The organism is Burkholderia pseudomultivorans (assembly GCF_001718415.1).
Classification (GTDB): Bacteria; Pseudomonadota; Gammaproteobacteria; order Burkholderiales; family Burkholderiaceae; genus Burkholderia; species Burkholderia pseudomultivorans_A.
The window spans coordinates 1,602,155-1,659,166 of sequence record NZ_CP013377.1 but is presented as its reverse complement, the minus strand read 5'-3'; the positions used below and the strand labels follow the sequence as shown (position 1 = coordinate 1,659,166).

Below are 57,012 nucleotides of genomic sequence, written 5' to 3'. Positions count from 1 at the left end.
CTGGATGTCGTTCTGCACGGTCGACTGGCTCTGCACCGCGTAGTTGGTCTGCGGCCGGTCGGCCGAGATCTTGAAGCGCTGGCCGCTCGCGTTGAGCCCGACGGCCGGGTATTGCGCGGACGCGACCGACGCGAGCGTCGCCTTCGCCTGGTCGTAGCGCGCCGCGACGACCTTCAGGCTCTGGTTGTTGCGCAGCGCGTCGGCCTCCAGCGCGTCGAGCTGCGGATCGCCGAACGCGGTCCACCACGCCGGATCGAGCGGCGCGCGGGCCGGCGCGGCCGGGTGCCAGTACGCGTCGGCCGGATCGAGCCGCCACGCGGCCGGCGTGTCGACCTCGGGACGCCGGTAGTCGGGGCCGACCGTGCAGCCGGCGAGGGCGGCCGCGGCCGTCACGAGCGCGGCGAGCGCGGCGGGGCGCAGGCGCGCGTGCATCGCGATCACGACTTCGCTCCCGCGGCGGCGGACGCCGGTTTCGCGGCCGGCGTCGACACGACGACCTGGTCGCCGTTCGCGAGCGAGTCGCTCGGATTCGACACGAGGCGGTCGTTCCGCGTGAGCGGGCCGTCGACTTCGAGCGTCTGCCCGATCGTGCGCACGACCGTCACCGATTTCAGGCGAATCCGGCCGTTCGCGTCGACGCTTGCGACCGTCGGGCCTTCCGCGCGGAACAGCAGCGTGCTGGCCGGGATCTGCAGGCGGCCGACCGGCGTCATCGGCAGCGTCGCCTGCACGTACGCACCGGGCAGCAGCCGGCCGTCGGGGTTCGGCAGCGTGATCTCGATCTGCAGCGAGCGCGTCGCGACGTCGATCGCCTCGGCCGTGCGCGTGATCGTCCCGTCGAAGGTCTGGCCCGGCAGCTCGGCCTGTGCGACGCTCACGTGCTGGCCGACCTTCACCTGCTGCGCATAGGCCTGCGGCACCTGCACGTAAAGGCGCAGCCGGTCCGCCTGCACGACCGTAAACAGCGCGCGGCCCGCGTTGCCCGAATTGACGAGATCGCCGACGTCAACGTTGCGCTGCGTGACGATCCCGTCGATCGGCGCGACGATGCGCTGGAAGCCCTTCAGTTCGGTGAGCCGGCGCATGTTCGCGTCGGCCGCGGCGAGATTCGCGGTGCCCTGGTTGAACGCGCCTTGGCGGTCGTCGAGTTCCTGCTGCGACACGGCATCGCGCTGGCGCAGCTGCTGCGCGCGGTCGAACGACGTCTTCGCGAGCGCGAGCGCCGCCTGCGCCTGCTGGCGCTGCGCGGTCGCCTGCGCGAGCTCCTGGTTCAGCTCCGGCGTGTCGAGTTCGGCGAGCAGCTGCCCCTGCTTCACGTGCGCGCCGATATCGGCCTGCCAGCGCAGCACGTAGCCGCTCGCGCGCGCGTAGATCGGCGCCTCCACGTAGCCGCGCAGCGTGCCGGGCAGCGTCAGGTGGCCGCCGGTGGCCGCGTCGACCGGATGCACGACGCTCACGTACTGCCGCGCATTCTGCTCGGCGATCGCGTCGAGCCGGCCGCGGTTCAGCACGTTGACGACGATCGTGCGCGCGGCGCCGGCGGCCAGCAGCACGCCGACCACGATCAGCACGATGCGTCCGCGCCGCGACACGGCCGCGCGCGGCGGCAGGTGCATGCCGTGTTCGTCTACGTGGATGCCGACGGCGCTGTGATGTTTCTCTTCCATGAATTCAACCGGTCAGGAGGCTTGGCAAGGGTCAGTGTCCGGCGGCGCGGCGCTCGCGCCGGCGGGCCAGCCGCGAATGCACGCCGCCGAATACGAGCGGCACGAACAGCAGCGTCGAGACGGTCGCGAACAGCAGCCCGCCGATCACCGCGCGGCCGAGCGGCGCGTTCTGCTCGGCGCCTTCGCCGAGGCCGAGCGCCATCGGCACCATGCCGATGATCATCGCGAGCGCCGTCATCAGCACCGGCCGGATCCGCGTCGCGCCGGCCTCGAGCGCGGCGGTGAGCGGCGGCGCGCCGGCCGCGAGACGCTGCCGTGCGAACGACACGACGAGGATGCTGTTGGCGGTCGCGACGCCGACCGTCATGATCGCGCCCGTCAGCGCCGGCACGCTCAGGTGCGTGCCGGTGATGAACAGCATCCACGCGATGCCGGCGAGCGCGGCCGGCATCGCACTGATGATGATCAGCGGGTCGAGCCACGACTGGAAATTGACGACGATCAGCAGGTAGACCAGCACGATCGCCATCGCCACGCCCGCGCCGAGGCCGACGTACGACGTGCGCATCGTCTCGACCTGGCCGCGCATCGTCAGGTCGGTGCCGCGCGGCAGCGTCGCGCGCGCGTCGGACACGATGCGGTCGATCTCGCCGGCAACCGATCCGAGGTCGCGGCCCTCGACGCTCACGTACAGGTCGATCGCCGGGCGGATGTTGTAGTGCGTGACGATCGCCGGATTCTCGGTGCTGCGCACCTGCACGAGGTTGCCGAGCAGCTGGAGCGGCGTGCCCGCCGCGCCGCTCGCCGACACGGGCGTGCCGAGCAGGTCGTCGACCGACGCGATGTCGTATTGCGGGGTCTGGATCTGCAGCGGGTACTGGACGCCCGTCTTCGGGTTGATCCAGAACGACGGCGTGGTCTGCGCACTGCCGGACAGCGAGATCAGCATGTTCTGCGCGACGTTCTGTGCGGACAGGTTGAGCTGCTGCATGCGCGTACGATCCATGTCGGCCAGCAGGGTCGGCTCGTCGTTGCGCTGCAGGACGTGCGCGTCGACGGCGCCGGGGATTTGCCTGATCTTTTTCATCAGGCTGCTCGCGATTGCCATGTTACTCGCGAGATCGTTGCCGAGCACCTGCACGTCGATCGCGGCCGGCTGGCCGAAGTTGAGGATCTGCGTGATGATGTCCGACGGCTGGAAGAAGAACTCGATGCCGGGGAAGCGCTCGGGCAGCTGCGCGCGCAGCGCCTGCACGTAGTGCTGCGTGTCGCGGTGGCCGGGCTTCAGCGCGATCAGGATCTCGCCGTCGAGCGTGCCGACCGTGCCCGCGTTGCTGTACGACAGGTTGATGCCGCTCACCGGCAGGCCGAGGTTGTCGACGATCGTGCCGAGTTCGTCGGGCGGCACGATTTCGCGCACCACGCGCTCGACCTGGTCGGCGAGGCGCGCGGTCTCCTCGATCCGGTAGCCGGTTGGCGCACGCATGTGCAGCCGGATGTTGCCGGAGTCCGCATTCGGGAAGAAGTCGCGGCCGAGCACGAACACGAGGCCCGTCGACAGCACGCAGAAGGCGAGGAAGCACGTCGCGTAGAAGCGGCGGCGCACCAGCAGGATGCTGAGCAGCACGATGTACCACGCGCGCAGCCGTTCGAACGCGTTGTTGAACGCGTGATGCGCACGTGCGAAGCGTCCCGTCGCATGGTCGGGCCCGGTGTGGGCCTGCTGCGGGCGGAACAGCAGCATCGCGAGCGTCGGCACGAGCGTGCGCGACAGCACGTAGGACGCGAGCATCGCGAACACGACCGCTTCGGCGAGCGGCACGAACAGGTAGCGCGCGACGCCCGTCAGGAAGAACATCGGCACGAACACGATGCAGATGCACAGCGTCGACACGAACGCAGGCACCGCGATCTCGCCCGCGCCTTCGAGGATCGCGTCGTGCAGGTTGGTGCCGAGGTGCAGGTGGCGCTCGATGTTCTCGATCGTCACGGTCGCATCGTCGACGAGAATCCCGACCGCCAGCGCGAGCCCGCCGAGCGTCATGATGTTGATGGTTTCGCCGAGCGCCGAGAGCACGATCAGCGACGTGAAGATCGACAGCGGAATCGAGATCGCGATGATCAGCGTGCTGCGCCAGTTGCCGAGAAACAGCAGGATCATCATCGCGGTCAGCACGGCCGCGATCAGCGCTTCGTGGATCACGCCCTGCACGGCGGCGTCGACGAATACCGACTGGTCGAACAGCGGCGTGATCGTGAGCCCTTCGGGCAGCGTCGGGATCACCTTCGGCAGCAGCGCCTTCAGGTCCGACACGACGCGCAGCGTCGAGGCGTCGCCGCTCTTCAGGATCGACACCAGCACGCCGCGCTGGCCGTTCTGGCGCACCACGTTGGTCTGCGGCGAGAAGCCGTCGCGCACCGACGCGACTTCGCCGAGATAGGTCGTCGCGCCGTTGACGGTGCGGATCGGCAGGTGCGTGATGTCGGCGATCGTGTCGGCCGACGCGTTGGTGTCGATCCGGTATTCGGTCTGCCCCATCTTCGCGGTGCCGGTCGGCAGGATCAGGTTCTGCACGTTGACCGCGTTGACGATGTCGGCCGGCGTCAGGCCTTTCGCGCGCAGCGCCTGCGGATCGATGTCGATCGCGACGACGCGCGTGCGGCCGCCGTACGGGAACGGGATCTGCGCGCCCGGGATCGTGATCAGCTGCGGGCGCAGGAAGTTCAGCGCGATGTCGCCGAGCGACTGCTCGCTGAGCGTCTTGCTCGACAGGCCGAGCTGGATCACCGGGATGCTCGACGCCGAGTACGTGATCACGAGCGGCGGCGTCGCGCCCTGCGGCATCTGCCGCACGATCGCCTGCGCGGATGCGACGGTCTGCGCGATCGCCGTCTGCACGTTCGCGCCCGGCTGCAGATAGACCTTCACGACCGCGATGCCGGGCAGCGAGGTCGACTCGATGTGCTGGATGTTGTTGACGGTCGTCGTCAGCGAGCGTTCATGCACAGACGTGATGCGGTCGCTCATCTCCTTCGCCGAGAAGCCGTTGTACGACCAGATCACGCTGACGACCGGGATGTTGATCGACGGCAGCACGTCGACGGGCGTGCGCATCAGCGCCAGCGGCGTGGCCAGCACGATCATGATGGCCATCACGATGAACGTGTAGGGGCGCCTGAGCGCGAGATTGACGATCCACATGGAGGCAGCGGGGCAGGCGTGGTCAGGCGGCGGTAAAGGGAACCCGAATGATAGGCGTCGGCCTGGAACGGGTTACTGACGCGAAACTGGCGGAATTGTCAGTTTCGGGCGCGGCGGATCGTCGGCTGCCGACGGCGGCGCGTGCGTCGTGCGGCCGCTCGCCGGCCGACGATTCCGCAGATGAAATGCGGGCGGATGCGCGGTCGCGCAACGGTCTGCCGGAACGGATGCGCGGGCGGCGTCGGTTTCGCTCATCGGGCCGCGCTCAGATCTGTTCCATGCCGACCTGCGCGAGGGCTGCCAGGTCGACGACCTCGATCTGGTTGTACGCGAGCCGCAGCACGCCGCGCTTCTCGAGCTGCTGCAGCGCCTGGTTGATCCGCTGCCGCGACACGCCGACGAGCATGCCGAGCTCTTCCTGCGAGATCGCGAGCGACGGGCCGGTGTCCGGATACAGGTCGGGGTTGAACAGTTGCGCGAGCGCCTGCGCGACGCGCGCATCGACGTCGAGCAGCCGGCTGTTCTGAATCGACGCGATGAATTCGCCCATCCGGTTGTTGAGCTGATGGATCACGAAGCGCGTGAACGGCAGGCTGGTGTCGAGCAGCGCATGGAACGTGTCGGCCGGCACGAACAGCACGGTCGAGCGCTGGATCGCGACGACCTCGTACTTGCGCGGTTCGCGCTTGATCACGCTGCCTTCGCCGAACCAGCCGCCGGACGGCACGCCGGAAAACGTGCAGCCGCGCCCGGACGCATTGAAGATCGCCAGCTTCAGCAGCCCGCGATGCACGCCGATCCAGTATTCGGACGGCGCGAGCCGGTGCGCGATCACGTCGCCGGCCTCGCGCACCTCGACGCGCGACTGCGCGAGCACCAGCGCCTGGTGTTCGGGCGCGAGCGCGCGGAACCATGCGCACTGGCCGAACAGCATGGACGGCGGCGGCAGCAGGCCCGCTTCGGTCGGCAGGTCGGGCGCGGGACGCGCGGTGTCGGGCGGGGCGGCGATGTCGTCGTGCATGGATGCGGGTTTGCGAGGATAGGGATAACGCGAGGCGCTCGAAAGGCACTCTGTCGTTTCGATGACAGACGGCTCACAATAGCGCCCGTTAGGCTGTCGGCCATTGAACCACATCAAAACGATTCGGGGTGCGCGCACCCCGGCTGGATACGCGACCGGCGCGCGCCGGTGCGCAGAACACGGGAGACAGGATCATGACGCAGATGTTCGAGGCCGGACTCGGCCGCCGCGACGCCAACTACGTACCGCTCACGCCGATCGACTTCCTGGTCCGCGCGGCCGAGGTCTACGGCGAGCGCCTGGCGATCGTGCACGGCGACGTGCGACGCACCTGGGGCGAAACCTATGCGCGTGCGCGCCGCCTCGCGAGCGCGCTGGCCGCCGCGGGCGTCGCGCGCGGCGAGACCGTCGCGGCGATGCTGCCGAACATTCCGGCGATGGTCGAGGCGCACTTCGGCGTGCCGATGGCCGGCGCGGTGCTCAACACGATCAATACGCGGCTCGACATCGCGTCGGTGCTGTTCATGCTGCGTCACGGCGAGGCGAAGGTGCTGATCGTCGACACCGAATATGCGGCGCTCGCGCATCGCGCGGCGCTCGAGGTGCCGGGGCTGAAGATCGTCAGCGTCGCCGACGCGATGCCGGCCGATCCCGCATGCTTCGGCGGCGCGACCGACTACGAGGCGTTTCTCGCCGGCGGCGACCCCGACTACGCGTGGACGCCGCCCGCCGACGAATGGGATGCGATCGCGCTGAACTACACGTCCGGCACGACCGGCGACCCGAAGGGCGTGGTCTACCATCATCGCGGCGCGTATCTCGCGGCGATCAGCAACATCCTCGAATGGGACATGCCGAAGCACGCCGTCTACCTGTGGACGCTGCCGATGTTCCACTGCAACGGCTGGTGCTTTCCGTGGGCCGTCGCCGCGCGCGCGGGCGTGAACGTCTGCCTGCGCAAGTTCGACGCGAAGACGGTGTTCGACCTGATCCGCCGCGAGCGCATCACGCACTACTGCGGCGCGCCGATCGTGCAGAGCGCGATCGCGAACGCGCCGGCCGAGCTGCGCGCGGGCATCGAGCACAAGGTGCATGCGATGGTCGCGGGCGCCGCGCCCGCGCCGGCCGTGATCGCGAAGATGAAGGAGATCGGCTTCGACCTGCTGCACGTGTACGGGCTGACCGAGGTGTACGGGCCGGCGACCGTCTGCGCGAAGCAGGCGCACTGGGACGAGCTGTCCGACGACGAGCGCGCGCGGCTCAATGCGCGGCAGGGCGTGCGCTATCACCTGGAAGCGGGCGCGACGGTGCTCGACCCGGACACGATGACGCAGGTGCCGGCCGACGGCGAGACGCTCGGCGAGATCATGTTCCGCGGCAACATCTGCATGAAGGGCTACCTGAAGAACCCGCATGCGACCGACGAAGCGTTCCACGGCGGCTGGTTCCATACCGGCGATCTCGCGGTGCTGATGCCGGACGGCTATATCCGGATCAAGGATCGCAAGAAGGACATCATCATCTCGGGCGGCGAGAACATTTCGAGCATCGAGGTCGAGGATGCGCTGTACCGGCATCCGGCCGTGGCGGTCGCGGCGGTGGTCGCGATGCCCGATCCGAAGTGGGGCGAGGTGCCGTGCGCGTTCGTCGAGCTGCGCGAGGGCGCGAGCGCGACCGAGGCGGAGATCGTCGCGCATTGCCGGCAGTTGCTCGCGGGCTTCAAGGTGCCGAAGGTCGTGCGCTTCGGCGAACTGCCGAAGACGTCGACCGGCAAGATCCAGAAATTCCAGCTGCGCAACGCGGTCGGATCGGACAAGGCGATCGACCTGGCGGGGGACAAGAAGTAGGCGGGCGCCGGCCGGCGCCGCTCAAGCCGCGTCGGCCGTGCCGAACAGCAGGTGCGAGATCACCGACTTGTCGACCGGTTCGTCGTTGAGCGTGCTCGCCAGCAGTTCGCCCGCGAGCTGCTGCGGCGAGAACACCATGTCGGGTTTCAGCAGGCGCAGCCGTTCGAGGTTGCGCTGCTGGTTGACGAGCGCGACCGTGCGCACCGACGGCGCGAGCTCGCGGATCGCGAGGATGATGAACGCGTTCTCGGCATCGTCGGAGCGCAGCGCGAGCACGGCGCGCGCCGTCGTCGCGCCGGCGCCTTCCAGCACCGCGTGGTCGGTCGGGTCGCCGACGACCAGATCGGTCGCGGCCGGATAGCTGTGTTCGACGCCGGCCGGCACGATCACCGTGACGGCATAGCCGCGCTTGCGCAGCCCGTCGTGGACCACGTGCGCGACGGGCGTGCCGCCGACGATCAGGAAATGATGCTTGCGGATCACGTTCGAAAGGCCTCCCTTGACGATCCGTTTGAGATTGCCGCCGATCACCGGGCCGACGACCGCGCTGATCGACGTCGCGAACACGGTGATGCCGAGCACGATCACCGACGCGGTGAACAGGCGCGCGGTCGGCGAATGCGGGACGATGTCGCCGTAGCCGACCGTCGACATCGACACGATCGAGAAATAGACGGCGGTGGCGAGATCGTGGATCGGCGGCGTGAATTCGTCGCCGAGATACAGCACGCCGAAGGTCGCGTAGATCAGCAGCGACGCGATGCTGAGCAGCGCGAACAGGCTGCTCGCGGTGATGCTGGCGCGATCGAAGTGCCGCCAGTAATAGATCAGCGCGACGGCCAGCACGGCCGTATAGACGAATACCGCGTGGCTGCGGTAGCCGCCCAGCACGCTGAGCGCGGCCGCGGCGACCAGCAGCAGGATCGACAGCACCCACGCGACGCGGGCGCGCAGCACGATGCCGACGGCCATCGTCGCGAGGCCGGCCGCGATCACGATCTGCGGCAGTACGACGAGGCCCGCGTTGTCGACCAGGTTCAGCGCATCGGCGAGCCATGCGTGATGCAGGCCGAGCCGCGCGTGCGCGACGACGGGCCGCAGCACCATCAGCGCATCGAGCGCGAGCAGAACGGCGAGATACCAGTGAAGGCCGATCGGCGCGAACAGCCGCCGCAGGCGCGTAGTGACGTGCTTCATGCAATCGCCCGGCGCTCCGGGCACGCTATCAGACAGCCGCTACCCTAAAGCATTCGGCGTTTCGCTGCTTTTTGGCGGCGGCCGGTCGCAGGCGTCGCAGCCGTCCGCTTCAGTTCCAGCCGACCATGATCGCGCCCATCCCGACGAGCAGGCCGCCCGTCACGCGGTTCATCGCGCGCATCCGCGCCGGCCGCTGCAAGCTGCGGCTCAGCCGGTGCGAGAACAGCGCCATCGACGCGACGCCGCCCGCGAACAGCAGCGCGAAGCTCGTCGCGAGCAGCAGGTATTGCTGGTTCAGGCTCCATTCGGCGTGCGGGCTGATGAACTGCGGAAAGAACGACGGGAAGAACAGCAGCGTCTTCGGATTCAGGCCCGACGTCGCGACGCCGCGCCAGAACAGCGCGCGTCCGGTGTCGGTCTCGGCCGGCGCGATGCCGGCCGGCGCTTGCGCGCTCGCACCGGCCGGTGCGCGGCTCAGCCATTGCTTGCAGCCGAGCCAGACCAGATAGGCGGCGCCGGCCCAGCGCAGCGCGGTCAGCGCGCGTTCGTCGACATGCAGCAGCGAATTGAGACACAGCGCGGTCAGCGCGAGCTGGAGCAGCACCGCGAGCGTGCCGCCCCATACGCAGGGCAGCGCGCGGCGCCAGCCGGCGCGCAGCGCGTGGTTCATCGTGAGCAGGTTGACGGGGCCGGGAGCGTAGACGAGGACGGCGGAAGCAGCGAGGAACGACAGGTAAAGCCTGAACGACATGACGGGAAGGACGAGAACGGGAGCAGGCGCGCTGGCCGCGCAGCCGGATAGGCGCGCGGAGGCGGGGAATCGCATGCCTGCGTGTCCGGCACCGCAACTCGTGATTGCGGCCGTGCGTCCCGCTGCGAAGGGGTTGTCGCAGGGAGCGTGCCGGACAACAGGCATGGAGAAAATATATCAAGCGGCCCGGTTAAAAGGCTTCCGCATTTCCGCGAAAACCGACACAAAACCGGAACATCGTTCAGATAGAATCCCCGCTTTCAGTAGAAGATTCTTTTTGATCATGGCCACACGTGAACGCTCGCCGAAAACGCTCGACAGCCAGGACCGCAAGATCCTCGGTGCGCTGCAGAAGAACGCGCGCCTGTCGAACGCGGAACTGGCGGAACAGATCGGCATGTCGACCACCGCATGCTGGAACCGGACGCGGCAACTCGAGGCGGACGGCTATATCGACGGCTACGTCGCGCTCGTCAATCAGCGGATGCTCGGTTACGCGGACATCGTGATCCTCGAGGTCACGCTCGATCGCCACGAGGACGACGCGCTCGCGCGTTTCGGCGAGGAGCTCGCGGCGCTGCCCGAGGTGCTGGAGGCTTATCTGGTGTCGGGGGAATACGACTACTGGATCAAGGTCGCCGTCGATGGCACGGCCGGGTACGAACGCTTCCTGCGCGAGAAGCTGTACAAGATTTCGAGCATCCGCCACAGCCGCTCGATGTTCGCGCTGCGCTGCATGAAGGACGTCCCGTCGATTCAGGTGTGAGGGACCGGAAGACCGGCGTGGGCGCTGTGCCGACGAATCTCGGCCATCGTGCGCGCCCGGTGGCGGGGTCGTGCGGACGAGGCGGCGGGCCGGATACGGCCGCCCCGTTGCCGGGATGGCCGTGTGGCTTTCCGGTCCGGGACGCCGCAGCCTGGCGGCGCACGTCCCGGACCGGGAAACAGGCCGACGATGCTGCTGTCGGCGGGATGCGTCGTGTGGCTTAGTGCGGCAGGCGTGCGTGCGCTTCGGCGATGACTTCGCAGTTCTCGAGGTGGAGTGCCCAAGCTTCTGCAATCAGCGAGCCAACGCGTGCGAACCAGCCAGCGGATTCGGTGGAGTGGTTGGAAGTGTTAGACGTTTGCATGGTGAAGCCCCGTTCAGGTGGTGTTAGGGATAACCCTAATGATAGAGGAACATCACCGCCTTGTGAAATGCGATTTCGTTATATGAGAATATCTGACGGTTTGTGTTGCTGCTTCGCAACATAAATCGCGCGTGGGCCCGGCTTCATGTCCGTGCCGTAAGGAGGGCGTGTTTCGGGCCGGCAAACACGACAAGACCGCGCCGGTGCGGGCGCGGTCTTGCGGAGGATGAAAAGTGAAGCAGCCTGGAAACGGACGCGCTACGCGCCGATCCAGCCGAACCGCCACGACAGCCGGCGCGTCGCGGCGAGCAGCGCCTGCGCGAGCGCGCTGTCCGGCCCGCGCGGGAAGCCGCGCGACGAGCCGATGATCGCGATCACGAGCCGGATGCTGCCGGTGTGATCGAACACGGGCGCGGCGACCGTAGCGATGCCGGGCACCGGCGCGTCGAACGCGAAGTCGAGCCCTTCGTCGCGGATCTGCGCAAGCCGGGCGCGGAACGCGTCGTCGGCCTGCGCCGCGCGCCCGGCGAGGCGCACCGGCTCGTCGGCGAGCAGGCCGGCCAGCACGTCGTCGGTCATGCCGGCCGCGAAGCTGCGGCCGATCGCGGTGTTGACGAGCGACATCACGGTGCCGACCTGCAGGCTCACGTGCTGCGGCCGCGCCGCTTCCTCGAGGCGGATCACGGTCGGCCCGAGCGGCCCGAGCGTCGCCGCGGCGACGCTCATGTCGGTCGTCGCGGCCAGCGCGACGATCTCGGCTTCCGCGTCGCGGGTCGGCGACACGCGCTGCATCGCGATCAGGCCGAGCGCCTGGCCGAGCGGGCCGCCGTCGAAGCAGCCCGCGTCGTCGCGGCTCAGCAGGCCGATCTTCAGCAGGCTGACCAGATGCGGAAACGCCTTCGCCGCGGGCATCCCGGCCGCCGCGGCGAGATCGCGCAGCGGCAACGCGCGGCCCGCCGACACGAGCGCGAGCAGCAGCTCGCCGGTGCTGTCGAGGGCGTTGATGCCGCGCTGCGCCTTGGTGTCGTCGGCCAGCGCGGGCGGCACGCGCGACGAGGCGGGCGGGACTGTGGCCGGCAGCGCGCCGGGCGCCGCGCCGAGCGAGGCGGTCGCCTGCCGCGCCGCGTCGCGCAGCGCGGTCGCGATCGGGCCGTCCCACGCAACGTCGATCGACCCCGACGAACCGATGACCGTCAGCGCGAGCTGCAGGCGCCCGTCGGCGTCGAGCACCGGCACGCACATCGCGCTGACGCCCGGGCTCGGCAGATCAACGCTGCGCTCGATGCCGCGCGCGCGGATCGCGTCGAGTTCGGCCTGCCGTTCGCGCGCGGGCGGCGTACCGTCGGCGCCCGCCAGCGTGCTGCCCGCGCCGGCCTGGCTGGCCGCCATCGCGTCGAGCTGCGCCGGATCGCCGAAGGCGCGAAACACGCGGCCGGTGGCCGTCGTGTCGAGCGACATCACCGAGCCGACGTGCAGGTTCACGTGCAGCGGATAGCCGCCGTGCTCGATGCGCACGATCGTCGGCCCGAGCACGCCCGGCACCGACAGCGCGACGCTCAGGCCCACCGTTTCGGCGAGCCGCGCCGCGTGCGGCAGCGCCGCGCGATAGGCCGGCTGGCGCTCGATCGACATCAGCCCGAGCCGCAGCGACAGCGGCCCCGGCTCGTAGTTGCCGGTGATCGCGTCGCGCTTCACGAGCGCGAGCCGCGTCAGGCTGACGAGATAGGTGTGGGCCTGCGCGGTCGACAGCTCGGCCGCCGCCGCCAGCTCCGACAGACCGAGCGGCTTGCGCCGGCGCGCGAGCGCGTCGAGCAGCCGGCCGCCGACCTCGACGCTCTGGATCCCGCGCTGCGCCTTTTGCGGCGCGTCGTCTGCGCTGTCTTCGTGGTTCTGCACGCGATGATTGTCCCGATGACGAAACCCCGCATGGTATCCGACGCCATTTAGCGCGCCAGCCCGCAGGTTTACCCGTATTAGACAATAGCAAGCCAATTTGTCATTGACAAATATCCGGTGCAGGACGATGATCCGCTCACTCCCCTCAACACATGGCTCGCAGCCACGGAACGCAACATGGCCAAAGCATTCGCCTCCCAAGCCGATCTGGAAGAGAAGAAAGTCACCTGGACGCAGCTGTCCGAGAACGCGTACGCGTACACCGCCGAAGGCGACCCGAACTCCGGCGTGATCATCGGCGACGACAGCGTGCTGATCGTCGACACGACCGCGACGCCGGCGATGGCGCAGGACCTGATCGCGAAGATCCGCAGCGTGACCGACAAGCCGATCAAGCACGTCGTGCTGTCGCACTACCACGCGGTGCGCGTGCTGGGCGCGTCCGCGTATTTCGACGAAGGCGCGCAGCACGTGATCGCGAGCCGCGGCACGTACGAGATGATCGTCGAGCGCGGCGAGGCCGACATGAAGTCGGAGATCGAGCGCTTTCCGCGCCTGTTCGCGGGCGTCGAGACGGTGCCGGGCCTGACCTGGCCGACGCTCGTGTTCGAGCGCGAGATCACGCTGTTCCTCGGCAAGCTCGAAGTGAAGATCATGCACGTCGGCTCGGGCCATACGAAGGGCGACACGATCGTCTGGCTGCCGTCGCAGAAGGTGCTGTTCTCGGGCGACCTCGTCGAATACGACGCCGCGTGCTACTGCGGCGACGCGCAGCTCGAACAGTGGCCGGCCACGCTCGAGGCGCTGCGCGCGCTCGGCGCCGAGAAGCTGGTGCCGGGCCGCGGCCCCGCGCTGCTGAACCCGGCCGAGGTGAACCAGGGCCTCGACTACACGAAGGATTTCGTGACGACGCTGCTCGCGCAGGGCCGCAAGGCCGTCGAGCAGAAGCTCGACCTGAAGGCCGCGATGGCGCTCACGCGCGAGGCGATGGATCCGAAGTTCGGCCACGTGTTCATCTACGAGCACTGCCTGCCGTTCGACGTGTCGCGCGCATTCGACGAGGCGAGCGGCATTACCCATCCGCGCATCTGGACGGCCGAGCGCGACAAGGAAATGTGGGCCGCGCTGCAGAGCTGAGCGGCACACGACGGCGGAGCATCCGGCAGGGCGCTCCGCCTTTTGCCTGAAGCGGCGACCGGCCGCCTGCCGCGGCCGGGCCGCCCGTATCCGATCGAACGAGAAAGCAGGGCGCACGCACGCCCTCGGTGACGGCTGCGCACTCGATACGCGCGCCGGTTTGGAGATTTGGAGACAGACATGCCCCAATCGCTTCCCGCCGAAGCGACGCTCGCGCACGCGGGTGCTTCGGCCTCCTCTGCAATGGACGACGCGTTGCTGTTCCGCAGGATCGCGTGGCGGATCGTGCCGTTCCTGTTCCTCTGCTACGTCGTGTCGTTCCTCGACCGCATCAACATCGGCTTCGCTCAATTGCAGATGAAGCACGACCTCGGCTTCAGCGACGCGATGTACGGCCTGGGCGCCGCGGTGTTCTACGTCGGCTACGTGTTTTGCGAGGTGCCGAGCAACATGCTGCTCGCGCGTTTCGGCGCGCGCCGCACCTTCACGCGGATCATGCTGCTGTGGGGCATTGCGTCGACCGGGATGATGTTCGTGTCGCAGCCGTCGCATTTCTACGTGCTGCGTTTCCTGCTCGGCGTGTTCGAGGCCGGCTTCTTCCCCGGCATCGTGCTGTACCTGACCTACTGGTTCCCGGCCAACCGGCGCGCGGCGGCGATCTCCGTGTTCTTCGCGGGCGTCGCGGTCGCGGGCGTGCTGGGCGGCCTGATGTCGGGCTGGATCATGCGCGACATGAGCGGCGTGCTCGGGCTGCACGGCTGGCAGTGGATGTTCGCGATCGAAGGCGCGCCGGCGATCCTGCTCGCGTTCGTCGCATTCGTGCTGCTCGTCGATCGTCCGCAGGACGCCGCGTGGCTCACGCCCGAGGAAAAGGCGCGCGTCGCCGCGCTGTGCGCGGACGCACGCGGCACGGCACACGATGCGCACGACCGGCGCAGCCTGTCGGCCGCGCTGACGAACCCGCGTGTCTACCTGTTCGCGTTCATCTATTTCTCGCTGACCTGCGCGTCGCTGACGCTCAACTTCTGGATGCCGCTGATGATTCGCGACTTCGGCGTGACCGACGTCGTGGCGGTGAGCCTTTATACGGTCGTGCCGAACGCGGTCGGCGCGATCGGATTGATCCTGATCGCGCGCCGCTCGGACCGCAGCGGCGAACGCCGCCGGCACTTCGCGGCCTGCACGATCGGCGGCGGCCTCGCGCTCGCGGCGCTGACGCTGCATCTGCACAGCTTTGCCGCGATGCTCGCCTGCCTGTCGATCGCCGCGACGCTGATCTTCGCCGCGCTGCCGATCTTCTGGGCCGTGCCGACGCGCTATCTGTCGGGCAACGCGGCCGCCGCCGGGATCGCGCTGATCAGCAGCATCGGCATCACGAGCGGCATCGTCAGCCCGTGGGTGATCGGGCTGATCCGCACGCGCACCGGCAGCATGGATCTCGCCGTGTACCTGCTGGCCGCGCTGCTGGTCGTCAGCGGCGCGGCGCTGATGCTCGGCGTGAAGGACGAGCGCGCGGCGTAACGCCACCGAATGCGTGCCGGACGCCGCGCGGGCGGCGGCGTCCGGCGTGCCGCGTCGACGCCTGCGAACCTGCCCAGACATTCATCGAGGAGACCATCGATGTCATCCCCCCTTCGAGCCGAGGTCGCGCGCACCGTCGCGTCCGGCGCGGGCGCGACCGAGCACGACGCGCTGTATCGCCGCATCGGCGCGCGGATCGTGCCGTTCCTGTTCGTCTGCTACATCGTGTCGATCCTCGACCGCAGCAACATCGGCTTCGCGCAGCTGCAGATGCGGCAGGATCTTGGCCTGACCGACGCGATGTACAGCCTCGGCGCGGTGCTGTTCTTCGTCGGCTACGTGCTGTTCGAGGTGCCGAGCAATGCGCTGCTGCGCCGTTTCGGCGCGCGCCGCACCTTCGCGCGGATCATGTTCCTGTGGGGCGGCGTGTCGGTCGCGATGATCACCGTCGACAACGCGCAGCACTTCTATGCGCTGCGCTTCCTGCTCGGCGTGTTCGAGGCCGGCTTCTTCCCGGGCGTCGTGTTCTACCTGACGTACTGGTATCCGGCGCGGCGGCGCGCGTCGGTGCTGTCGATCTTCTATGCGGGCGTCGCGGTCGCGGGGATGATCGGCGGGCTGCTGTCGGGCTGGATCATGCGCGGCATGTCGGGCGTGCTCGGGCTGCACGGCTGGCAATGGATGTTCGCGATCGAGGGCGCGCCGGCGATCCTGCTCGGCGTGATCGCGTGGTTCTGGCTCTGCGATCGTCCCGAACACGCGCGCTGGCTGTCCGACGACGACCGGCAGCGGCTCGCGGCCGACCTGGCCGCCGACCGCGCCGATGCGCCCGCGCAGGCGGCGCGGTCGCTGCGGCAGGTGCTCGCGGAGCCGCGCACCTACCTGTTCGCGTTCATCTACTTTTCGCTGACCACCGCGCTGCTGATGCTGCTGTTCTGGATGCCGCTGATGATCCGCGAATTCGGCATCCACGACGTCGTGCAGATCAGCCTGCTGTCGATCGTGCCGAACGCGATCGGCGCGGCGGGCCTGATCGCGATCGCGCGGCGTTCGGACCGCCGGCGCGAGCGCCGCTGGCATTTTGCCGCGTGCGCGCTCGGCGGCGCGGCCGCGCTCGCGCTGCTGACGCTGCACCTGCCCAGCATCGTCGCGATGATGGCGCTGCTGTCGGTCGCCGCGATGCTGATCTTCGCCGCGCATCCGGTGTTCTGGGCGGTGCCGTCCGCGTATTTCTCGGGCGCCGGCGCGGCGGGCGGGATCGCGCTGATCAGCAGCATCGGCGTGTCGAGCGGGATGATCACGCCGTGGATCGTCGGCGTGATCCGCACGAAAACCGGCAGCATGGATCCGGCGATGCTGATGATCGCCGGATTGCTGGCCGCGTGTGCGGTCGCGATGCTGCTGGGCGTGCGCGCCGCACCGCGCGGCGCGAGCCCCGCCGGCAACTAGCGCGCCGCGGCGTAGCGCGGCGCGGGCGTATCGGCCGACAGGTGCGGCGCCATCGTGCGGCGCGCGGCCTCGTACGCCTCCCATTCGTCGCCCGCGTGCAGCGACGGGATCGTCACGAGTTCGCCGCGATCGAACCCGACCAGCGCCGCATCGACCATGTCCGCGGCGGTCATCACGATTTCCTTCGGCAGGTGCTCGAGCGGCAGGCCGCCCGTCTGCCAGAAATCGGTGGCCGTCGCACCGGGCAGCACGGCCTGCACCTGCACGCCCTGGTCGGCGAGTTCGTGATGCAGCGACTGGCTGAACGCCAGCACGAACGCCTTGCTGCCGCCGTATACGCCGTTGAGCGTTTCCGGCGAGATCGCGACGATCGACGAAATGTTGATCACGGCGCCGCCGCCGCGTGCGACGAAGCCGGGCACGGCCGCATAGGTCAGGCGCGTGAGGGCGGTCACGTTCAGGTCGATCATCCGCGTCATCGCGTCGACGTCGCTGTCGAGCAGCGGCGCGTGCGTGCCGATGCCCGCGTTGTTCACAAGCAGCGTGATGCTCGCGTCCTGTTTCAGCTTGGCTTCGACGGCGGCGAGCGCCGCGCGGTCGTTGAGGTCCGCATCGACGATCTCGACGCTGCGCTGCGTGTCGTTCGTGATGCGCGCGGCGAGCGCGCTCAGCCGTTCGCGGTTGCGCGCGACCAGGATCAGGTCGTAGCCGCGGCGCGCGAGGCGGTCCGCGTAGACGGCGCCGATGCCCGACGACGCGCCGGTAATGAGGGCGGTACCGCGATGTGCTTGCGTCATGATGTGCTCCGTTTCGATGAGAATGGCCGGATGGCGTGAAGGCATTCTGCGCGTGAAGCGCCGCGACACAAATGACGTAGATGGGTACGATTCAGGACATCGACCCATTCGGCACGGGACCGGAGAACGCATATGCACCGAATCGGCTTTTTGATCAGCGACGGCTTCCAGATCATGGCGCTTGCCGCGCAGTCCGTGTTCGAGTACGCGAACATGGGGATGGACGCGCCGTTCTACGCGATGGACAACTATTCGGTCGACGGCGGCGACGTGCGCTCGTCGCTCGGACTGGCGGTCGCCACGCGCGCGCTGCGCGGGCGGATCGGCGTCGATACCTGGATCGTCGCGGGCGTCAACGATCCGCTCGCCGCGCCGGCGCCGGCCGGCGTCGTTGCCTACCTGCGCCGCGCGAGTGCCCGGGCGCGGCGGATCGCCGGCATCTGCACCGGTGCATTCGTGCTGGCCGAGGCCGGCCTGCTCGCGCAGCGCCGCGCGACCACGCACTGGGCGTTCGGCCGCGACATGCAGCGGTGCTACCCGGAGATTCGCGTCGAGGACGACCGGATCTATATCGTCGACGGCCCGATCTGGACCTCGGCCGGAATGACGGCCGGGCTCGATCTCGCGCTCGCCATGGTGGAAAAGGACCTCGGCGCCGATGCCGCGCGATCGGTCGCGCACAAGCTGGTGATGCACCAGCGCCGGGCCGGCGGCCAGTCGCAGCATTCGGAAATGCTCGAGCTTGCGCCGAAATCCGACCGGATCCAGAACGCGCTCAACTACGCGCGGCGGAATCTCGGCCGTGCGCTGACCGTGGAGGCGCTGGCCGAGGCCGTGCACCTGAGCCCGCGCCAGTTCAGCCGCGTGTTTACGCGCGAAACCGGACAGTCGCCCGCGAAGGCGATCGAGCGGCTGAGGCTCGAATCCGCGCGGCTGATGATCGAACGGAGCCGCCATCCGCTCGACGTGATCGCGAAGGAGAACGGTTTTCGCGACCGCCGGCACATGCGCGACGCGTTCGTACGCGGGTTCGGCCTGCCGCCGCAGGCGCTGCGGCGCGATGCGCGCACCGATCAGCGGGAAACGGGCTGACGCGCGCGGCCGCACGCCGTCGGCGCGGGCCGGAAAAATCGCGCAGAATCTCGTCGACATGCTTCGCAAGGAGACACGATGCACGCCGAACCGTTCGACATTGCGATACCCGATCAAGCGCTCGCTGACCTGCGTCGTCGCCTGCGCGACGTTCGTCCGCCGGTGCTGACACCCGCCGAGCCGTGGCAGCAGGGGATGGACGACGCGTGGCTGCGCGAGCTGCTCGCATACTGGGCAGACGGCTTCGACTGGCGTGCGGCGGAGCGTGCGCTGAACCGATTGCCGCAGTTCGTCGCGGACGTGGACGGACAGCGCGTGCATTTCATTCATCGGCGTGGCGCGGGACCGGAACCTTACCCGCTCGTCATCACGCACGGCTGGCCGGGCTCCGTATTCGAATTCGATGCGCTGATCGATCGGCTCTGCGACCCGGCCGCATTCGGCGGCGATCCCGGCGACGCGTTCGACGTCGTCGTGCCGTCGCTCCCTGGCTTCCTGTTCTCGCCGGCGCCGGCGGCGCCCGGCATGTCGGCATGGCAGGTCGCCGACCGCTGGGCGGCGTTGATGTCCGGCCTCGGGTATCGACGCTACGGTGCGCAAGGCGGCGATCTCGGCGCGGGCGTGTCGATCGCGCTCGGCGCGCGGCATGCCGGCGTGGTGGACGGCATCCATCTGAATTACCTGCCGGGCAACTTCGAACCGCCGCCCGAGCCGGCTTCGCCGCCGACCGACGACGAGCAGGCGTTCCTGACGCAACGCGGCGATTGGGCCGCGCTCGAAGGCGGATATGCGCACGTGCACATGACGAAGCCACGGACGCTGGCTGTCGCGCTCAACGATTCGCCGGCCGGGCTGGCCGCATGGATCGCCGAGAAATTCCGCACCTGGAGCGATTGCGACGGCGACATCGCGCGGCGGTTTTCGCACGATACGCTGCTGACCGGAATCTCGCTCTACTGGTTCACCGGCTGTATTGGCGCCTCGATGCAGATGTATTGGGAAAACCGACTGCAGCCCATGCGCCTTGCGCCCGGGCAACGGGTGGCCGTGCCCGTCGCGTTCGCGCGCTTCCCGAAGGAAATCAGCCGGCCGCCGCGCAGCTGGCTCGAACGCGCGTTCGACGTCGCGCAGTGGACCGACATGCCGAGCGGCGGCCATTTTGCGGCGATGGAGGAGCCCGATCTGCTGGCCGACGATATCCGGCGGTTTTTCAGGCGCTTCCGGTAACGAGCCGATCGGACGGAGGGGCGGGCGCATGCGCCGGCGTTCGCTCGCGCCGGACGGGATCCGCCACGCGGCGGATTGCGCCGCGCCGGCGCCCTGCTGTCTTACCGCGTCACGAACGCGGCGGCCGCATCCGGCGCCGTGCGCGCGTGCCTGCGCTGCCGCAGCAGCGCGACGCGGCAGTTCTCGCGCGCGGTTTCGCGGCCGTCGTCGTCGAGCAGCACCAGGTCGCCGCGCATCACGTTGAACGTGATCACGTCCTCGCCCGGCGCGCCGAGCGTTTCCGGCGTGTGCACCGAGCCGGCCGGTTCGAGCACGGTCGAGCCGGCGTGCGCGATCCAGTCGTACTCGCGGTAGCGCCACGCGCCCTGCAACGTATGGACGAACACGCGTCCCTCGTGGCGATGGCGCGGCAGCGTGCCGCCGGCCGGCATCTTCAGCAGCGCGGTCAGCGTGTCCTCGGCCGCGTCGATGTGCAGGTACTTGATCGCGAGCCCCGGCAGGTCCGCGCTCATCGGCAGCCACGGCAACGCGTCGCCGGGCAGGCACGAGATCGGCGGCAGGTCGGTCGGGAACGGGGCGGGCGGCTGCGTCATGGCGAGAGGGGAAAGCGGAGGGAACGAGCGCGCATTATCGCAGAGCGCCTGACGCATGACTAAGCGGAAGCGGGGCGCGCGCGGTCGCCGCCGCCGCGACGTGGCCCGATGTCGGCCGAACGGCGACATATACAGTCAAACTGTACAGTTTTTCTGCATATGTGCTATCGTCGAGGCCATGAACCCCCGACCCTCGTCCCCCGAAACGCCTCCGCTGGCCGGTCTCGCCGGCGAACTCCGCATCTCCGTCGGCAAGCTGATGCGCCGGATGCGCGAGCAAACCCACCCGAACGACCTCACGTCCTCGCAGAAATCGGTGCTGCTGCGGCTTGACCGCGACGGCCCCGCGACCGTGTCCGCGCTGGCGCGTGCGGAAAGCGTGCGTCCGCAGTCGATGCGCGTGACGGTCGCGACGCTGGAAGCGATGGGCGCCGTCGGCGGCGAACCCGATCCGACCGACGGGCGGCAGACGCTGATCGCGCTGACGCCCCGTTTTCGCGACGTGCTGCGGGCCAACCGGGCCGCCAAGGACGACTGGCTGTTCCGCGCGCTGCACGCCCAATTGTCGGAGCAGGAACAAGTCGAGCTCGCGTCGGCCGTGAAGCTGCTGCAGCGGCTTGCCGAATTCGACGAGCCGGCGCGTCCCTGAACCGCATCGATCCGCGCGGCGGAAGGAAAGCCTGAAGATGGATATCCCGTATCTCGTGTCGTATTGCCTGGGCGGCGCGTGCGTCGCGAACGCCGTCGCGCCGCTGCGCGGCGGCCGTGCGCCGGAGCGGCCATGAGCGTGCCGGCCGCGGGCGGCGTGTTCCGCTCGCTTCGCAGCTTCAACTATCGCGTGTGGGCGGCCGGCGCGCTGGTGTCGAACATCGGCACGTGGATCCAGCGCACCGCGCAGGACTGGCTCGTGCTGACGCAGCTGACGCACCACGACGCGTCGGCGGTCGGCATCGTGATGTCGCTGCAGTTCGGCCCGCAACTGCTGCTGCTGCCGTGGACGGGCTACGCGGCCGACCGCTTCAACCAGCGCCGGCTGCTGATGGCGACGCAGGCGCTGATGGGCGCGCTCGCGCTTGTGCTGGGCCTGCTGACGGTCACGGGCGTCGTGCAGCTGTGGCACGTGTACCTGTTCGCGTTCCTGTTCGGCTGTGCGTCGGCGTTCGATGCGCCGGTGCGGCAGACCTTCGTCGCGGAACTGGTCGCCGATCGCGAGCTCGCGAACGCGGTCGCGCTCAATTCGACGTCGTTCAACGCGGCGCGGATGATCGGGCCGGCGGCGGCCGGCTTCATCATCGCGTCGGTCGGCACGGGCTGGGCGTTCCTGATCAACGGGCTCAGTTTCGTCGCGGTGCTCGCTTCGCTGTCGCGGCTGCGCGCCGACGAGCTGCGCGAAAACGCGCGGGCCCGCCACGCACGCGGCAGCCTGCTCGACGGCTTCCGTTACGTGTGGCATCGGCCGGACCTGAAGGCGACGCTCGCGATGCTGTTCCTGATCGGCACCTTCGGCCTGAACTTCCCGCTGTTCATCTCGACGATGGCGGCCGGCGTGTTTCATGTCGATGCGCGCGGCTTCGGCATCCTGTCGTCGATGATGGCGGTCGGCACGATCTCGGGCGCGCTGCTCGCGGCCCGGCGCGAACGGCCGCAATTCCGGCATCTGTGGGCGGGCGCGGCGATGTTCGGCGTCGGCTGCACGCTGGGCGCGCTCGCGCCGAGCTACTGGCTGTTCGCGGCGGCGCTCGTGATGACCGGGATCGCCGCGATGACCTTCACCAATTCGACCAACGCGCTGATGCAGCTGTCGACCGAGCCGGCCATGCGCGGGCGCGTGATGGCGCTGCGCCTCGCGGTCGCGTTCGGCGGCACGCCGATCGGCGCGCCGGTCGCGGGCTGGGTCGCGAACCATCTCGGTCCGCGTTGGGCGCTCGGCGTAGGCGCGGCGTCGGGCTTCGCGGCCGCGCTCGTCGCCGTCTATTTCGTCACGCGCAAGCGGCTGCCGCCGCCCCCGGACGGGACGGTCGACCGCTACGACGCGTGATCGCCCGGCGCAATGGCGGCGCTCAGGCGCTGCCGTCGGGCGACGGCGCCGCGTGCGCGGCATGGGCGGCTTCCAGGCACGACTGGAACAGCAGCGCGGCCCGCGACGGGCGCGGCGAGCGCCGCAGCAGGCTGACGAACCGGCAGCGGTAGTTGAACCGGTGCGGCGCGATCGGCTGCATCAGTCCCTTGTTTTCGAAACTTTCCGCGTAATGGTCGGGCAGGAAGCCGAGAAAGCGGCCGGACAGGATCAGCGTCGCGATCGACTCCTGATCGGACGCGGTCGCGCCGCGCGTGAGCTTCGCGCGGTGGCTCAGCTCCATGTTCGGCGAATGGAAGCCGAGCCCCGCGAACGCATGGTTGCGGATCGACGTCCAGGTGAGCTTGCCGTGCGGCGCGTCGTACAGCGGGTGCTGGCGGCCGCAGTAGAGCAGCATCCGCTCGTCGAACAGTTCCGAATACACGAGGCTGCCCGAGTTGCGGTGCGCGGGAATGATCCCGACCTGATAGCTGCCGTCGATGATGCCGCGCTCCACCTCGTTGATCGACGCGACGTGCAGGTTCAGCGCGACGTCGGGCGCTTCGTCCGCGAACTGGCGGATCGCGTCCCCGAGCCGCGCCTGCGGATTGGTCGCGGTCTTGTCGAACACCGCGATGTGCAGTTCGCCGCCCATCCGGTCGTGAATGCCGTCGACGCGGCTGCGGAACGCCTCCATCGACGCGAGCAGCCGCAGCGTCTCCTCGTACACCGTCTGCCCCTCGGGCGTCAGCGTGAAGCCCGCGCGGCCGCGCCGGCACAGCACCAGCCCGAGGCGCGTCTCCAGGTCCTTCACGTGCCGGCTGATGGTCGAGATGCCGATATTCAGCTCCAGTTCGGCCGCCGCCATCCCGCCGCATTGCACGACGCCCTTGAAGACCCGCAGCAGCCGCAGATCCATGTCGCTGAGCTGCCCGAGCAGCGCGCGGCTCTTCGGTTTCTTTGCTTGCATAATTGCGCAAGTGAATATTGATATTGCGATATTCAAAAGACTAATTGGCTTGCCGACAATGCGCAACATCATCACCAGGAGGAGGGGCGCGCCGCGCCGACCGACATGACCGAGATCACCACCGCTCCGAAACAGGAAGAGACCACCGTTCGCACCGACGCCGCGTGGCTCGACGCGCACTGGATGCCGTTCACCGCCAACCGCCAGTTCAAGTCCGACCCGCGCATGATCGTGTCGGGCAAGGGCGCTTATTACACCGACGCCGAAGGCCGCAAGATCTTCGACGGGCTGTCGGGTCTCTGGTGCACGGGCCTCGGTCATGGCCGCACCGAAATCGTCGAAGCGGTGAGCCGCCAGGTCGCGCAGCTCGACTACGCGCCGGCATTCCAGTTCGGTCATCCGAAATCGTTCGAGCTCGCGAACCGGATCAAGGACCTGACGCCGGCCGGCCTCGATTACGTGTTCTTCACCGGCTCGGGCTCGGAAGCGGCCGACACGTCGCTGAAGATGGCGCGCGCCTACTGGCGCGCGAAGGGCAAGGGCACGAAGACGCGCCTGATCGGCCGCGAGAAGGGCTACCACGGCGTGAACTTCGGCGGCATCTCGGTCGGCGGCATCGGGCCGAACCGCAAGCTGTTCGGCCAGGGCCTCGACGCCGATTTCCTGCCGCACACGCAACTGGCCGAAAACAAGTTCTCGCGCGGCATGCCCGAGCGCGGCGCCGAGCTCGCCGACCGCCTGCTCGACCTGATCGCGCTGCACGACGCGTCGAACATCGCCGCGGTGATCGTCGAGCCGTTCGCCGGCTCGGCCGGCGTGATCATTCCGCCGCAGGGCTATCTGCAACGCCTGCGCGAGATCTGCACCGCGCACGACATCCTGCTGATCTTCGACGAAGTCATCACGGGCTTCGGCCGCGCCGGCGCGATGACGGGCGCCGAAGCGTTCGGCGTGACGCCGGACATCATGAACTTCGCGAAGCAGGTCACCAACGGCGTGCAGCCGCTCGGCGGCGTGGTCGCGTCGAAGGAGATCTACGACACCTTCATGGCCGCGGGCGGCCCCGAGTACATGCTCGAGTTTCCGCACGGCTATACGTACTCGGCGCACCCGGTCGCTTGCGCGGCCGGCGTCGCGGCGCTCGACCTGCTGGCGAAGGAGGACGCGGTGGGCCGCGTGCGCGATCTCGCGCCGCATTTCGAGGCGGCCGTGCACGGGCTGAAGGGCCAGCGCCATATTGCGGACATCCGCAACTACGGCCTCGCGGCCGGCCTGACGATCGCCGCGCTGCCGGGCGAGCCGGCGCGCCGTCCGTACGAGATCGCGATGCGCTGCTGGGCGAAGGGTTTCTACGTGCGCTACGGCGGCGACACGATCCAGCTGGCGCCGCCGTTCATCGCCGAGAAGCGCGAGATCGACAACATGATCAATGCGCTGTCCGACGCGCTGAACGAAGTGGACTGAGCCGCGGGCCGTCCGATACGCACCATGGCGATTACCGAATTCACCAAAGAGTCCGAACGATGAAACACGATAGCAATGTCACCTCGACCCTCGGCCACCTGATCGACGGCAAGCGCGTCGACGGCGGCAGCCGCGTGCAGCCGGTGTTCGACCCGGCCACCGGCGCGTCGAACAAGAGCGTCGCGCTGGCCGACAAGCAGACCGTCGAAGCCGCGATCGCGTCCGCGCAGGCCGCGTTCCCGGCGTGGCGCAACACGCCGCCGCTGAAGCGCGCACGCGTGATGAGCCGCTTCAAGACGCTGCTCGAGGAGCATGCGGACGAACTGTGCGCGCTGATCACGGCCGAGCACGGCAAGGTGCTCGCCGACGCGATGGGCGAACTGCAGCGCGGCATCGAGAACGTCGAATACGCGACCTACGTGCCCGAGCTGCTGAAGGGCGAGCACAGCAAGAACGTCGGCCCCGCGATCGATTCGTGGAGCGAATTCCAGGCGCTCGGCGTCGTGTCCGGCATCACGCCGTTCAACTTCCCGGTGATGGTGCCGCTGTGGATGTGGCCGATGGCCGTCGCGTGCGGCAACACCTTCGTGCTGAAGCCGTCCGAGCGCACGCCGTCGTCGACACTGCGCATGGCCGAGCTCGCGCTCGAAGCCGGCCTGCCGCCGGGCGTGCTGAACGTCGTGAACGGCGACAAGGAAGCGGTCGACACGATCCTGGCCGACCCGCGCGTGAAGGCGGTGAGCTTCGTCGGCTCGACGCCGATTGCCGAATACATCTACTCGACCGGCTGCGCGCACGGCAAGCGCGTGCAGGCGCTCGGCGGCGCGAAGAACTTCGCGGTCGTGATGCCGGACGCCGACATCGGCAACGCCGTGAACGCGCTGATGGGCGCCGCCTACGGTTCGTGCGGCGAGCGCTGCATGGCGATTCCGCTGGTCGTCGCGATCGGCGACGAGACGGGCGACCGCGTCGTCGCGGGCCTGAAGGCCGAGATCGACAGGATGAAGGTCGGCCCGGGCACCGGCGAAGGCGTCGACATGGGGCCGCTCGTCACGAAGCAGCATTTCGAGAAGGTCACGGGCTTCGTCGAGGCGGGTGTCGCGGCGGGCGCGTCGCTGGTGGTCGACGGCCGCAGCGTGAAGGTCGACGGTCACGAGGACGGCTACTACCTCGGCCCGTGCCTGTTCGACCACGTGAAGCCCGGCATGCCGATCTATCAGCACGAGATCTTCGGGCCGGTGCTCGGCGTGATCCGCCTGAAGTCGCTCGACGAGGCGATGGCGCTGATCGACGCGCACGAGTACGGCAACGGCACGTGCCTGTTCACGCGCGACGGCGAGGCCGCGCGCTACTTCAGCGACAACATCCAGATCGGCATGGTCGGCATCAACGTGCCGCTGCCGGTGCCGGTCGCGTACCACTCGTTCGGCGGCTGGAAGCGCTCGCTGTTCGGCGACCTGCACGCGTACGGCCCGGACGCGGTGCGTTTCTACACGAAGCGCAAGACGATCACGCAGCGCTGGCCGTCGGCCGGCGTGCGCGAAGGCACGGTGTTCAGCTTCCCGTCGAACCGCTGACGCGAATCCCGGCCGCATGCCGCGCGCCGGCTGGCGGCGCGTGCGCGGCGGCCGTCGCGAAGGCCCGTCCCGATTTCCGGTCGAGGCGGGCTTTTTTGCGTCTGGCGCATCGAGCGCGCGCTTACGGCGCGACGACGTGCCACATCTCCTTGAAGTTGTCGCCGTTGCGATCGCCTTGCTTCATGTCCTTCGAGAAGAAATACAGCGGCTTGCCCTTGTATGCCCATTGCGGGCTGCCGTCGTCGCGCTTGACGATCGTGTAGGGCCCGACGGGCACGTCGGTCGCGCTGGCCTTGTAGGGCGGCCAGAAGGTTTCGCACTGGCCGGTGCATGCGCTGGTGCCGGCATTGGCCTTGTCCTTGTCGAACGTATAGACGGTCATCCCGTTCGCGGCGACGAGCGCGCCGTTTTCGACCTTCGTGATCGAGCCTTGGGCGGAAGCCGACGCGGATGCGACGGCGAGCAGGGCGGAACTGACGAGCAGCGCGGCTTTCATGGTTGCCTCCTTGTTGTCCGGTGGGCGATCGGGATCGCGCGCACGGCGGAGCCTGCCTGCGCGAGGATCGCGACGAATGGTGCCGGAACGCGGCGCCGTGGCCGCCGCTGCGAGCGACGCGGGGTCGGATGGGCGGTGCACGGGGGCGCTTCATTCACGATAGGCGGTTTTTCGCGGGGCTGCGAGCGGAACGGGGGCGTATCGGCGATGCGTGACCGTCACGCAACGGCGGGGCGGTCCGACACGTGCGCGCGCAACGACGGATGCGCGTCGCGCAGCGCAAGGCGCGAGGCGTTCGACCCGGCCGCGCCGGCCGCCAGATCCGTCGCCGCATTGCCCGACCTGACAGTTGGCTGTCGCGAACGGCCCGCGCAGGGCCGCCTCGCCTGGCGTGTCAACCGGCGCGGGCCGGTTTCCGTTCTCGCTCCATCCGACGAAACGGGAGTCGCCGATGCGCAAACTGCTGATGTCCGTCATGCTGGCTTGTCTGTCCGCGATGGCGGGCGCGCAGACGCTGGTCCATTTCCCGTCGACCGACGGCCCGCCGGCGACGACGCTCGACGGCTACCTGTTTCCCGCGCCCGGCGCCGGCCGTCATCCGGCACTCGTGTTCCTGCACGGCTGCTCGGGCATGTTCGCCAGGTCGGGCAAGGTCTATTCCCGCGAGCGCGACTGGGCCGAGCGTTTCAACGCGATCGGCATCACGGTGCTGGAGGTCGACAGCTTCAATCCGCGTCATCAGGGCGAGATGTGCGCGCCTGCGCATTTCGTCGGCGCGATCTATCGCGCGCGGCCGTTCGACGCCTATGGCGCGCTGCGCTACCTGCAATCGCTCGACACGGTGCAGCCCGATCGCATCGGCATCGTCGGCTGGTCGCAGGGCGGCGGCACGGTGCTGAACACGATCCGCGCGTCGAGTCCGGCGCGGCCCGCGTCGCTGCCGGACGGCGATTTCCGCGCGGCGGTCGCGTTCTACCCGGGAAGCTGCAACGTGAAGGCGCAGGGCGCGGTGTGGCAGAGCACGGTGCCGCTGCTGGTGCTGATCGGCGAGGACGACGTATGGTCGCCGTTCGCCGCATGCAAGACGCTGTTCGATTCGGTCGCGCCGGGCACGGACGCGACGTTCCATGCGTATCCGGGCGCGTATCACGACTTCGACTGGCCGAACATGCCGGTGCATGCGGTGCCGACGTTCACGACGCGGGCGGGCGTGATCCCGATCGAGGGCACCGAGCCGGCCGCGCGCGAGGACGCGCAGCAGCGGGTGGTCGACTACCTCGAAGCGCGGCTGCTCGCGAAGTGAGCGGAACGCGGGCCGGCGAACGCCGGCCGGCATCGACCGACCCGCACGATCCGCCCGGTTGCGCCGCGCGCGACCGCACGCCGAAACCGCGCGGCGACACGCACGCGCCTATCCCGCCGCATCCTCCCCCAGCGCCTGGATAAATCGCGAAAACAGCTCCGGCTGCGAAGAAATCCCGAGCTTCGCATACAGATGCCGCCGATGCACCTTCACCGTCTCCGGAGAAATCGCCAGCCGTTCCGCAATCGCCTTCGACGAATTGCCGCGCAGCACCATCCGCGCGATCGCCATCTCGCGATCGGTCAGCAGGTCCGCGCCGAACCGCGCGAGCGCCCGTTCGACGCGCGCGCCGAGATCGTCGTCGGGCGTCGCGCGCGCGGCGTCGCCGGTCAGCCGCCAGTGCTGCCGGATCGCCGCGAGCACCCACGGCATCGCGGCCGTCAGCTTGCCGAGCGGCTCCACGTCGAACCGGGCGCCTGCGCCGAGCGACAGCGACAGCAGCGTGTCCGGGTTCGGCCGCAGCAGGATCTGGATCTCGTCGTCGCCGACCGCGTCGCGGAAGTAGCTGAGGAAATACTCGCTCTGCCGGAACAGGTCGGGCGCGACTTCCTCGAGCCGGTAGCAGCCGTCGGCGAGCCCGTCGTGCGCGGCCTGCAGGAACGGATCGAGCAGATATAACCCGTTCAGGTAAAGCGGCACCGGCGACGCATCGTCGGTGCCGCCCGCATCGTATTCGTCGAGCACGAGCGGCACGCCGTCGCGGCCGATCGCGGTCGCGAGCGCGTTGTCGAACGGCACCATTTCGTTGAGCAGCAGCACCAGGAAACGCCAGAAGCGCGGCTGGCCGAGATGATCGATCACGCGGCCAAGCGCCTGGTGCATCGCGACTTCGGAAAACAGACGATCCATACCACCACCGGAAGGGCGTAACACGAAGGGGGAATAGCGGTCCTGAAATTGGCTTCCTAGACTGCCACGCAATCAGACGGGCCCGAGTATGGGCGTTCCAAAAAAAGCAGCATAGCGGGACACAGGAGAACGAAATGGCGATGATGTCGGAATCGACAGGCAACGTGCAAGCGGCGCCTGCAATGCAGGACGCGCCGCGCGCGCTGTCGCAGACGCTCAGCGTGCGCGACGCGGTGATGATCACCGTGTCGGGCGTGACACCCGCGAGCTCGATCTTCGTGATCGCGCCGTTCGCGATCCAGCAAGCCGGCAGCGGCGCGGTGCTGTCGTTCGTGCTCGGCGGCGTGCTCGCGTTCGCCTTCGCGCTCTGCTACGCGGAGCTGTGCGCGGCGCACCGCAGCGCGGGCGGCGAATACGTGATGGCCAAGCGCGTGTTCGGCACGCTGCCCGGCTACCTGACCTTCATCGCGGTGCTGGCCGTCAGCGTGTTCATCCCGGCCGTGCTCGCGAGCGGCGCCGCGCCGTACCTGAACAACGCGCTCGGCACGCACTTCGGCAACCAGACGGTCGCGCTGACGATCGTGCTGCTCAGCTACGTGCTCGGCATGCTGAACATCAAGACCAATGCGTGGATCACCGGCGCGTTCCTCGTCGTCGAGATCGGCGTGCTGATGCTGATCGCGGGGCTCGGCTTCGGCTCGCCGCATCGCGGCGCCGAGGTGCTGGTCGCGCCGGTGGTCGCGAGCGGCAATGCGCTCGTGCCGGCGACGCTCGCGGCGGTCGTCCCGGCGATCGGCACGGCGATCTTCTGCTACAACGGCTTCGGCTCGGCCGCGTATCTCGCGGAAGACCTGCGCGGCGGCAATCGCAACGTCGCGAAGGCGGTCCTGTATTCGCTGCTCGTGATCCTCGTCGTCGAGCTGGTGCCGCTGACCGCGATCGTGCTGGGCGCGCCGTCGCTGACGGAGATGTCGAAGAGCGCGGACCCGATCGGCTACGTGGTGCGCTCGCTCAGCAATCCGGTCGTGTCGCGCATCGTCAGCGGCGGGATCTTCCTGTCGGTGTTCAATGCGATCATCGCGATCGTGATCACGATGGGGCGCCTGCTGTACAGCAGCGGCCGTCATGCGCTCTGGTCGCGCACCTGCAACCGTGCGTTCTCGACGATCCATCCGCGCTTCGAGTCGCCGTGGCTCGCGACGCTGACGCTCGCGGTGCCGTCGGCGGGCCTCGTGTTCGTGTCGAGCCTCGACGAGCTGACCGCGTTCACGGTCGACCTGCTGCTGCTGATCTATCTCGTCGTCGGCCTGGCCGCGCTCGCGAGCCGGCTCGTGCGCCGCGACGTCGAGCATCATTACCGGATGCCGCTCTGGCCCGTGACGCCGCTCGTCGCGGTGGCGGGCGCCGCCTATACGCTGTACACGACACTCGCGACGGCGACCAAGTCGACCGACCTGGTCATCATCGCGGGGCTGCTGGCGGCCGCACTCGCGATGTATGCGGTGTGGGCGCGCCACAGCGACGCGTTCCGCGCGCTCTGAGCGTCGGCCGCATCGAAAAACGATCGAACAACCGTAAGACTGGAGGAATTGCATCATGCGCACGAGAGACCTCGGCATCCGCATCGGACTCGGCACGCCGGGCCGCTTCAACGCGATCACGGACGTCCCGGGCGTCCGGGTCGGACACTGCACGCTGAGCGTCGATAACGGCGACGCGTCGATCCGCACCGGCGTGACCGTCATCGAGCCGCGCGCGGGCGCCGCACACGATGCGCCGTGCTTCGCGGGCGTGCACGTGCTGAACGGCAACGGCGATGCGACGGGGCTCGAATGGATTCGCGAGGCCGGCCTGCTGACGACGCCGATCGCCTATACGAACACGCACAGCGTCGGCGTCGTGCGCGACGCGCTCATCGCGGCCGAGCGCGATGCGGCGCGCAATCGCGTGTACTGGTGCATGCCGGTCGTGATGGAAACCTACGACGGACTGCTGAACGACATCTGGGGGCAGCACGTGAACGCATCGCACGTGCAGCAGGCGCTGGCGGCCGCGCGATCGGGACCGGTCGCCGAAGGCGGCGTGGGCGGCGGCACCGGGATGATCTGCCACGAGTTCAAGGGCGGCATCGGCACCGCGTCGCGCGTGCTCGCGGCCGACGCGGGCGGCTGGACGGTCGGCGCACTGGTGCAGGCGAACTACGGTGTGCGCGAGATGCTCCGCGTGGCCGGCTACCCGGTCGGCGAAGTGCTGTGGCACGTGCATTCGCCGTTCCGCGCGCCGGACGCGAAGGGCGAGGCCGGGATGGGCTCGATCGTCGTCACGCTCGCGACCGATGCGCCGCTGCTGCCGCATCAATGCACGCGGCTCGCGCAGCGGGCGAGCGTCGGGCTCGCGCGGGTTGGCGGCGGTACCGAGGATTCGAGCGGCGATCTCTTTCTCGCGTTCGCCACGGGCAATGACGGGCTGCCGGCGGCCAACTACGGCAGCAAGGGCGCGCCGACCACCGACGTGAAGATGGTCAACAACGACCATATTTCCGCGCTGTTCGCGGCGGCGGCCGAAGCGGTCGAGGAAGCGATCGTGAATGCGCTCGTCGCGGGCGGCGACGTGGTGTCGCGCGGTGCGCGCGTCGAAGGGCTCGGGCACGCGCGCCTGCTGGATGCGTTGCGCGAAGTCGGCTGGCGGCCGGGGCGCGCAGCGTGATGCGAAAGCGCCGCGGGCCGGCCGTCACGCGGCGTCATGCTCAGCTGCCGAAGTAGACGTTGCAGAAGCTGACGGGGCCGACGCATGCATTCGGGTCTTCCTGGTTCGATTGCGCGCGATCGACGCGGCCTGCGGCCTTCACGGCTTCGGCGCGGTTCGCCTGTTGCGGGGCGACGTCGGTCTGCACCGGCTGCGCATGCGCGACAGCGGCGGTGAGCGACAGGGCAACGAGGGCGAGGTGCAGCGGCTTCATTGTGACTTCTCCTGGGTGATCGCCAGTCGTGCTGGCAGTGAGGAAACTATAGGCTCGCACTGCTTAAAGATTAATCACCCGGGCTGGAGAGCTTATTTGCAGCTGGAACAAGGATGACGTTGCGGGCGCATCGATCGAGGCTCAGCGACGATGCCGGTTGAACGGCGCGTCCTTGTCGAGCAGCGCGCTGCGCATGAAGTGCAGGCAGCCGACGATGCGCTGCATCCGGCGGCGCGCGTCGGGCACCGCGTGCCACGCCTGCAGCGCGTGCTGTGCGGCACGGATCGCGAGGTTCACCGACTTCAGCGTGCGCGCGTGGCGGGTCGGCGTCGGCTCGTCGAAGAAGCGCGGCAATTCGTGCAGCACGGCATCGATCGATGCCGTCCAGCGCAGCGTCTGCGGCGGTTTCGTTTCGCTGAACGCATGCAGTTCGTCGCGCAGGTCGATCACCGCATGGCCGACCTCGAGCGTCGCGAGCATCCAGCGCAGCGCGTCGCGGTGCTGCCGCGTGCGCCGCACCAGCAGCGTGCGCAGCTGCGCCATCAGGTCGTGCGTGCTCGACTGGAAGCGCTGCGCGAGACCTTCGGGCGCGTCTTCGCAGGCGAGCGTCACCTGGCGGCGCAGGTCGTGCGCGATGCGGCCCGTGAGCCACGGCATGTGGGTCGGAAACACGACCGCGAACACGAGCGCGCACACGAGCATCGCGACGACCACCGCCATGCCGTTGTTGATCAGCACCTCGGGCGTATACGCGATCACGTTGTCGGGGCCCGCGAGCAGGCAGAAGAACACCGCGAAGCCGATCCCGTAGCCGGACATGCCCGGCCGCATCGCGAGAAACGCGCCGAGGCCGAGCACCGGCGCGAGCGCCGCGCACAGCAGCGGGAAGCCGTCGATGTTCGGGTACACGTAGCACAGGTACAGATAGCCGACGGCGGTCGCGAACGCCGCGCCGACGGCCATCTGCGCGACGAACTTCGGCGCGCGCGGCGACGTCGAGCTGAGCGCGCAGGCGATCGCGGTCGCGATCACGGCAAGCGAGCCGCTCGGCCATTCCGACGCGATCCAGAAGCAGCTCATCGCACCGACCGCGACGATCGTGCGCAGGAACGTGAAGCCGACGAAGAATGCGTTGGTCTTCACCTTGTAGTGCGTGACCGAGCGCTCGAACGCGTGGTCGTCCTGGTCGAGCGACGCGTAGGTGTCGGCATAGCCGAGATATTCGCCGATGAAGCGGTACATCAGCTCGATCGCCGTATCGAAGTCCAGCAGGCCGCCGGCCGCGTGCGCCTCGATCTCGCGCCGCGACGCCCGTGCGGCCTTCGGCAATGCGTTGTGAAAGCGGCGCAGTTCGAGCAGTGCGCCGGTGGTCGACGCGATGCCGCGCTGCCGTTCGTCGCGCAGCGCGGCCAGCCGCTGCGCGAGCGCCTCGACATGCGGCGCGAGCGCGTCGAGCACCGCATCGGCGCGACCGGCGCGCAGCCGCTTGACGAGCTGGTGCAGCGCATGCAGCCGCGTGCATGCGTTCATGAATTCGCTGTTCAGCCGCGCGAGCCGGCGGCTGCGCGCGCGAATGTGCGGATCCTCGAACGACGCGAACGCGCGATTGGCCTCGAAGCCGACGATCTCGTCGACGAAATCGGCGAAGCGCCGCTCGAAATCGCCGCGTGCGATATCGCCCGCGAGCGCGCCGGCCGCGAAGGCCGCGAAATTCGCGTGGCGCGCGCTCAGCGAGCGCATCAGCGCCTTCGCGGAACTGAGCGGCAGGACCAGCGCGCTGACCGCGCCCGAACACGCGATGCCGAGCGCGACTTCCGCGGCGCGCGTGAGCGCGGACTGGAACAGCGTCTGCGGCGACATCACCGCGGGCAGGCCGATCAGCGCGGCCGTATAGCCGGCGAGCACGAAGCCGTACCAGCGGAAGTGGCGGTTGCGCACCGCGAGCGCGATGCAGCAGCCGATCCAGAGCGTGATGCCGGCCATGTAGAGCTCGGGCTGCTGCGCGAACAGCCCGCCGAGCGCGAGCGCGGCGACGAGGCCGGCGGCGGTGCCGAGCACGCGATAGAAGCTCTTCGCGAATACCATTCCCGACAGCGGCTGCATCAGCACGAACACGGTGGTCATCGCGGTGCGCGGCTGCGACATCTCGAGCCGCATCGCGATGCCCATCGCGAGCAGCGCCGCGCACACCGTTTTCGCGAGGTGCAGCCAGATCAGCCCGTCGCTCGCGGCCCAGTCGCGCGCGGCGTCGCCGAGCGGATCGAGCCATGTCCTCCATCGGGCCGGTTCGATGGAAGATCGCTCGATCGCTGAGGGTGGCTTCATGAAAGGAGGGGGCGCATCCGGTGCCGGGCGGGTGCCGCGGCCGGTCCGAACGGGCCCGTTCGACTGGTGAGGCGCCGATTGTAGGAGGGCGGCGGGCGCGCATTAACGCAGCTGCGGGGAAACGATAGTTGCATGCCGGGTAACAATCTGTCGCACCCGTTGGAGGAAAATGGCGGCTCCGCTACAGGTCGTAAACAGGAATGGATACCCTACAAAACATGCGGGTGTTTACGCGCGTCGTCGAGACGGGCAGTTTCACCGCGGCCGCGCAATCGCTGAATTCGACGACGGGCGCGATGTCGCGCGCGGTGTCGGAACTCGAGGCGCGCCTGCGCACCCGTCTGATGAATCGCTCGACGCGCCGTCTCGCGCTGACGTCGGCCGGCGAGAGCTATCTGCGGCGCTGCCGGCAGATCCTCGCCGACGTCGATCGCGCGGAAGAAGAGGCGAGCTGCGCGCACGAGCGGCCGGTCGGCGTACTGCGCCTGCACAGCTTCGCCAGCGTCGGCCATCACTATGTGCTGCCGGCGCTGACGCGCTACCACGCGCAGTATCCGGACGTGTCGATCGAGCTGTCGCTGTCGCAGCGGATGCCCGACCTGTTCGACGGCACCAGCGACACGGCGGTCGTGACCGCGTCGTCGCTGCCCGACTCGGAGCTGGTATCGCACCTGCTCGGCTCGACCTTCAGCATCCTCTGCGCGTCGCCGGACTACGTGAAGCGGCACGGTGCGCCGGCCCGTCCGCAGGACCTCGGCGCGCACGCGTGCCTGACGCTCTGCACGCCCGCGTTCCCGACGCACGAATGGGTGCTCGAAGGGCCGGACGGCGTCGAGCAGATTCGTGTCGCGGGCCCGGTGCAGACCAATACGGCCGAATCGCTCGCGCTCGCGATCCGCGACGGGATCGGCATCGGCATGCTGCCGCTCTATTCGGCGATCGACGCGCTGCGCGACGGATCGCTCGTGCGCGTACTGCCGGAACACATCCTGCAGAAGATGAACGTGTATGCGCTCTATCCGTCGCGCCGCTTCATCGATGCGAAGGTGCGCACCTGGGTCGAGCTGCTGCGCGCGCAGGTGCCGGCAATGATCGCGCGCGACGTCGAGATGCTGAACACGATCGGCCGGCAACGGCAGGCCGCGTAACGGCGCACGCGGCGCATCGCGCGCCGCATGTCGAAGTACTTCGCAGCGGAAACGCAAGGAACGCGCCGGACGTGCATCGCCCGGCGATCGCTTTGCGCGTGCGCCGCCCGCGGCGGCGCGACACACGCTGCGTTCATTCAAAGCGCGGGACGTGCGGCCACGCCCGATTCGGTCGCCGGCGTGCCGGCCGGACCGTACGCGGCTTGCGCGGCCTTGCGTTCGGCCAGGCGCTTCGCTTCGAGGCGGTGCTGCGCGGCCAGGATGTCGTCCGGATAGTTGCCTGCGTCGCCGAGCGACGGGTTGTAGCCGACCGATTCGAGGTCGTACAGTTCCTGCAGCACCTGCGCGCGCGTGACGGGCGACTGTGCCGACTGGGCGAACGACAGGACCGGTGCGGCAAGCAGGACGGCGGCGGCGGTGACGACGAGCGATTTCACGATGTTCTCCTGTGGACTGGGATGGCGGTCCGCAATGACCATCGAGGCGCGATCGGAACCGTCGATGCCAGTCTACGCAGCAGGCCCGCGCGTAAAAACCCCGATTCCAGGCAGGCAGCCTTCCAGATGGCACAACATTCGCGCCGCGTCGCGTGCCCGGCGCGGCGCGATGCCGATCAGAAGCGCGTACGCAGGCCGACCGTGCCGACGACCTGGTTCGCGGTGCTCGATGCGCCGCCCGAGCCGTCGATGAACGCCTGGTAGCCGCGTCCCGACGCGTGCTGGTAGATCGCTTCCGCATAGACGTCGGTGCGGCGCGACAGCTTGTAGACGGCCTGCAGGTCGACCTGATGCCACTTCGGGTCGGTGCCGTGCCTGCTGTCGGGGTTCGACACGCTGGCGTCGGTATAGACATAGGCCGCGCCGACGCTGAAGGCCGGCGTCACCGCGTAGCGCAGGTTGACGTCGTAGTTGTTGAACGCGATCTGGCCGGTCGAGCCGAATGAGCCCGTGTTGTCGTACTGCGAGCGCGTATAGACGAAGCCGACGGTCGCCGGGCCGAACCCGTAGCTGACGCCGCCGCCGTAGGTGCGCATGCGATCCGAGCCGATCGACCAGCCGCCCTGGTTCAGGCTCTTCGCCTCGACGGCGTCGGTCGCGCCGGGGCTCGCGCCGGTCGTGCCCTTGGTGCCGTTCATCTGCAGGTATGCGCCGGCCAGCTTCAGCGGGCCGTTCGTGTAGCTTGCCGCGACGCTGTACGCGCGATTGGCGCCGAAGTTCGTCGCGTTCGAGAACGCATACATCGCGCCGACCTTGAAACCGGCGATCGTATTGCTCGTGTACTTGACCGCGTTGTTGATGCGCAGCGAGTGGTTCAGGTTGTCGTTGTCGAACGGGTGCGCGAAGCTCGTATCGCCGAAGTCGCCCGAGGTCGCGGACAGCGGCGCGACGAAGTCGACCATCGTGTCGTACTGGCGGCCGAGCGTCAGCGTGCCGTAGTCGTTGTGGCTCAGGCCAACATACGCATGGCGACCGAACAGCTTGCCGTCCTGGCCGAGCCCGCCGTTGTTCAGGTTGAAGCCGTTCTCGAGCACGAACAGCGCCTTCAGGCCGCCGCCGAGATCCTCGGTGCCGCGAAAGCCGACGCGGCTGCCGTTGATGGTGCCGCTGTTCAGTCGCCACAGCGATGCACCGTTGGCGTTGTTGGTGTAGACGATGCCGGCATCGATCAGCCCGTACAGCGTGACCGAGCTTTGCGCGTGGGCGGCCGGCGCGAACAGCGCGGCGATGGATGCGCCCGCAACGAACGTTTTCTTCATGGAAAGACTCCTGCGTGTGGAACCGGAAACGAAAAATCCGGCGCAAGTATAGGAATGCGCACCGTCCGCGATGCCACGCACGCGTGCGAGCGAACCTTTCCAGATCGAACAAGAGTCGTTCACAAAACTGAAATGTCGTGTTGTGTGCGCCGGATACCGGCGCTTCGGGCGCCACGGCGCGCGACCGGCGCCGCTTCGTTGTCGTATTGCCGCAACAGGCGCGAATCGGCGGCCGACGGTTGCCCGGCGTCGCCGACGCGCGGAGAATGGGGACTGCGTCCCAACGACCGGAGACAGACGATGCCTACGCCAGCGCCCCTTCCGCCGATCAGTCCCGCCGTCTATTACCGCGATCCGCGCGCCGCGCTCGAATGGCTCGAGCGCGCGTTCGGCTTCGGGCGCGGCATCGTCGTCTACACCGCCGACGGGCAGGTGACGCATGCCGAACTCACGCATGCGGGCGGCGTCGTGATGATCGGCGGCTACTGGGCCGACTTCGTCGCGAGCCCGGTGGAAGCCGGCGGCCGCAACACGCAGAGCGTGCACGTGCAGCTCGCGAGCGACATCGACGCGCATTGCGCGCGTGCGCGGCAGGCCGGCGCGGACATCCTGCAGGAGCCGGCCGACCAGTTCTACGGCGACCGCACGTACCGTGCGCGCGATCCGGAGCTGCACGTGTGGACCTTCGGCCAGCACGTGCGCGACGTGACGCCGGAACAAGCCGCGGCCGAGACGGGCCTGAAGTTCGAAGGCTGGTCGTGACGCAGCGCGCGTTGCGCGCCGATATTTCCCGACTGTTTTTCCTGCCGCATCGATCGAATCGAACGGCCGCCGCCCGAGCGTGCGGCCGTTGCCATGCATGTCACGAGGGAGCTTCCGCATGAACCTGTACAACGCACGCCTGCGCGACCGCGACGGCCTGTTTACGATCGGCCTCGACGCCGGCACGATCGCGCGGATCGACGCGCAGCCCGCGCCGGTCGCATCCGTCGCCGCCGGCGATCTCGACGCGGGCGGCCGTCTCGCGATCGCGCCGCTCGTCGAGCCGCATATTCACCTCGACGCGGTGCTGACGGCCGGCGAGCCGGCCTGGAACATGAGCGGCACGCTGTTCGAGGGAATCGAGCGCTGGGCCGAGCGCAAGGCCACGATCACGCACGACGACACGAAGGCGCGCGCGCATGCGGCGATCGCGATGCTGCGCGATCACGGCATCCAGCATGTGCGCACGCACGTCGACGTCACCGATCCGTCGCTCGCCGCGCTGAAGGCGATGCTCGAGGTGAAGGACGAGGCGCGCGGGCTGATCGACCTGCAGATCGTCGCGTTTCCGCAGGAGGGCATCGAGTCGTTCGACGGCGGCCGCGCGTTGATGGAGCAGGCGATCGAGATGGGCGCGGACGTCGTCGGCGGGATTCCGCATTTCGAGAACACGCGCGAGCAGGGCGTCAGTTCGATCCGCTTCCTGATGGATCTCGCCGAGCGCACGGGCTGCCTCGTCGACGTGCATTGCGACGAGACCGACGATCCGCATTCGCGCTTTCTCGAAGTGCTCGCCGAGGAAACCCGCGTGCGCGGAATGGGCGCGCGCGTGACGGCGAGCCACACGACGGCGATGGGCTCGTACGACAACGCGTACTGCTCGAAGCTGTTCCGGCTGCTGAAGCGCGCGGGGCTGAATTTCATCTCGTGTCCGACCGAGAGCATCCATCTGCAGGGGCGCTTCGACACGTTTCCGAAGCGGCGCGGCGTCACGCGCGTCGCGGAACTCGATCGCGCGGGCATCAACGTCTGCTTCGGACAGGATTCGATCAAGGATCCGTGGTATCCGCTCGGCAACGGCAACATCCTGCGCGTGCTCGATGCGGGCCTGCATATCTGCCACATGATGGGATACCAGGACCTGCAGCGCTGCCTCGATTTCGTGACCGACCACAGCGCGACGGCGCTGCATCTCGGCGAGCGGTACGGCATCGCGGTCGGGCGCCCGGCCAATCTCGTCGTGCTCGATGCCGACAGCGACTACGAGGCGGTGCGCCGGCAGGCGAAGGCCGCACTGTCGATCCGCGACGGACACGTGATCATGCGGCGCGAGCCGGAGCGCGTCACGTATCCGGACTGAGCGCGCAAGCGCGTCGATTCATCTCGAAAATGCATGAGTCGATTCGAAAAATACGTTTGTTGCATGATCGGCGGCCGTCTACGATACGGGCCTGATGACGGCGTGCACGTGGCGCGCCGTGTTTTCACGCCGAAGCCGCCGATCCCATGCGCCCCGATCTCCCGTCCGCCGTCCCGCCCTCTGCGCCGCCCGCCAGCCCGTTTGCGCGAATCGCCGTCGTCACGATCCTGACCGGCGTCGGCGCGGGTTTCGGCGGCATGCTGCTCGCGTTGCTGCTGCACGCGATCCAGCATGTCGCGTACGGCTACAGCGTCGCGCACGTGATCGGCAACGAAAGCTTCCTCAGCGGCGTGACCGGCGCCGATCCGCTGCGCCGGCTCGCCGTGCTGGTCGTCTGCGGCGTCGTGGCCGGCGGCGGCTGGTGGATGCTTTATCGCTACGGGCGGCCGCTCGTCAGCATTCGTCGCGCGGTTCGCGCGGCCGACCCGCGCATGCCGTTCGTCAGCACGACCGTGCATGCGCTGCTGCAGATCGTCACCGTCGCGCTCGGCTCGCCGCTCGGTCGCGAAGTCGCGCCGCGCGAGATCGGCGCGCTGCTCGCGGGCCGCCTCGCGCATCGCGCGGCGCTCACGCCCGGCGACTGCCGGTTGATGGTCGCGTGCGGCGCCGGCGCGGGGCTCGCGGCCGTCTACAACGTGCCGCTCGGCGGCGCGATCTTCGTGCTCGAAGTGCTGCTCGGCACCTTCGAGCTGCGTGCGCTGATCGTCGCGATCGCGACCTCGGCGATCGCCGCGGCCGTCGCGTGGATCGGCCTCGGCAACGAACACCAGTACACGGTGCCGCCGTTCGTATCGAGCACGCCGCTCGTCGTGTGGTCGATCGTCTGCGGGCCGCTGTTCGGCTTCGCCGCGTACGGCTTCGTGCGGCTTACGAGCCACGCGCGCGGGCATGCGCCGAAGGACGGGCGGCTGCCCGTGCTCGCGCTGCTCAATTTCGCGATGATCGGCTGGCTCGCGATGCGGTTCCCGCAACTGCTCGGCAACGGCAAGGGGCCGGCATCGCTCGGTTTCGACGGCACGCTGACGGTCGGTCTCGCCGCCGCGCTGCTCGCGCTGAAGGTGCTGATCGAGGCGACCAGCCTGCGCGCGGGCGCGGAGGGCGGCCTGCTGACGCCCGGTCTCGCGAACGGCGCGCTGCTCGGCATCGTGCTCGGCGGGTTGTGGAGCGCCGTGTGGCCGGGCGCGTCGATCGGCGGCTGTGCCTTGATCGGCGCCACCGCGTTTCTGGCGGCGTCGATGCAGATGCCGATCACGGCCGTCGTGCTGCTGCTCGAATTCACGCGCGCGAATCACGACAGCCTCGTGCCGATGCTGCTGGCGGTGGCCGGGTCGCTCGTCGCATACCGGTTGGCGGAGCGGCTGGCGCAACGCCCACGCCGCGCGCAGGCGATCGGAGTGATAGGCGAGCGCGCCGCGGCGACGCGGTAGCGCGGCGTGCAGGCCGGCTCGGGCACCTGGTGCGCGAGGCCGGCCGCAGCGTCGTCACACGCGGCACGTCGCGCGGGCCGACGCGATGCACGCGCATACGGCAGCGCGCAAGACTGCGCGGTCTGCTTCCCAATGTCTCCTCGTTCCCGCCGAAGCGAATTTGCCGGTTCTGTGCAAGAATCCGCGCGGCCCGCGCTTCCATCAACAACGACACGCGCGGACGTCCCTGTCAGGAAACGAGGAGCACAAGTTGATTCAGAGAATTTCCGGCTTTTTCACGCAGGTGGTCCACCGCGTGCTGCCCGACCCGTTGATTTTCGCGATCCTGCTGACGATCGCGACGTTCGCGCTGGCGCTCGGCCTGACGCCGAACACGCCCGTGCAGCTCACGACGATGTGGGGCTCGGGCTTCTGGAACCTGCTCGCGTTCTCGATGCAGATGGTGATGATCCTGGTCACGGGCCACGCGCTCGCGAGTTCGCCGCCCGTCAGGCGCCTGCTGGTCGCGCTGGCGAGCGCGGCGCGTACGCCGGCGCAGGGCGTGATGCTCGTCGCGTTCGTCGGCGCGCTCGCGTGCGCGATCAACTGGGGCTTCGGCCTCGTGCTCGGCGCGATGCTTGCGCGCGAGGTCGCGCGCCGCGTCGCAGGCAGCGACTACCGCCTGCTCGTCGCATCCGCGTACATGGGCTTCCTGAGCTGGCACGGCGGCCTGTCCGGTTCGGTGCCGCTCGTCGCGGCGACCAAGGGCAACCCGATGGAGAAGACCATCGGCCTGATTCCGGTGTCCGAGACGATCTTCACCGGCTACAACGCGTTCATCACGATCGGCCTGATCGTGATGCTGCCGTTTCTGGCGCGGATGATGATGCCGAAGCCCGGCGACGTCGTCAGCGTCGATCCGGCGCTGCTCGCCGAGCCGCCGAGCGTCGAGCGCAAGCTCGGGCCCGACGCGACGCTGGCGGAGCGCATGGAGGAGAGCCGCCTGCTGTCGGTCCTCGTCGCGGCGCTGTGCGCGGCGTTTCTCGTGCTGAAGTTCGTGCAGAAGGGCTTCGCGCTCGACATCGATACCGTGAACCTCGCATTCCTCGCGGCCGGCATCCTGCTGCACCGTACGCCGATGGCCTATGCGCGCGCGGTGGCCGGTGCGGCGCGCGGCGCATCGGGGATCATGATCCAGTTTCCGTTTTACGCGGGGATCCAGGCGCTGATGGATCACTCGGGGCTGGCGGGCGTGATCACCAAATGGTTCGTCGATATCGCGAACGTGCACACCTTTCCGCTGCTCGCGTTCCTCAGCTCGGCCGTGATCAATTTCGCGGTGCCGTCGGGCGGCGGTCACTGGGTCGTGCAGGGACCGTTCGTGATGCCGGCGGCGCAGGCGCTCGGCGCCGATCTCGGCAAGGCCGCGATGGCGATCGCCTACGGCGAGGCGTGGACCAACATGGCGCAACCGTTCTGGGCGCTGCCCGCCCTTGCGATCGCGGGGCTCGGCGTGCGCGACATCATGGGGTACTGCGTGACGACGCTGCTGTTCTCCGGCGTCGTGTTCGTCGCGGGGATGTACCTGTTCTGACGCAACCGGCGCGATGCAGGCCGGTTCGGTGCCTGCCTCGCGCCGGAGCGGCGCACGCGCGCGTCAGCCGCGCGCCCGCGCCCCGACTCGCTCGTGGCCGTGACGCAGCGCGAGGCTCGCGAACGCGGCCACCAGCAGCGCCGCCGCGAGGAGCGTCAGCCCGTTCTTCGCGTTGCCGGTCGCCTGCTCGATCGCACCGACGACGGTCGGGCCGACGAAGCCGCCGAGCAGGCCGCAGGTATTCACGAGACCGAGGCCGCCGGCCAGCGCGCTGCCGGCCAGGCGCGACGCGGGAAACGTGAACACGATCGACTGCACGACGAAGAACATCGACGCGGCCACGCATACGCAGACGAGGCCCGCCACCGGCGACGCATGCGCCGCGCCGACCATGCCGGCCGCCATCACGACGAGCCCCGCGCACAGCAGCCGGCGTGCATGGCGCGACGCGCGTGCGAAGCGCGGCAGCGTCGCGGCGCCGAGCGCGGCGGCCAGCCACGGCAGCGCGGTCAGCAGCCCGACGGCGAACGGCGACACGCGTCCCGATGCGCCGATGATGCCGGGCAGGAAGAAGATCACCGTATAGATCGTCAGTTGATGGCAGAAGTACACGAAGATCGCCAGCCAGATCTGCGGATCGCGCAGCGCCGCACCGAACGCGTGTCCGTCGTGCGCGGCGATGCCCGCGTCCTGCTCGGCGGCCAGCGTGCGCTCCAGCGCGCGTCCGGTCTCGGGCGCGAGCCACGGCGCGGCGCTCGGCCGGTCCGGCAGGCGCATCCACACGACGAACGCGAGCAGGATGGCCGGAATCCCTTCGACGACGAACAGCCATTGCCAGCCGTGGAAGCCGAGCGTGCCGTCGAGTTCGATCAGCGCGCCGGCCAGCGGCCCGCCGACGATGTTCGCGATGCACACGCCGAGCAGGAAATAGCCGGTCGCCCGCGCGCGTTCCTCGCGGCCGAACCAGTAGGTCAGGTACAGCATCACGCCCGGAAACAGGCCGGCTTCGGCGACGCCGAGCAGCAGGCGCATCACGTAGAACGAGGTTTCGCCGCGCACGAACGCCATCGCGACCGACAGCGCGCCCCACGTGATCATGATCCGCGTGATCCAGAAGCGCGCGCCGACGCGATGCATGATCAGGTTGCTCGGGATTTCGCAGAACGCGTAGGTCAGGAAGAACAGCCCCGCGCCGAGCCCGTACGCGGCCGACGAGATGCCGAGATCGACGCCCATCGAGTGTTTCGCGAACGCGATATTGGTGCGGTCGAGGAAGCTGATCACATAGGCGGCGATCAGCAGCGGCATGAGTTTGCGGAACAGCAGCCGGTTCAGCGACGCGCTCGCGTCGCCGGCGGCGGAGGGCAGGGCCTGGACGTGATGAGTGGACATGCGGACGACTCCGGTAAGGGCGAACCGGCGCGCACGGCAAGCACGGTGCGCCGCGTTCGACAAATGCCGCCGCGCCACGCGCAGCGGATGGGCAGACGACGGAGCCGCGCGCCGGCGGCGCTCGACGGGAGCGGGGCGATGATGGGCGTCCTGGCGCCGGCCGGCTCGGGCCGGCGCCGTGTCTCTGCGCTTGCGGGTTCGGGTGTGGCGGCGTGTCGCGACGCTCAGAAATTCACCGCGTCGCCGCCCTTGAGCGCCAGCATCGCGCGGGCCTCGGCCGGCGTCGCGATCTCCAGCGACAGGCCTTCGAGCACCTGCCGCATCTTCAGCACCTGCGCGGCGCTCGATTCGGCGAGCTGCCCCGGCGCGATCCACAGCGAATCCTCGAGCCCGACGCGCACGTTCGCGCCCTGCGCGGCGCCGATCGTTGCCAGCGGAATCTGGTTGCGGCCGGCGCCGAGAATCGACCACACGTAGTCGTTGCCGAACAGGCGGTCGGCCGTGCGGCGCATGTGCATCAGGTCTTCCGGATGCGCGCCGATCCCGCCGAGCAGGCCGAACACGCTTTGCACGAAGAACGGCGGCTTCGCGAGCCCGCGATCGACGAAATGCGCGAGGTTGTACAGATGCGAAATGTCGTAGCACTCGAACTCGAAACGCGTGCCGTTCGCGCCGCAGCGCGTGAGGATCGTCTCGATGTCCGCGAAGGTGTTCTTGAACACGAGGTCGCGGCTCTTCTCGAGATGCTCGCGTTCCCACGGATGCTTCAGTTCGCGAAAGCGCTCGAGCATCGGGTAGAGCCCGAAATTCATCGAGCCCATGTTCAGCGACGCGATTTCGGGCTGGAAGTGCAGCGCGGGCTGCAACCGTTCGTCGACGCTCATGTGCGGACTGCCGCCCGAGGTCAGGTTGATCACCGCATCGGTCTGCGCCTTGATGCGCGGCAGGAATTCGGCGAACACGGCCGGGTCCTGCGTCGGCTTGCCGTCCGACGGGTTGCGCGCGTGCAGGTGCAGGATCGCGGCGCCGGCCTGCGCGGCCGCGACGGCGGCCGTCTCGATCTGGTGCGGCGTCACGGGCAGGTACGGCGACATCGACGGCGTGTGGATCGCGCCGGTCGGCGCGCAGGTGATGATGACTTTGCGAGCGTTTGCCACGGGTGAATTCCTTTTCGATGAGCGACGCGGGATGCGTCAGAGCACTTCGACGTTGCCGCACACGGAGATCGCCTGCCCGGTGATGCCATGGCCGCCCGGCGAGCAGAGGAACAGCGCGGTCGCCGCGATCTCGGCCGGATCGGTCATGCGGCGCAGCGAGATCTTCTCCAGATAGCGCTTCTCCATCTCGTCGTAGCCGATGCCGAGCTGCTGGGCGCGCGCCTCGATCACGCGGCGCATGCGCGGGCCGCGCACGATGCCGGGCTGGATCGCATTGACGCGGATGCCGAGCGGGCCGAGTTCGATCGCGAGGCTCTTGACGAGGCCGACGACGGCCCATTTGGTTGCCGCATACGGCGTGCGGTACGCATAGCCGAGCCGGCCCGCGACCGACGACAGCGCGATGATCGCGCCGCCGTGCTTCGATTCGCGCAGCAGCGGCACCGCGCGCCGCGCGAACTGGAATTGCGCGTTCAGGTTGATCGCGACGGTCTGCTCCCACTGCACCGGATCGATCTCGTCGATGCCGCCGGTCGGGCCGGCGATGCCGGCGTTGTTGACCAGCACGTCGAGGCCGCCGAGCGTCGCGGCGACATCCGCGAACACGCGTTCGACGGCGGCCGGATCGGAGACGTCGGCCAGCGTCGCGCCGATGGCCGCACGCGCCGGCCGGTCGGCCAGCGCCGCGATCGCCGCAGACGACGCGTCGCAGACATGCACGCGCGCGTCGCATTGCGCGAACGCGTCGGCGATTTCGAGGCCGATGCCCGATGCGCCGCCGGTCACGAGGACGCGCAGGCCGCTATAGGGTTTGAGCAGGTCGGAAGCTGTCATGCCGGGTTGTCTCCATTGTCGATGTGGTTGGATGCGGCGTCGTTCCCGCACGCGCGGGCCTGGCGCTACGGCTTCGCGTTCACGCGGCGCGGCGTCTGCTCGGCCCGCAGCGTTTCGGCGAGATCGTGCGCGGCGCCGCCGATGTCGAGCGCGATGCCGGCGCGCACACCCGCGCCGTCGCGCCGTTCGAGCGCGTCGACGATGGCGCGGTGCGCGTCCATCGAGCGCCGCATGTGCGGCACGTCGAGCGCGACCATGTTCAGGAACGGCCCGATGCGCATCCACAGGTTCTCGACGATCGCCAGCGTGCTTTCGCTTGCGCCGTGCGCGTAGATCGCGCTGTGAAACGCGAAGTTGCTTTGCAGATAGGCGCGGGACCGGCCCGCTTCGGCATGCGCCTGCATCGTCTCGCAGGTCTTGCGAACCGCGGCGATCTGCGCATCGGTCATCCGCGCGCACGCGCGTTCGGCGATGCAGCCTTCGAGCGCGATGCGCACTTCGCGCAGTTCGTCGAGCGTGTCGAGCGTCATCGGCGGCACGACGAGCGCGCGGTTCGGGCCGTCGACGAGCGCACGCTCGGCGCGCAGCCGCGTGAGGGCGGCACGCACGGGCATCGTCGACGAGCCGACGGCTTCCGCGACGCTGCGCAGGCTCAGCGCCTGGCCGGGCGCGAAACGGCCGCTCATCAGCGCTTCGCGCAATTGCTGGTAGACCTTGTCGGCCATCGTTTCCGGTTCGATGGCTTTCAGTGCGGGCGGGACGATACGGGGCGCCAAGGCGGGAGTCTCCTGGGTTTGATCTGCGATCTGTGATCACACTTGCGATGGGCGAAGTTTCATCCATCGGGGCGGAGGCGTCAAGGTGAAACGGATCAGGGAAAACGAGGGGAGGCTGCGGCGATCCGGTTGCTCGCGCCCGCGCGCGGAACCGTCACCGCCGTCGCTCCGCATCCGCGTGCGCAGCCGCCCGCGCGCATCGCGCGGCGGGCGGTGCGACGCTCAGCGCACGGGCTCGTCGGTCAGCGTGTTCAGGAACGCTTCGATGTCCTTGATGTCCTGCGCCGACATCGCGGGCGTATCGCCCGGCTTGCGATCGAACGGCGCATCGGTCGTGTCGACGTTCGCGCGGTACTTCGCCGGAATGTCGTCGTACACGTCGATCCTGCTGTTCGGCCCGCGCGGATAGAACTTCTGCGGCGCGGTATTGCGCTCGTTGTAGAACGCCATCACCTGGTCGAGCGTATGGAACACGCCGTTGTGGAAGAACACGTGGCGCGTCGCCGCGTTGCGCAGCGTCGGCGTGAGGAACATCCCGCAATACTGCGTCTGGTCCTTCAGGTCGTCCCGGAACGGCCCGCACACGCCGAGATCGTAGAACGCCGGGTTGCGATTCTGCGCGAGCTGCCGATTGCGCGGCGCGCCGAGCGCCTCGTACTGGTAATCGGTAAACATCGGCGGCAGGCCGTCCTTGCCGGGCTTCGACAGGTGGCAGCCCGCGCAATTCGCCTTGTCCGGATCGTTGAAGAGCCGCAGCCCGCGCAGCTCGGCCTGCGTCAGGCGCGCACGGCCTTCGAGCCAGCGGTCGTACTTGCTGTTGTACGGATGGAACGACGTGTCCTCGACCTGGTAGCGCGCGATCGCGAACATCGCCTCCGACACCGCGAGCTGCGGGCTGTCGAACACGCGCGGCCCGAACAGCTGGATGAACTGCGCGCGATGCGCCGATTGCGACAGCTTGCGCGCGACCTCGTCGATGCTCGTGTTCGCCATCTCGACCGGATTCAGCAGCGGGCCGAACGCCTGCTGCTGCAGCGTGTCGGCGCGACCGTCCCAGAACATCCCGCCCTGCGGCACCAGCTGCGGCGCCGCGGCCGTGCCGGCCACCTTCTGCGCCTTCACGACGCCGGCCGCCGACGCAGCCTGCTGCGCGATGCTCGGCGCGGCGTCGTTTTCACCGGCATCGGGGCCGATGCTGAAGTTCGGCTGCCGGTACAGGTACATCAGCGACGGCGGCGGGCGGTAACCCTGCTGCGTCATCGCGAGGCCGCCCGGCTGCACGTCCAGCGCGTTCGGCGGGCCGTACGCGTGAGCGGGACTGTGGCACGATGCGCACGACTGCCGGCCCGAGGCCGACAGCGACGGATCGTCGAACAGCGCGCGCCCGAGCTGCGCGACCGCCGACAGCGGCTGCGCGGCCGGCCGCTGCAGCACGACCGGATGTGCGTTCGCGCCGGTCCAGTCGGCGACGACGTCGCCGATCGCCGCCGGCGTGTGCGCGGGAAACGCAATCGCGAACGCACCGTAGCCGAGCACGGCAGCCCCGACCACGAACGCCGCACGGCGCACGAGGCGGGCAGGGGAACGCGGCGCGAGGCGGCCGGAGGCTTCGGGGGACGGGAACGCGGGGCGGGCTGTCATGCTGTCGTCGCTCGGAAATCGTGTGCCGCACGAAGCGGCGCGTTGAAATGGAAACGGCCGGCGCACGCTGCGCCGGCCTGTCGTGACGCGTTGCCGGTTACATCGACGGCGCCGCGCTCAACACGGTGCCTTGCGTCGGATCGAGATACAGCGGCGTGGTGTTCGGCTTCGACGAGAAGTCGAACAGGCCGCGCAGGTCGCCTGCGGTCGCATCGAACGAACCGCCGCCGATGCGCTGGCCGCCGAGCCAGTTGTCCTCGATGAAGCGCACGACGGACGCCTGGTCGATCTGCGTATGGTCGACGTAGTTCTGCTTTGCGTACGGCGAGATCACGACGAGCGGAATGCGCACGCCGGGGCCGCAGCGGCCGTTCACCGTTGCGCCGTTCACGCCGGTGGTGCCGCCCGAACCGCACTTGCCGTTGCCGTTCACCTGGTCGACCGCGTCGGACGACGCGCGGGTCGGCGTCGTGTACGCGTGGTCGTACCAGCCGTCCGAGTCGTCATAGGTGACGATCACGGCCGTGTTCTGCCAGTCCGGCTGCTGCTGCAGGAAGTTGACGACCTTCGTCACGAACGCCTGCTCGTCGAGCGGATCCGAATAGCCCGCGTGTCCGTCCTGTGCGGCCGGCGCCTTCAGGAAGCTGACCGACGGGAAGTTGCCGGCCTTCACGGCCGCGAAGAAGTCGTCGGTGTCGTACTGGTGATTCGCGGGCTCGGCGGTCTTGCCGTCGGTCTCGAAGCTCGAGCCGATCGCGGCGGTCGAGCTCGGGCGCGTGTGCTGCGGGTTCGCGGTCGACGCGTAGTACTGGAACCAGTTGTGGTGCGGGATGTAGTCGGCCGTCGCGGCGTTCACGGCGGTCGCGACCGTGCTGCGGCTGCAGCCCGTCGTGCCGTTGCTGTTCGTCGTCGACAGGTTGAAGCCGCCCATGAAGCCGCCCCACGTGATCTTCGCGCTGTTCAGCAGGTCGCCGATGTTCTTGCCGCTCATCATCGCCTGGTCGGTCGTGCTCGAACAGACGTCGTAGCCGGGGTCGACGTCGTTGATCATCGTGTAGCCGCCCTGGCCGTCGTTGATGTAGTACGAGCTCTTCGCGAGCGTCGACGGCTGCGCGGACGTCTTGACGATCTGCATCCCGTTGGTCTGGCCCGACACGACGTTCAGCGCGCCCGGCGTCGACGGGCCGTAGACCGTCGTATAGGCGTTGTCGCTCATCGCGAAGCGCTGCGCGTAGTTCCACAGCGCGGTCACGGTGTTGCCGTCGAAGTAGCCCATCACCTGGCCCTTCGTGCCGAACGCGCCGGCGCCGCCGGACGAGCCCTTGCCGGTGTATTTCGGGAACAGGTCGGCGAGGCCGTTGTCCTCGGCCTGCTGTTCGGCCGTGTACGCGTGGTTCTGGTCGGCCGTCGCGGCCTGCGTGCGGTCGAGGCGGAACGGGTTCGCGGCGTCGGTGCCGTTGGCCGTGTTCGTGAAGTTCGGGTTCGCGGTGAGCAGCGTGCCCGTCAGGCCGTTGACCGTCGGCGTGCCGGATTTGGCGGTGAACGCCGGCTCGCCCGCCGGGTTCGTCGCATTCGGATAGGTGCCGAAGTAGTGGTCGAACGACACGTTCTCGCCGTAGATCACGACGACGTGCTTGATCGGCGTGGCGGTCTGCAGCGCGTCCTGCGAGGACACCGCGGGCGTCGGCGTGGGATCGTCGCTGCCGCCGCAGGCGAACAGCGCGAGGGCTGCGCCGGCACAGGCGGTGACGAGCAAGGCTTGACGGAACATCGCAACACTCCAGGTTGGCTTTCGATGGTGGGATCGGCCGCGTCGCCGTGTGGGTTCGGCGCGGGCTCGACGGAGAGCACGCGCATTGAATCAGCCTGGTATGAAAATATGGGGACGGAGTGTTTTCGCGGCGATTGCGCCGCGGTATCGATTTCATTACGGGGTCTTTTCACGTGAAAGGCGCTGGAAAGCGGCGATCCGTATGCCATCGTGGCGACGCATGTCGCGCTGCCTCCGGTTATTGCGTCGCATCCACGGCCGGGCGTGCGTCGGCGCGCGGCGAGCGGGTTCGCGGCGCAGCGCGCTTTTTTGACAATCGCGTGACGCATTCCTACGATGAACGCCCGTCGCGCGTGTTGCGCGCCCTTCGACCGTCAGGGAGTGTTCAGCGTGCCGATCCCCGTTCTGTTTGCCGTGCTGTGCGCCGCGTTCCTGCATGCGTCGTGGAACGCGCTGGTCCGCAGCAGCGGCGACCGGCTGCGGTCGGCCACGGTGCTGCAGATCGCGATCGGGCTGTTCGCGCTGCTGTTCCTGCCGGCCGCAGCGCCGATCGCGCCGGCGAGCTGGCCGTACGTGGTCGCGTCGGCGCTGCTGCACGTCGTCTATACGTTGTTGCTGGTGCGCGCGTACCAGCACGGCGACCTGAGCGTCGCCTATCCGGTCGCACGCGGGAGTGCGCCGCTGCTGGTCACGCTCGGTGCGGCGGCGTTCGCGGGCGAGCGGCTGAATCTCGGCGCGCAGGCCGGGCTGGTGCTGATCTGCGCCGGCATCCTCGCGATCGGGCTGGAGCGCGGGCGCGGCGCAACGCATCGGCTGACGCAGGTGCTGCCGACCGCGTTCGCGACTGGCGTGTCGATCGCGGCCTACAGCGTGGTCGACGGGATCGGCGTGCGGGAAAGCGGCGGCACGGTCGGCTACACCGCGTGGATGTTCGTGCTCACGGGCGCGCTGATGGCCGTGTATTACCGGCTGCGCGCGGGGTCGCTGCGGCTGACGCAGGACGTCGGTGAAACGGCGAAGGCCGCGTGCGGCGGCGTCTTCGCGGCGCTGGCGTACGGCATCGTGATCTGGGCGATGGACCGCGCGCCGATGGGGCCGGTGTCGGCGCTGCGCGAAACGAGCGTCGTGTTCGCGGCGCTGATCGCGCGCGTGTATCTCGGCGAGCGACTGACGCCGCGCCGCGCGGCCGGCTGCGTGGTAATCGCGGCGGGGGCGCTGTTGATCAGCGCGTTCGAGGCGCGCTAGGCAACGGCGGATATCGGCGGCGGCGCGCAGGCACGTGCCCGGAACCGGTACGCAGCAATGCCGCAGGCCGTCAGTGCGGCGCTCGCGGCAACCTGCGCGCTCGCAGCCTCACGCGGGATCGGCAAGCCGACGAATCACTCCGCAACCGGCATCGCACTCGTGCACTTGATCTCGTCGAGACACACGCTCGAATGCACGCCGCTCACGCCCGGAATGCGCATCAGCGTTTCGAGCAGGAATTTCGACAGCCCTTTCAGGTCGTGCGCGACGACCTTCAGCACGTAGTCGATGTCGCCCGTCACCGAAAAGCACTCCTGGATTTGCGCGAGATCCGACACGAGTTTCTGGAATTTCGACAGGTCGCGGATGTGCCCGCGCTCCATCGTCACGTGCACGAAGGCGGTGACGCCGAAGCCGAGCGTGTCGGGGCACAACCGCGTTTCATAGCGGCGGATCGCGCCGATCTCCTCGAGCCGGCGGTGGCGTCGCAGCGTCTGCGCCGGCGACAGGCCCACAGCCTTCGCCAGTTCGAGATTCGACGCGCGGCCGTTCTCCTGCAGCAGGGCCAGCAAGCTCCGATCGATGCGGTCGAGAACCGGTTCAGGCATTTTTGTTTCCTCATCTGTCTCCTGCGTGCAATCTTATCTCATAATGTAGGGTTTGCATGAACGGGTTACGAAACCCGATTTCGTCGTCGCGACGCTAAACTGACGCCGGATTTTCGTGTGCGACCGCAGCAACGCGGGCGTGGGCGACGGTCGGTGGCCGGTCTGGCGGGCATGCCGGCACGAATCGGGCGCCGCCACGCGAAGATTGCAGTCCCCAACCCGGCGGCTCCACGAACGGCTGCCGGCACAGCAAAACAGCGCCCGGCACACCGAAGGCGCACCGCTTCCGGCGGCGGAGGCGGACAGAGTGGAGAAGACATGGTTTCTGGAAACGAGAAGGGCGGTGACGGCCTGAAGCGCGGGCTGAAGAACCGGCACATCCAGCTGATCGCGCTAGGCGGCGCGCTCGGCACCGGACTGTTCCTCGGCATCGCGCAGACGATCAAGATGGCCGGCCCGTCGGTCCTGCTCGGCTACGCGGTGGCCGGCATCGTCGCGTTCTTCATCATGCGCCAGCTCGGCGAGATGGTCGTCGACGAGCCGGTCGCGGGCTCGTTCAGCTATTTCGCCGACAAATACTTCGGCCACTTCACCGGCTTCCTGTCCGGCTGGAACTACTGGGTGCTGTACATCCTCGTCAGCATGGCCGAGCTGTCGGCCGTCGGCATCTACGTGCAGTACTGGTGGCCGGGCGTGCCGACCTGGGTGTCGGCGCTCGTGTTCTTCGTCGTCATCAACCTGATCAACCTGACCAGCGTGAAATCGTACGGCGAGACGGAGTTCTGGTTCTCGATCGTCAAGGTCGCGGCGATCGTCGGGATGATCGGTTTCGGCGGCTGGCTGCTCGCGAGCGGCCATGCGGGGCCGGAAGCCAGCGTCGCGAACCTGTGGCAGCACGGCGGCTTCTTCCCGAACGGCGTGTCGGGCCTCGTGATGTCGATGGCGGCGATCATGTTCTCGTTCGGCGGGCTGGAGCTGGTCGGCATCACGGCGGCCGAGGCCGACGATCCGAAGCGCAGCATCCCGCGCGCGACCAACCAGGTGATCTACCGGATCCTGATTTTCTACATCGGCGCGCTCGCCGTGCTGCTGTCGCTGTACCCGTGGGAGAAGGTCGTGTCCGGCGGCAGCCCGTTCGTGCTGATCTTCCACGCACTGAGCAGCAACCTCGTCGCCAACGTGCTGAACGTCGTGGTGCTGACGGCCGCGCTGTCGGTGTACAACAGCGGCGTGTACTGCAACAGCCGGATGCTGTTCGGCCTCGCGCAGCAGGGCAACGCGCCGAAGGTGCTGTGCTCGGTCAACAAGCGCGGCATCCCGCTCGCCGCGCTCGGCGCGTCGGCGCTCGCGACCGGCGTGTGCGTGCTGGTCAACTACTTCATGCCGGGCAAGGCGTTCGAAGTGCTGATGGGCCTCGTCGTCTCGGCACTGATCATCAACTGGGCGATGATCAGCCTGATCCACCTGAAATTCCGCCAGGCCAAGCGCGCGGCCGGGGAGCAGACTTCGTTCCGCAGTCTGGGCTATCCTTTCACGAATTACCTGTGTCTGGCGTTCATGGCCGGCATTCTCGTCGTGATGTACCTGACGCCGGATCTCCGCCTGTCGGTGTACCTGATCCCCGTGTGGCTCGCCGTGCTCGCGATCGGGTATCGCTTCCGTCAGAGGAATGCCGGCTACGCGATGGGCGGCGGCGCATCCGCACGCTGACGCAGGCCGCTACCTCCATTCCAACCGAGACCGACATAGCCATGTTCGAACATATCGATGCGTACCCGGGCGACCCGATCCTGACGCTCAACGAGAATTTCCAGAAAGATCCGCGCGATCAGAAGGTCAACCTGAGCATCGGCATCTATTTCGACGCCGAAGGCCGGATTCCCGTGATGGGCGCCGTCCGTGAAGCCGAAACGGCGCTGCAGCGCGACCTCGGCCCGAAGCCGTACCTGCCGATGATCGGCCTGGCCGCGTATCGCGACGCCGTGCAGGCGCTCGTGTTCGGCGCGGATCATCCGGCGCGTGCGGCCGGCCGCATCGCGACCGTGCAGACGCTCGGCGGCTCGGGCGCGCTGAAGGTCGGCGCCGATTTCCTGAAGCGCTACTTCCCGGATTCGCAGGTGTGGCTCAGCGACCCGAGCTGGGAAAACCACCGCTTCATCTTCGAGCGCGCGGGCTTCACGGTGAACACCTACCCGTACTACGACGAGAAGACGGGCGGCCTGAAGTTCGACGCGATGCTCGCGGCGATCGACGCGCTGCCGGCGCGCAGCATCGTGCTGCTGCACGCGTGCTGCCACAACCCGACCGGCGTCGATCTCGACGAAGGCCAGTGGGAAAAGCTGATCGACGTGATCGAGGCGCGCGGGCTGCTGCCGTTCGTCGACATGGCGTACCAGGGCTTCGGCGCGGGCCTCGACGCGGACGCGTTCGCGGTGCGCGAACTGGCCCGTCGCGGCGTGCCGGCGCTGGTCGCGAACTCGTTCTCGAAGAACTTCTCGCTGTACGGCGAGCGTGTCGGCGGCCTGAGCGTCGTCTGCGAGGATGCAGCCGCGGTCGATCGCGTGCTCGGCCAGCTGGCCGGCGCGGTGCGCTCCAACTACAGCAACCCGCAGACCTACGGCGCGAAGGTCGTGGCGGCCGTGCTCGACACGCCCGCGCTGCGCAAGCAGTGGGAAGAAGAGCTGTCGGCGATGTGCCGCCGCATCGCGCGGATGCGCCAGGCGATCCACGACGGCCTGCGCGACCACGTCAGCGGCGAGGCGCTCACGCGCTACGTGAAGCAACGCGGCATGTTCACGTACACGGGGCTGACGGAATCGCAGGTCGACGCGCTGCGCGAAGTGCACGGCGTGTACATCCTGCGCTCGGGCCGGATGTGCGTCGCAGGCCTGAACGATTCGAACGTCGGCATCGTCGCCGACGCGATCGGCAAGGTGTTGAAGAGCGGCGTCTGATCCGCGCATACGCGCAGCGGCATCGCCGGAACCGGCTGTTCCCGATCGGGGACAGCCGGTTTTTTCTTTGCGCGGGCCCCGCACGCGGCCGCCGCGCAGCAGTACGATAAGAAGATCGTAGACGCCGAAGGAGCCGAATGAGCATACGAATCGTCCGTCTGGGTTCACCGCGCAGGGCCGGCGAGGGGCTGCGGATCGGCACGGTGCGGCGGCCGCCGCGCGGCGTGCCGAAAGCCGAATTCGCATCGCGCGACTACTACGACGTGTGGCTGCCGACGCTGTCGCCGAGCGCCGAACTGGTCGCCCGGGCGCAGGCCGCCGAGACCGATGCCGAATGGCGCGCGTTCAAGCGTCATTTCCGCGCGGAGATGGCGCAGGGCGATGCGGCGAAGGTGCTCGACCTGCTGGCGGCGCTGTCGGCAACGACTGCGCTGTCGGTCGGCTGCTACTGCGACGACGAGAACCGCTGTCATCGCAGCGTGCTGCGCGAACTGCTCGCGGAACGCGGCGCGACGATCGAGCCGGACGCGGGCTGATACCGCGTCCGTCGCCGGATCCGGCATCGGCACGGCGACCCGGTTGACGTGGGTCAAGCGGGCGGCGGCGCGCGCCACTATGCTCTCGTCATGGCTAAGTCACTACGCTGACAGGCGCACAGATGCAGATTTCATTTCCACCGGAGCCGCCCGAGTACTGCGCGCGCGATCTGGTCGTCGCCTTTTCGGCGCTGGTCGACGATCGCTGCGTGCAGTGCGCGGTGACGGCCGAAGCGCTCGAGGATCATTTCGGCGCGGCGTCGCTGCTCGAACGGGACCTGCTGGACGCATTCACCGCGCACCGGCCGGCGATCGAGGCGATGGCGCGACGCATGCTCGAGGAAATCGGCGGCCGGCCGGTGCTGCTGCACAGCGGCCACTTCCGGCTCGGCGGTTGATACCGCAGGAGGACGCATGACACTGCAGGGCAACATACACGAGCGCGACTGGTCGGTCGAAGTCGAGACGCGGCCGTGCGAATCGGGCGAGTTCCGCTGCCGCGTGTCGGTCGAGCACGGCGCGGGCGCGGCGCGCTTCCACCATACGTTCGAGCACAGCCACGCGTATCCGACCGAGCACGAGGCGATGATCGAAGGCCTGCGGGCCGGGATGACGTGGATCGAACTGAAGATGTCGCAGGCGTTCAACGTCTGACCGGCGGCACGCCGGGCGCGGCGCCGTGTCCGGACGCGAGGATCGGCTGCGTCGTCGGGCAGGGATGGAGAGAAGGTGGTCGACGCGATGGCGGCCCCGTCAGGAGAAACAACATGGGCGTGGGCATGCAGATCGTCTATCTCGGATTCGCCGGCTCGGCCGAACTGGAAGCCGAGGCGGCGACCCGGCTGATCGGCATCGAGCGGTTCCGCGCGCTGATCAGCGGGTGTCATCTGGCGATCGAGGCGCGCAGGATGCCCGGCGGCATGCGTGCCTACGACGTGCGGCTCGATCTGATCACGCGCAACGACGAGCTGAAGCCGCTGCCGCATTGCAGCGGCGACGACGTCTGCGAGACGGTGCGTCGCGCGTTCGCGGCCGCGGAACGCGAACTGATCGCATGGCAGGCGCAAGACGGCGCGAGTGCGCCGCTACGCACGGCGCCGAGCGGCGGCGCGTCGGGCGGCATGAGCGCGATGCGTTGACGTGAACGGCACGGAAACCGGCGTGCGCGCGCCGGTCCTGCACACGCACGGGAGAGGACGTCAGACCTGCGCGAGCGCCTGCGCGTCGAGGATCCGCACGCGCTTGCCGCGCGTTTCGACGAGCGCCTCGCGGTGAAACCGCGAGAACATTCGGCTGACGGTTTCGAGCTTCATGCCGAGGTAGCAGCCGATTTCCTCGCGCGTCATCCGCAGGTTGAATTCCGATGCCGAATAGCCGCGCGCCTCGAAGCGCGACGACAGGTTCAGCAGGAAATGCGCGACGCGCT

The 57,012-nt window shown here is 68.7% G+C and carries 50 protein-coding genes (2 of these 50 only partly in view); 26 read left to right on the top strand and 24 right to left on the bottom strand.

The window, feature by feature from the left end:
- The 4 genes from WS57_RS07010 to WS57_RS06995 all read right to left on the bottom strand — a co-directional run.
- Positions 1-432 carry the beginning of an efflux transporter outer membrane subunit gene (locus tag WS57_RS07010; protein WP_081056759.1) on the bottom strand. The gene continues 1,077 nt to the left of window position 1, outside the view, so the window shows 432 of its 1,509 coding nt (coding positions 1-432); it begins with the start codon at positions 430-432; the stop codon falls past the left edge of the window.
- Between the two features lie 5 nt (positions 433-437).
- The gene (locus tag WS57_RS07005; protein ID WP_009695214.1) at positions 438-1,667 is read right to left on the bottom strand and encodes an efflux RND transporter periplasmic adaptor subunit; all 1,230 of its coding nucleotides are present in this window, start codon (positions 1,665-1,667) and stop codon (positions 438-440) included.
- Between the two features lie 31 nt (positions 1,668-1,698).
- On the bottom strand, positions 1,699-4,869 hold the full coding sequence (locus tag WS57_RS07000) for an efflux RND transporter permease subunit (RefSeq protein ID WP_040129323.1): 3,171 nt from the start codon (positions 4,867-4,869) through the stop codon (positions 1,699-1,701).
- A gap of 265 nt (positions 4,870-5,134) precedes the next feature.
- A complete protein-coding gene (locus tag WS57_RS06995) occupies positions 5,135-5,890 on the bottom strand; it encodes a Crp/Fnr family transcriptional regulator (protein WP_069243948.1) in 756 nt (251 codons plus the stop codon).
- A 194-nt stretch (positions 5,891-6,084) separates the two neighbouring features.
- Between WS57_RS06995 and WS57_RS06990 the strand changes: the two genes are divergently transcribed.
- Positions 6,085-7,737 (top strand): acyl-CoA synthetase, encoded by a 1,653-nt coding sequence (locus WS57_RS06990; protein WP_009695210.1) that lies wholly within the window; start codon positions 6,085-6,087, stop codon positions 7,735-7,737.
- A 21-nt stretch (positions 7,738-7,758) separates the two neighbouring features.
- Here WS57_RS06990 and kch read toward each other — a convergent pair whose 3' ends face one another.
- Both kch and WS57_RS06980 read right to left on the bottom strand, forming a co-directional pair.
- Complete coding sequence (gene kch, locus WS57_RS06985; RefSeq protein ID WP_060249616.1) at positions 7,759-8,934, bottom strand: voltage-gated potassium channel protein; 1,176 nt, start codon at positions 8,932-8,934, stop codon at positions 7,759-7,761.
- 109 nt (positions 8,935-9,043) lie between these two features.
- Entirely contained in the window at positions 9,044-9,685 is a 642-nt protein-coding gene (locus tag WS57_RS06980; RefSeq protein ID WP_040129317.1) for a LysE family translocator, read from the bottom strand.
- Between the two features lie 283 nt (positions 9,686-9,968).
- On the opposite strand from WS57_RS06980, the gene WS57_RS06975 reads away from it, so the two are divergent.
- Entirely contained in the window at positions 9,969-10,451 is a 483-nt protein-coding gene (locus WS57_RS06975) for an Lrp/AsnC family transcriptional regulator (RefSeq protein WP_009695207.1), read from the top strand.
- Positions 10,452-11,073: 622 nt separating this feature from the next.
- Here the strand turns inward: WS57_RS06975 and WS57_RS06970 are convergent.
- Positions 11,074-12,711 carry an IclR family transcriptional regulator gene (locus WS57_RS06970; protein WP_069243947.1) on the bottom strand — a complete coding sequence of 546 codons (1,638 nt, stop codon included), beginning with the start codon at positions 12,709-12,711 and terminating at the stop codon, positions 11,074-11,076.
- A 177-nt stretch (positions 12,712-12,888) separates the two neighbouring features.
- Here WS57_RS06970 and WS57_RS06965 point away from each other — a divergent pair, with 177 nt between their 5' ends.
- The 3 genes from WS57_RS06965 (at position 12,889) to WS57_RS06955 (ending at position 16,818) form a co-directional block, all read left to right on the top strand.
- Positions 12,889-13,848, top strand: a complete 960-nt coding sequence (locus WS57_RS06965; protein WP_009695309.1) for an MBL fold metallo-hydrolase — start codon at positions 12,889-12,891, stop codon at positions 13,846-13,848.
- A gap of 180 nt (positions 13,849-14,028) precedes the next feature.
- The gene (locus WS57_RS06960) at positions 14,029-15,369 is read left to right on the top strand and encodes an MFS transporter (RefSeq protein WP_069243946.1); all 1,341 of its coding nucleotides are present in this window, start codon (positions 14,029-14,031) and stop codon (positions 15,367-15,369) included.
- A gap of 99 nt (positions 15,370-15,468) precedes the next feature.
- Entirely contained in the window at positions 15,469-16,818 is a 1,350-nt protein-coding gene (locus tag WS57_RS06955; RefSeq protein ID WP_069243945.1) for an MFS transporter, read from the top strand.
- Here the strand turns inward: WS57_RS06955 and WS57_RS06950 are convergent.
- Positions 16,815-17,615 carry an SDR family NAD(P)-dependent oxidoreductase gene (locus WS57_RS06950; RefSeq protein ID WP_059603110.1) on the bottom strand — a complete coding sequence of 267 codons (801 nt, stop codon included), beginning with the start codon at positions 17,613-17,615 and terminating at the stop codon, positions 16,815-16,817. The two genes, WS57_RS06955 and WS57_RS06950, sit on opposite strands and share 4 nt — an antisense overlap.
- 132 nt (positions 17,616-17,747) lie before the next feature.
- Here WS57_RS06950 and WS57_RS06945 point away from each other — a divergent pair, with 132 nt between their 5' ends.
- Together WS57_RS06945 and WS57_RS06940 are read left to right on the top strand one after the other, a co-directional pair.
- A complete protein-coding gene (locus WS57_RS06945; RefSeq protein WP_069243944.1) occupies positions 17,748-18,707 on the top strand; it encodes a GlxA family transcriptional regulator in 960 nt (319 codons plus the stop codon).
- Between the two features lie 78 nt (positions 18,708-18,785).
- Positions 18,786-19,934, top strand: a complete 1,149-nt coding sequence (locus WS57_RS06940; RefSeq protein WP_069243943.1) for an epoxide hydrolase family protein — start codon at positions 18,786-18,788, stop codon at positions 19,932-19,934.
- A gap of 101 nt (positions 19,935-20,035) precedes the next feature.
- Here the strand turns inward: WS57_RS06940 and WS57_RS06935 are convergent, their stop codons facing one another.
- Positions 20,036-20,527 (bottom strand): 2,4'-dihydroxyacetophenone dioxygenase family protein, encoded by a 492-nt coding sequence (locus WS57_RS06935; RefSeq protein ID WP_009693288.1) that lies wholly within the window; start codon positions 20,525-20,527, stop codon positions 20,036-20,038.
- 178 nt (positions 20,528-20,705) lie between these two features.
- Between WS57_RS06935 and WS57_RS06930 the strand changes: the two genes are divergently transcribed.
- Positions 20,706-21,176, top strand: coding sequence for a MarR family winged helix-turn-helix transcriptional regulator (locus WS57_RS06930; RefSeq protein WP_040129309.1), 471 nt, complete (start codon positions 20,706-20,708; stop codon positions 21,174-21,176).
- A gap of 132 nt (positions 21,177-21,308) precedes the next feature.
- Entirely contained in the window at positions 21,309-22,565 is a 1,257-nt protein-coding gene (locus tag WS57_RS06925; protein WP_059602920.1) for an MFS transporter, read from the top strand.
- Positions 22,566-22,587: 22 nt separating this feature from the next.
- Here the strand turns inward: WS57_RS06925 and WS57_RS06920 are convergent, their stop codons facing one another.
- Complete coding sequence (locus WS57_RS06920) at positions 22,588-23,553, bottom strand: LysR family transcriptional regulator (protein WP_040129307.1); 966 nt, start codon at positions 23,551-23,553, stop codon at positions 22,588-22,590.
- Between the two features lie 105 nt (positions 23,554-23,658).
- Between WS57_RS06920 and WS57_RS06915 the strand changes: the two genes are divergently transcribed.
- Together WS57_RS06915 and WS57_RS06910 are read left to right on the top strand one after the other, a co-directional pair.
- Positions 23,659-25,017: an aspartate aminotransferase family protein gene (locus WS57_RS06915; protein ID WP_060334429.1), complete on the top strand. Its 1,359-nt coding sequence runs from the start codon at positions 23,659-23,661 to the stop codon at positions 25,015-25,017.
- 59 nt (positions 25,018-25,076) lie between these two features.
- On the top strand, positions 25,077-26,594 hold the full coding sequence (locus WS57_RS06910; protein WP_059478499.1) for a CoA-acylating methylmalonate-semialdehyde dehydrogenase: 1,518 nt from the start codon (positions 25,077-25,079) through the stop codon (positions 26,592-26,594).
- Positions 26,595-26,715: 121 nt separating this feature from the next.
- Here WS57_RS06910 and WS57_RS06905 read toward each other — a convergent pair whose 3' ends face one another.
- Complete coding sequence (locus WS57_RS06905) at positions 26,716-27,090, bottom strand: hypothetical protein (RefSeq protein ID WP_040129301.1); 375 nt, start codon at positions 27,088-27,090, stop codon at positions 26,716-26,718.
- A 451-nt stretch (positions 27,091-27,541) separates the two neighbouring features.
- On the opposite strand from WS57_RS06905, the gene WS57_RS06900 reads away from it, so the two are divergent.
- A complete protein-coding gene (locus tag WS57_RS06900; RefSeq protein ID WP_069243942.1) occupies positions 27,542-28,393 on the top strand; it encodes a dienelactone hydrolase family protein in 852 nt (283 codons plus the stop codon).
- A 108-nt stretch (positions 28,394-28,501) separates the two neighbouring features.
- Here the strand turns inward: WS57_RS06900 and WS57_RS06895 are convergent, their stop codons facing one another.
- Positions 28,502-29,302 (bottom strand): helix-turn-helix transcriptional regulator, encoded by an 801-nt coding sequence (locus WS57_RS06895; protein WP_069243941.1) that lies wholly within the window; start codon positions 29,300-29,302, stop codon positions 28,502-28,504.
- Positions 29,303-29,436: 134 nt separating this feature from the next.
- Here WS57_RS06895 and WS57_RS06890 point away from each other — a divergent pair, with 134 nt between their 5' ends.
- Positions 29,437-30,843: an APC family permease gene (locus tag WS57_RS06890; protein WP_069243940.1), complete on the top strand. Its 1,407-nt coding sequence runs from the start codon at positions 29,437-29,439 to the stop codon at positions 30,841-30,843.
- Between the two features lie 55 nt (positions 30,844-30,898).
- The gene (locus WS57_RS06885) at positions 30,899-32,008 is read left to right on the top strand and encodes a P1 family peptidase (RefSeq protein ID WP_069243939.1); all 1,110 of its coding nucleotides are present in this window, start codon (positions 30,899-30,901) and stop codon (positions 32,006-32,008) included.
- A 40-nt stretch (positions 32,009-32,048) separates the two neighbouring features.
- Here the strand turns inward: WS57_RS06885 and WS57_RS06880 are convergent, their stop codons facing one another.
- Positions 32,049-32,261, bottom strand: a complete 213-nt coding sequence (locus WS57_RS06880) for a hypothetical protein (RefSeq protein ID WP_069243938.1) — start codon at positions 32,259-32,261, stop codon at positions 32,049-32,051.
- A 141-nt stretch (positions 32,262-32,402) separates the two neighbouring features.
- Positions 32,403-34,586, bottom strand: coding sequence for an FUSC family protein (locus WS57_RS06875; protein WP_069243937.1), 2,184 nt, complete (start codon positions 34,584-34,586; stop codon positions 32,403-32,405).
- Positions 34,587-34,786: 200 nt separating this feature from the next.
- Here WS57_RS06875 and WS57_RS06870 point away from each other — a divergent pair, with 200 nt between their 5' ends.
- Positions 34,787-35,734, top strand: coding sequence for a LysR family transcriptional regulator (locus WS57_RS06870; RefSeq protein WP_069243936.1), 948 nt, complete (start codon positions 34,787-34,789; stop codon positions 35,732-35,734).
- 137 nt (positions 35,735-35,871) lie between these two features.
- Here WS57_RS06870 and WS57_RS06865 read toward each other — a convergent pair whose 3' ends face one another.
- Together WS57_RS06865 and WS57_RS06860 are read right to left on the bottom strand one after the other, a co-directional pair.
- A complete protein-coding gene (locus WS57_RS06865; protein WP_069244350.1) occupies positions 35,872-36,171 on the bottom strand; it encodes a DUF4148 domain-containing protein in 300 nt (99 codons plus the stop codon).
- Positions 36,172-36,347: 176 nt separating this feature from the next.
- Positions 36,348-37,490 carry a porin gene (locus WS57_RS06860; RefSeq protein WP_059478513.1) on the bottom strand — a complete coding sequence of 381 codons (1,143 nt, stop codon included), beginning with the start codon at positions 37,488-37,490 and terminating at the stop codon, positions 36,348-36,350.
- Positions 37,491-37,790: 300 nt separating this feature from the next.
- Here WS57_RS06860 and WS57_RS06855 point away from each other — a divergent pair, with 300 nt between their 5' ends.
- From WS57_RS06855 to WS57_RS06840, 4 genes are all read left to right on the top strand, one after another.
- A complete protein-coding gene (locus tag WS57_RS06855) occupies positions 37,791-38,252 on the top strand; it encodes a VOC family protein (protein ID WP_040129285.1) in 462 nt (153 codons plus the stop codon).
- A 118-nt stretch (positions 38,253-38,370) separates the two neighbouring features.
- Entirely contained in the window at positions 38,371-39,612 is a 1,242-nt protein-coding gene (gene codA / locus WS57_RS06850; RefSeq protein ID WP_069243935.1) for a cytosine deaminase, read from the top strand.
- A 146-nt stretch (positions 39,613-39,758) separates the two neighbouring features.
- Positions 39,759-41,099, top strand: a complete 1,341-nt coding sequence (locus WS57_RS06845; RefSeq protein WP_009690753.1) for a chloride channel protein — start codon at positions 39,759-39,761, stop codon at positions 41,097-41,099.
- Positions 41,100-41,349: 250 nt separating this feature from the next.
- Entirely contained in the window at positions 41,350-42,672 is a 1,323-nt protein-coding gene (locus WS57_RS06840) for a TIGR00366 family protein (RefSeq protein ID WP_040129282.1), read from the top strand.
- Positions 42,673-42,735: 63 nt separating this feature from the next.
- Here the strand turns inward: WS57_RS06840 and WS57_RS06835 are convergent, their stop codons facing one another.
- From WS57_RS06835 to WS57_RS06810, 6 genes are all read right to left on the bottom strand, one after another.
- On the bottom strand, positions 42,736-44,064 hold the full coding sequence (locus WS57_RS06835; protein ID WP_069243934.1) for an MFS transporter: 1,329 nt from the start codon (positions 44,062-44,064) through the stop codon (positions 42,736-42,738).
- A gap of 224 nt (positions 44,065-44,288) precedes the next feature.
- Complete coding sequence (locus WS57_RS06830; protein ID WP_009694408.1) at positions 44,289-45,221, bottom strand: 3-keto-5-aminohexanoate cleavage protein; 933 nt, start codon at positions 45,219-45,221, stop codon at positions 44,289-44,291.
- Positions 45,222-45,257: 36 nt separating this feature from the next.
- Positions 45,258-46,055 carry an SDR family oxidoreductase gene (locus WS57_RS06825; protein WP_009694407.1) on the bottom strand — a complete coding sequence of 266 codons (798 nt, stop codon included), beginning with the start codon at positions 46,053-46,055 and terminating at the stop codon, positions 45,258-45,260.
- A 65-nt stretch (positions 46,056-46,120) separates the two neighbouring features.
- Positions 46,121-46,831, bottom strand: coding sequence for a GntR family transcriptional regulator (locus WS57_RS06820; RefSeq protein ID WP_009694406.1), 711 nt, complete (start codon positions 46,829-46,831; stop codon positions 46,121-46,123).
- A 222-nt stretch (positions 46,832-47,053) separates the two neighbouring features.
- Entirely contained in the window at positions 47,054-48,472 is a 1,419-nt protein-coding gene (locus WS57_RS06815) for a cytochrome-c peroxidase (RefSeq protein ID WP_069243933.1), read from the bottom strand.
- A 97-nt stretch (positions 48,473-48,569) separates the two neighbouring features.
- The gene (locus tag WS57_RS06810) at positions 48,570-50,243 is read right to left on the bottom strand and encodes a phospholipase C (RefSeq protein ID WP_009694403.1); all 1,674 of its coding nucleotides are present in this window, start codon (positions 50,241-50,243) and stop codon (positions 48,570-48,572) included.
- A 390-nt stretch (positions 50,244-50,633) separates the two neighbouring features.
- Here WS57_RS06810 and WS57_RS06805 point away from each other — a divergent pair, with 390 nt between their 5' ends.
- Entirely contained in the window at positions 50,634-51,488 is an 855-nt protein-coding gene (locus WS57_RS06805; RefSeq protein WP_059478597.1) for a DMT family transporter, read from the top strand.
- A gap of 134 nt (positions 51,489-51,622) precedes the next feature.
- Here the strand turns inward: WS57_RS06805 and WS57_RS06800 are convergent, their stop codons facing one another.
- A complete protein-coding gene (locus WS57_RS06800) occupies positions 51,623-52,096 on the bottom strand; it encodes an Lrp/AsnC family transcriptional regulator (RefSeq protein ID WP_009694400.1) in 474 nt (157 codons plus the stop codon).
- A 318-nt stretch (positions 52,097-52,414) separates the two neighbouring features.
- On the opposite strand from WS57_RS06800, the gene WS57_RS06795 reads away from it, so the two are divergent.
- From WS57_RS06795 to WS57_RS06770, 6 genes are all read left to right on the top strand, one after another.
- Positions 52,415-53,806, top strand: coding sequence for an amino acid permease (locus WS57_RS06795; RefSeq protein WP_009694399.1), 1,392 nt, complete (start codon positions 52,415-52,417; stop codon positions 53,804-53,806).
- A gap of 41 nt (positions 53,807-53,847) precedes the next feature.
- Positions 53,848-55,050 carry an amino acid aminotransferase gene (locus WS57_RS06790; protein ID WP_059515553.1) on the top strand — a complete coding sequence of 401 codons (1,203 nt, stop codon included), beginning with the start codon at positions 53,848-53,850 and terminating at the stop codon, positions 55,048-55,050.
- Positions 55,051-55,187: 137 nt separating this feature from the next.
- The gene (locus WS57_RS06785; RefSeq protein ID WP_009694396.1) at positions 55,188-55,586 is read left to right on the top strand and encodes a DUF488 domain-containing protein; all 399 of its coding nucleotides are present in this window, start codon (positions 55,188-55,190) and stop codon (positions 55,584-55,586) included.
- Positions 55,587-55,693: 107 nt separating this feature from the next.
- The gene (locus WS57_RS06780) at positions 55,694-55,984 is read left to right on the top strand and encodes a DUF1488 domain-containing protein (RefSeq protein ID WP_040129270.1); all 291 of its coding nucleotides are present in this window, start codon (positions 55,694-55,696) and stop codon (positions 55,982-55,984) included.
- A gap of 16 nt (positions 55,985-56,000) precedes the next feature.
- Positions 56,001-56,240, top strand: coding sequence for a hypothetical protein (locus WS57_RS06775; protein ID WP_009694394.1), 240 nt, complete (start codon positions 56,001-56,003; stop codon positions 56,238-56,240).
- Positions 56,241-56,353: 113 nt separating this feature from the next.
- The gene (locus WS57_RS06770) at positions 56,354-56,725 is read left to right on the top strand and encodes a hypothetical protein (protein ID WP_009694393.1); all 372 of its coding nucleotides are present in this window, start codon (positions 56,354-56,356) and stop codon (positions 56,723-56,725) included.
- Positions 56,726-56,785: 60 nt separating this feature from the next.
- Here the strand turns inward: WS57_RS06770 and WS57_RS06765 are convergent, their stop codons facing one another.
- On the bottom strand, positions 56,786-57,012 hold the 3' end of the coding sequence (locus WS57_RS06765; RefSeq protein WP_059515549.1) for a helix-turn-helix domain-containing protein. Its footprint extends 553 nt past the window's final position; the window shows 227 of its 780 coding nt (coding positions 554-780); its start codon lies beyond the right edge, outside the window; it ends in the stop codon at positions 56,786-56,788.

Bases quoted from the DNA above. Each gene is read 5' to 3' on its own strand.
- WS57_RS06905 (WP_040129301.1), bottom strand. From the start codon at position 27,090: ATGAAAGCCGCGCTGCTCGTCAGTTCCGCCCTGCTCGCCGTCGCATCC.
- WS57_RS07005 (WP_009695214.1), bottom strand. From the start codon at position 1,667: ATGGAAGAGAAACATCACAGCGCCGTCGGCATCCACGTAGACGAACAC.
- WS57_RS06945 (WP_069243944.1), top strand. From the start codon at position 17,748: ATGCACCGAATCGGCTTTTTGATCAGCGACGGCTTCCAGATCATGGCG.
- WS57_RS06775 (WP_009694394.1), top strand. From the start codon at position 56,001: ATGACACTGCAGGGCAACATACACGAGCGCGACTGGTCGGTCGAAGTC.
- WS57_RS06990 (WP_009695210.1), top strand. From the start codon at position 6,085: ATGACGCAGATGTTCGAGGCCGGACTCGGCCGCCGCGACGCCAACTAC.
- WS57_RS06900 (WP_069243942.1), top strand. From the start codon at position 27,542: ATGCGCAAACTGCTGATGTCCGTCATGCTGGCTTGTCTGTCCGCGATG.
- WS57_RS06800 (WP_009694400.1), bottom strand. From the start codon at position 52,096: ATGCCTGAACCGGTTCTCGACCGCATCGATCGGAGCTTGCTGGCCCTG.
- WS57_RS06935 (WP_009693288.1), bottom strand. From the start codon at position 20,527: ATGACGCAGCCGCCCGCCCCGTTCCCGACCGACCTGCCGCCGATCTCG.
- WS57_RS06965 (WP_009695309.1), top strand. From the start codon at position 12,889: ATGGCCAAAGCATTCGCCTCCCAAGCCGATCTGGAAGAGAAGAAAGTC.
- WS57_RS06895 (WP_069243941.1), bottom strand. From the start codon at position 29,302: ATGGATCGTCTGTTTTCCGAAGTCGCGATGCACCAGGCGCTTGGCCGC.
- WS57_RS06825 (WP_009694407.1), bottom strand. From the start codon at position 46,055: ATGACAGCTTCCGACCTGCTCAAACCCTATAGCGGCCTGCGCGTCCTC.
- WS57_RS06910 (WP_059478499.1), top strand. From the start codon at position 25,077: ATGAAACACGATAGCAATGTCACCTCGACCCTCGGCCACCTGATCGAC.
- WS57_RS06925 (WP_059602920.1), top strand. From the start codon at position 21,309: ATGAGCGTGCCGGCCGCGGGCGGCGTGTTCCGCTCGCTTCGCAGCTTC.
- WS57_RS06930 (WP_040129309.1), top strand. From the start codon at position 20,706: ATGAACCCCCGACCCTCGTCCCCCGAAACGCCTCCGCTGGCCGGTCTC.
- WS57_RS06845 (WP_009690753.1), top strand. From the start codon at position 39,759: ATGCGCCCCGATCTCCCGTCCGCCGTCCCGCCCTCTGCGCCGCCCGCC.
- WS57_RS06890 (WP_069243940.1), top strand. From the start codon at position 29,437: ATGGCGATGATGTCGGAATCGACAGGCAACGTGCAAGCGGCGCCTGCA.
- WS57_RS07000 (WP_040129323.1), bottom strand. From the start codon at position 4,869: ATGTGGATCGTCAATCTCGCGCTCAGGCGCCCCTACACGTTCATCGTG.
- WS57_RS06885 (WP_069243939.1), top strand. From the start codon at position 30,899: ATGCGCACGAGAGACCTCGGCATCCGCATCGGACTCGGCACGCCGGGC.
- WS57_RS06955 (WP_069243945.1), top strand. From the start codon at position 15,469: ATGTCATCCCCCCTTCGAGCCGAGGTCGCGCGCACCGTCGCGTCCGGC.
- WS57_RS06785 (WP_009694396.1), top strand. From the start codon at position 55,188: ATGAGCATACGAATCGTCCGTCTGGGTTCACCGCGCAGGGCCGGCGAG.
- WS57_RS06920 (WP_040129307.1), bottom strand. From the start codon at position 23,553: ATGCAAGCAAAGAAACCGAAGAGCCGCGCGCTGCTCGGGCAGCTCAGC.
- WS57_RS06950 (WP_059603110.1), bottom strand. From the start codon at position 17,615: ATGACGCAAGCACATCGCGGTACCGCCCTCATTACCGGCGCGTCGTCG.
- WS57_RS06810 (WP_009694403.1), bottom strand. From the start codon at position 50,243: ATGTTCCGTCAAGCCTTGCTCGTCACCGCCTGTGCCGGCGCAGCCCTC.
- codA (WP_069243935.1), top strand. From the start codon at position 38,371: ATGAACCTGTACAACGCACGCCTGCGCGACCGCGACGGCCTGTTTACG.
- WS57_RS06975 (WP_009695207.1), top strand. From the start codon at position 9,969: ATGGCCACACGTGAACGCTCGCCGAAAACGCTCGACAGCCAGGACCGC.
- WS57_RS06960 (WP_069243946.1), top strand. From the start codon at position 14,029: ATGCCCCAATCGCTTCCCGCCGAAGCGACGCTCGCGCACGCGGGTGCT.
- WS57_RS06980 (WP_040129317.1), bottom strand. From the start codon at position 9,685: ATGTCGTTCAGGCTTTACCTGTCGTTCCTCGCTGCTTCCGCCGTCCTC.
- WS57_RS06790 (WP_059515553.1), top strand. From the start codon at position 53,848: ATGTTCGAACATATCGATGCGTACCCGGGCGACCCGATCCTGACGCTC.
- kch (WP_060249616.1), bottom strand. From the start codon at position 8,934: ATGAAGCACGTCACTACGCGCCTGCGGCGGCTGTTCGCGCCGATCGGC.
- WS57_RS06995 (WP_069243948.1), bottom strand. From the start codon at position 5,890: ATGCACGACGACATCGCCGCCCCGCCCGACACCGCGCGTCCCGCGCCC.
- WS57_RS06860 (WP_059478513.1), bottom strand. From the start codon at position 37,490: ATGAAGAAAACGTTCGTTGCGGGCGCATCCATCGCCGCGCTGTTCGCG.
- WS57_RS06855 (WP_040129285.1), top strand. From the start codon at position 37,791: ATGCCTACGCCAGCGCCCCTTCCGCCGATCAGTCCCGCCGTCTATTAC.
- WS57_RS06875 (WP_069243937.1), bottom strand. From the start codon at position 34,586: ATGAAGCCACCCTCAGCGATCGAGCGATCTTCCATCGAACCGGCCCGA.
- WS57_RS06870 (WP_069243936.1), top strand. From the start codon at position 34,787: ATGGATACCCTACAAAACATGCGGGTGTTTACGCGCGTCGTCGAGACG.
- WS57_RS06915 (WP_060334429.1), top strand. From the start codon at position 23,659: ATGACCGAGATCACCACCGCTCCGAAACAGGAAGAGACCACCGTTCGC.
- WS57_RS06880 (WP_069243938.1), bottom strand. From the start codon at position 32,261: ATGAAGCCGCTGCACCTCGCCCTCGTTGCCCTGTCGCTCACCGCCGCT.
- WS57_RS06835 (WP_069243934.1), bottom strand. From the start codon at position 44,064: ATGTCCACTCATCACGTCCAGGCCCTGCCCTCCGCCGCCGGCGACGCG.
- WS57_RS06815 (WP_069243933.1), bottom strand. From the start codon at position 48,472: ATGACAGCCCGCCCCGCGTTCCCGTCCCCCGAAGCCTCCGGCCGCCTC.
- WS57_RS06770 (WP_009694393.1), top strand. From the start codon at position 56,354: ATGGGCGTGGGCATGCAGATCGTCTATCTCGGATTCGCCGGCTCGGCC.
- WS57_RS06940 (WP_069243943.1), top strand. From the start codon at position 18,786: ATGCACGCCGAACCGTTCGACATTGCGATACCCGATCAAGCGCTCGCT.
- WS57_RS06795 (WP_009694399.1), top strand. From the start codon at position 52,415: ATGGTTTCTGGAAACGAGAAGGGCGGTGACGGCCTGAAGCGCGGGCTG.